The organism is Zunongwangia sp. L-65 (assembly GCF_056859415.1).
The window spans coordinates 1-57,671 of the sequence record NZ_JBSXOK010000071.1; the positions used below are offsets into that span (position 1 = coordinate 1).

The 57,671-nt window shown below is 38.3% G+C and carries 43 protein-coding genes, 1 tRNA gene and 1 pseudogene (1 of these 45 running past the window's edge); 33 read left to right on the forward strand and 12 right to left on the reverse strand.

From position 1 onward, the window contains the following. The first annotated feature begins 495 nt into the window (after positions 1–495). From AC13DP_RS15325 to AC13DP_RS15335, 3 genes are all read left to right on the forward strand, one after another. The gene (locus AC13DP_RS15325) at positions 496–1,425 is read left to right on the forward strand and encodes a DUF58 domain-containing protein (RefSeq protein WP_347406769.1); all 930 of its coding nucleotides are present in this window, start codon (positions 496–498) and stop codon (positions 1,423–1,425) included. Between the two features lie 86 nt (positions 1,426–1,511). Continuing rightward, positions 1,512–1,585, forward strand: a tRNA-Asp gene (locus AC13DP_RS15330). Between the two features lie 241 nt (positions 1,586–1,826). Next, positions 1,827–3,062 (forward strand): site-specific integrase, encoded by a 1,236-nt coding sequence (locus tag AC13DP_RS15335; RefSeq protein WP_228249231.1) that lies wholly within the window; start codon positions 1,827–1,829, stop codon positions 3,060–3,062. Between the two features lie 160 nt (positions 3,063–3,222). On the opposite strand, the gene AC13DP_RS15340 is transcribed toward AC13DP_RS15335, so the two are convergent. The 8 genes from AC13DP_RS15340 to AC13DP_RS15375 form a co-directional block, all read right to left on the reverse strand. Then, a complete protein-coding gene (locus AC13DP_RS15340) occupies positions 3,223–6,225 on the reverse strand; it encodes a type I restriction endonuclease subunit R (protein WP_228249232.1) in 3,003 nt (1,000 codons plus the stop codon). After that, positions 6,222–7,328 carry a restriction endonuclease subunit S gene (locus AC13DP_RS15345; RefSeq protein WP_228249233.1) on the reverse strand — a complete coding sequence of 369 codons (1,107 nt, stop codon included), beginning with the start codon at positions 7,326–7,328 and terminating at the stop codon, positions 6,222–6,224. Before AC13DP_RS15345 ends, AC13DP_RS15340 begins: the two co-directional genes overlap by 4 nt. Further along, on the reverse strand, positions 7,328–9,442 hold the full coding sequence (locus AC13DP_RS15350) for a DEAD/DEAH box helicase (protein ID WP_228249234.1): 2,115 nt from the start codon (positions 9,440–9,442) through the stop codon (positions 7,328–7,330). The genes AC13DP_RS15345 and AC13DP_RS15350 overlap by 1 nt, the downstream gene beginning before the upstream one ends. Before the next feature lie 2 nt (positions 9,443–9,444). After that, complete coding sequence (locus AC13DP_RS15355; RefSeq protein WP_228249235.1) at positions 9,445–10,365, reverse strand: HamA C-terminal domain-containing protein; 921 nt, start codon at positions 10,363–10,365, stop codon at positions 9,445–9,447. A gap of 147 nt (positions 10,366–10,512) precedes the next feature. Then, a complete protein-coding gene (gene kwaB, locus AC13DP_RS15360; RefSeq protein WP_228249236.1) occupies positions 10,513–11,475 on the reverse strand; it encodes an anti-phage protein KwaB in 963 nt (320 codons plus the stop codon). Next, positions 11,456–12,046 carry an anti-phage protein KwaA gene (gene kwaA / locus AC13DP_RS15365; protein ID WP_228249237.1) on the reverse strand — a complete coding sequence of 197 codons (591 nt, stop codon included), beginning with the start codon at positions 12,044–12,046 and terminating at the stop codon, positions 11,456–11,458. The genes kwaB and kwaA overlap by 20 nt, the downstream gene beginning before the upstream one ends. Positions 12,047–12,114: 68 nt before the next feature. Further along, the gene (locus AC13DP_RS15370; RefSeq protein ID WP_228249238.1) at positions 12,115–13,695 is read right to left on the reverse strand and encodes a type I restriction-modification system subunit M; all 1,581 of its coding nucleotides are present in this window, start codon (positions 13,693–13,695) and stop codon (positions 12,115–12,117) included. Positions 13,696–14,154: 459 nt separating this feature from the next. Further along, a complete protein-coding gene (locus AC13DP_RS15375) occupies positions 14,155–14,346 on the reverse strand; it encodes a T9SS type B sorting domain-containing protein (RefSeq protein ID WP_394799474.1) in 192 nt (63 codons plus the stop codon). 290 nt (positions 14,347–14,636) lie between these two features. On the opposite strand from AC13DP_RS15375, the pseudogene AC13DP_RS15380 reads away from it, so the two are divergent. From AC13DP_RS15380 to AC13DP_RS15395, 4 genes and pseudogenes are all read left to right on the forward strand, one after another. Then, positions 14,637–14,759 (forward strand): annotated as a pseudogene (locus AC13DP_RS15380) (Arm DNA-binding domain-containing protein); the annotation flags it as partial. Positions 14,760–14,768: 9 nt separating this feature from the next. Beyond that, on the forward strand, positions 14,769–15,017 hold the full coding sequence (locus tag AC13DP_RS15385; protein WP_262910164.1) for a hypothetical protein: 249 nt from the start codon (positions 14,769–14,771) through the stop codon (positions 15,015–15,017). Between the two features lie 57 nt (positions 15,018–15,074). Continuing rightward, entirely contained in the window at positions 15,075–15,221 is a 147-nt protein-coding gene (locus AC13DP_RS15390; protein WP_394799475.1) for a hypothetical protein, read from the forward strand. 232 nt (positions 15,222–15,453) lie between these two features. Next, a complete protein-coding gene (locus AC13DP_RS15395) occupies positions 15,454–15,690 on the forward strand; it encodes a hypothetical protein (protein WP_228249239.1) in 237 nt (78 codons plus the stop codon). Positions 15,691–15,849: 159 nt separating this feature from the next. Here AC13DP_RS15395 and AC13DP_RS15400 read toward each other — a convergent pair whose 3' ends face one another. Next, entirely contained in the window at positions 15,850–16,722 is an 873-nt protein-coding gene (locus AC13DP_RS15400; RefSeq protein WP_483068069.1) for an AraC family transcriptional regulator, read from the reverse strand. 257 nt (positions 16,723–16,979) lie between these two features. Here AC13DP_RS15400 and AC13DP_RS15405 point away from each other — a divergent pair, with 257 nt between their 5' ends. Genes AC13DP_RS15405 through AC13DP_RS15480 form a run of 16 tightly spaced genes read left to right on the forward strand, consistent with a single transcriptional unit; the run spans position 16,980 to position 42,090 of the window. Next, positions 16,980–20,054 (forward strand): SusC/RagA family TonB-linked outer membrane protein, encoded by a 3,075-nt coding sequence (locus tag AC13DP_RS15405; protein WP_228249241.1) that lies wholly within the window; start codon positions 16,980–16,982, stop codon positions 20,052–20,054. A gap of 10 nt (positions 20,055–20,064) precedes the next feature. After that, positions 20,065–21,558, forward strand: coding sequence for a RagB/SusD family nutrient uptake outer membrane protein (locus AC13DP_RS15410; protein ID WP_483068070.1), 1,494 nt, complete (start codon positions 20,065–20,067; stop codon positions 21,556–21,558). A 54-nt stretch (positions 21,559–21,612) separates the two neighbouring features. Then, positions 21,613–22,518 carry a hypothetical protein gene (locus tag AC13DP_RS15415; RefSeq protein ID WP_483068071.1) on the forward strand — a complete coding sequence of 302 codons (906 nt, stop codon included), beginning with the start codon at positions 21,613–21,615 and terminating at the stop codon, positions 22,516–22,518. A gap of 4 nt (positions 22,519–22,522) precedes the next feature. Continuing rightward, positions 22,523–24,001, forward strand: coding sequence for a hypothetical protein (locus AC13DP_RS15420; protein ID WP_483068072.1), 1,479 nt, complete (start codon positions 22,523–22,525; stop codon positions 23,999–24,001). A 42-nt stretch (positions 24,002–24,043) separates the two neighbouring features. Further along, complete coding sequence (locus AC13DP_RS15425; protein ID WP_483068073.1) at positions 24,044–25,213, forward strand: glycoside hydrolase family 26 protein; 1,170 nt, start codon at positions 24,044–24,046, stop codon at positions 25,211–25,213. A 4-nt stretch (positions 25,214–25,217) separates the two neighbouring features. Further along, the gene (locus AC13DP_RS15430; protein WP_228249245.1) at positions 25,218–26,849 is read left to right on the forward strand and encodes an RICIN domain-containing protein; all 1,632 of its coding nucleotides are present in this window, start codon (positions 25,218–25,220) and stop codon (positions 26,847–26,849) included. Then, positions 26,825–27,910 carry a glycoside hydrolase family 130 protein gene (locus tag AC13DP_RS15435; protein WP_228249246.1) on the forward strand — a complete coding sequence of 362 codons (1,086 nt, stop codon included), beginning with the start codon at positions 26,825–26,827 and terminating at the stop codon, positions 27,908–27,910. Before AC13DP_RS15430 ends, AC13DP_RS15435 begins: the two co-directional genes overlap by 25 nt. Then, the gene (locus AC13DP_RS15440) at positions 27,903–29,474 is read left to right on the forward strand and encodes a cellulase family glycosylhydrolase (RefSeq protein ID WP_228249247.1); all 1,572 of its coding nucleotides are present in this window, start codon (positions 27,903–27,905) and stop codon (positions 29,472–29,474) included. Before AC13DP_RS15435 ends, AC13DP_RS15440 begins: the two co-directional genes overlap by 8 nt. Continuing rightward, the gene (locus AC13DP_RS15445; protein ID WP_228249248.1) at positions 29,471–31,105 is read left to right on the forward strand and encodes a sodium:solute symporter; all 1,635 of its coding nucleotides are present in this window, start codon (positions 29,471–29,473) and stop codon (positions 31,103–31,105) included. Before AC13DP_RS15440 ends, AC13DP_RS15445 begins: the two co-directional genes overlap by 4 nt. A gap of 10 nt (positions 31,106–31,115) precedes the next feature. Continuing rightward, positions 31,116–33,341, forward strand: coding sequence for a glycoside hydrolase family 3 N-terminal domain-containing protein (locus AC13DP_RS15450; RefSeq protein WP_228249249.1), 2,226 nt, complete (start codon positions 31,116–31,118; stop codon positions 33,339–33,341). Further along, complete coding sequence (locus AC13DP_RS15455) at positions 33,338–34,654, forward strand: glycoside hydrolase 5 family protein (protein ID WP_228249250.1); 1,317 nt, start codon at positions 33,338–33,340, stop codon at positions 34,652–34,654. Before AC13DP_RS15450 ends, AC13DP_RS15455 begins: the two co-directional genes overlap by 4 nt. Positions 34,655–34,698: 44 nt before the next feature. Further along, on the forward strand, positions 34,699–36,153 hold the full coding sequence (locus tag AC13DP_RS15460; RefSeq protein WP_483068082.1) for a sulfatase family protein: 1,455 nt from the start codon (positions 34,699–34,701) through the stop codon (positions 36,151–36,153). Positions 36,154–36,172: 19 nt separating this feature from the next. Next, positions 36,173–37,831: a carboxylesterase/lipase family protein gene (locus AC13DP_RS15465; RefSeq protein ID WP_228249252.1), complete on the forward strand. Its 1,659-nt coding sequence runs from the start codon at positions 36,173–36,175 to the stop codon at positions 37,829–37,831. Between the two features lie 15 nt (positions 37,832–37,846). Then, entirely contained in the window at positions 37,847–39,325 is a 1,479-nt protein-coding gene (locus tag AC13DP_RS15470) for a glycoside hydrolase family 30 protein (protein WP_228249253.1), read from the forward strand. A 38-nt stretch (positions 39,326–39,363) separates the two neighbouring features. Then, on the forward strand, positions 39,364–40,992 hold the full coding sequence (locus AC13DP_RS15475; RefSeq protein WP_228249254.1) for a sulfatase family protein: 1,629 nt from the start codon (positions 39,364–39,366) through the stop codon (positions 40,990–40,992). An 18-nt stretch (positions 40,993–41,010) separates the two neighbouring features. Continuing rightward, entirely contained in the window at positions 41,011–42,090 is a 1,080-nt protein-coding gene (locus AC13DP_RS15480) for an ROK family protein (RefSeq protein ID WP_228249255.1), read from the forward strand. A gap of 113 nt (positions 42,091–42,203) precedes the next feature. Here the strand turns inward: AC13DP_RS15480 and AC13DP_RS15485 are convergent, their stop codons facing one another. Both AC13DP_RS15485 and AC13DP_RS15490 read right to left on the reverse strand, forming a co-directional pair. Beyond that, positions 42,204–43,664, reverse strand: a complete 1,461-nt coding sequence (locus AC13DP_RS15485) for a sulfatase family protein (RefSeq protein ID WP_228249256.1) — start codon at positions 43,662–43,664, stop codon at positions 42,204–42,206. Between the two features lie 605 nt (positions 43,665–44,269). After that, the gene (locus AC13DP_RS15490) at positions 44,270–44,482 is read right to left on the reverse strand and encodes a hypothetical protein (RefSeq protein WP_228249257.1); all 213 of its coding nucleotides are present in this window, start codon (positions 44,480–44,482) and stop codon (positions 44,270–44,272) included. A gap of 402 nt (positions 44,483–44,884) precedes the next feature. Here AC13DP_RS15490 and AC13DP_RS15495 point away from each other — a divergent pair, with 402 nt between their 5' ends. From AC13DP_RS15495 to AC13DP_RS15535, 9 genes are all read left to right on the forward strand, one after another. Further along, positions 44,885–45,241, forward strand: coding sequence for a single-stranded DNA-binding protein (locus AC13DP_RS15495; protein ID WP_228249258.1), 357 nt, complete (start codon positions 44,885–44,887; stop codon positions 45,239–45,241). 72 nt (positions 45,242–45,313) lie between these two features. Next, the gene (locus AC13DP_RS15500) at positions 45,314–45,763 is read left to right on the forward strand and encodes a JAB domain-containing protein (RefSeq protein ID WP_228249259.1); all 450 of its coding nucleotides are present in this window, start codon (positions 45,314–45,316) and stop codon (positions 45,761–45,763) included. Positions 45,764–45,773: 10 nt separating this feature from the next. Further along, positions 45,774–45,971, forward strand: a complete 198-nt coding sequence (locus AC13DP_RS15505) for a hypothetical protein (RefSeq protein ID WP_228249260.1) — start codon at positions 45,774–45,776, stop codon at positions 45,969–45,971. A gap of 430 nt (positions 45,972–46,401) precedes the next feature. Further along, a complete protein-coding gene (locus AC13DP_RS15510) occupies positions 46,402–46,782 on the forward strand; it encodes a BfmA/BtgA family mobilization protein (RefSeq protein WP_228249261.1) in 381 nt (126 codons plus the stop codon). 11 nt (positions 46,783–46,793) lie between these two features. Next, positions 46,794–47,825 (forward strand): MobB family relaxase, encoded by a 1,032-nt coding sequence (mobB, locus tag AC13DP_RS15515; protein ID WP_228249262.1) that lies wholly within the window; start codon positions 46,794–46,796, stop codon positions 47,823–47,825. Positions 47,826–47,835: 10 nt separating this feature from the next. Beyond that, positions 47,836–49,419, forward strand: a complete 1,584-nt coding sequence (locus AC13DP_RS15520) for a type IV secretory system conjugative DNA transfer family protein (RefSeq protein WP_228249523.1) — start codon at positions 47,836–47,838, stop codon at positions 49,417–49,419. Between the two features lie 151 nt (positions 49,420–49,570). Further along, positions 49,571–50,788: a DNA polymerase IV gene (dinB, locus tag AC13DP_RS15525; protein ID WP_228249263.1), complete on the forward strand. Its 1,218-nt coding sequence runs from the start codon at positions 49,571–49,573 to the stop codon at positions 50,786–50,788. Next, positions 50,785–53,628, forward strand: a complete 2,844-nt coding sequence (locus tag AC13DP_RS15530) for a DNA polymerase III subunit alpha (RefSeq protein WP_228249264.1) — start codon at positions 50,785–50,787, stop codon at positions 53,626–53,628. The genes dinB and AC13DP_RS15530 overlap by 4 nt, the downstream gene beginning before the upstream one ends. A gap of 772 nt (positions 53,629–54,400) precedes the next feature. Continuing rightward, positions 54,401–55,948, forward strand: coding sequence for a Fic family protein (locus tag AC13DP_RS15535; protein ID WP_228249265.1), 1,548 nt, complete (start codon positions 54,401–54,403; stop codon positions 55,946–55,948). Between the two features lie 164 nt (positions 55,949–56,112). Here the strand turns inward: AC13DP_RS15535 and AC13DP_RS15540 are convergent, their stop codons facing one another. Beyond that, positions 56,113–56,778 carry an RNA polymerase sigma factor gene (locus AC13DP_RS15540; protein WP_347407470.1) on the reverse strand — a complete coding sequence of 222 codons (666 nt, stop codon included), beginning with the start codon at positions 56,776–56,778 and terminating at the stop codon, positions 56,113–56,115. Positions 56,779–56,883: 105 nt separating this feature from the next. Between AC13DP_RS15540 and AC13DP_RS15545 the strand changes: the two genes are divergently transcribed. After that, positions 56,884–57,671: the 5' portion of a FecR family protein gene (locus tag AC13DP_RS15545; RefSeq protein ID WP_228249267.1), read on the forward strand. The gene runs 367 nt beyond the window's last position; the window shows 788 of its 1,155 coding nt (coding positions 1–788); it begins with the start codon at positions 56,884–56,886; its stop codon lies beyond the right edge, outside the window.

The window sequence follows — 57,671 nt, forward strand, 5'->3', positions numbered from 1 at the left end:
TTGAGCGGCCACATGGTTCACTGAAAAATAGGAAACCACAAGAATTTTTAAACTTTGTTCAGCGCTTAGCTACTGAACAAAGACCAGTATTTAAAATAAATTATTAACTTGAAAAAAGGCAACCTTATTCAGGCAAGGTCATTATGTAAACTGTATACTGTAAGCAGTATATTGAAAACAGACTTCTTGATACAGCGACTTTTAAACCTTAAACTTTTCAACTTTGAACGCTACTGTCATTTCGACCTTGCGGAGAAATCTTTTTTGAATTTAGTAGTTATTGGTTAGTATAGAAATCGCTTGTCTTTTAGAACATAGAATATAGAAAAGAGACAAAATAATTATTATAAAATGTTGAATTCTGAATTGCTTTTCACTGAAAATTTTTCTGTTCACCGTTCACTACTCACTACTCACTGCTCACTGCTTATTGCTAAAGGTAGTCTATAAACTTTCAACTCGTTTTCGTATCTTCCAGCAACAAAACTTTTTAATTTGAAACTACAGCAAGAGGTACATCAAACGGAGGGATTTCTAAATCTTGAAATTCTGGCCCGGCAAATTGTAGAAGGCTATATTTTCGGGATGCATAAGAGTCCGTTTCACGGTTTTTCTGCGGAATTTGCTGAGCATAAAATTTACAATCAGGGAGAAAGTACCAAGCATATCGATTGGAAGCTTTATGCCAAGACCGATAAACTGTATACCAAGCGATATGAAGAGGAAACCAATTTAAGATGCCATTTAATCATCGATAATTCGGCTTCCATGCATTACCCTTCCCTTAAGAAACAAAGTCTCTTAAAATTAAATAAAATTGGTTTTTCGGCGCTGGCCTCGGCCTGTATTATGAATATGCTAAAGCGACAGCGCGATGCAGTGGGTTTAAGTGTTTATAGTGACGAATTTGAATTTTATGCACCGGAAAGAGCCGGGGAACGGCATCATCATTTACTACTTAATGCCTTAGAAAATGCGGTAAATGCTGAGGGGACAAAAAAAGGAACGCAGACTTACACTTATCTGCACCAGATTGCAGAGAAATTAAACAGAAGGTCTTTAGTATTTTTATTTACTGATATGTTTCAAAGCGATAAGGAGGAAACAGCACTCTTTGAAGCCTTACGTCATTTAAAATATAATAAGCATGAGGTGGTTTTATTTCATGTTTTAGATAGTGAAAAAGAGTTAGGTTTTGGTTTTTCGAATACCCCAAAACGATTTTTTGATGTAGAAACCGGGGATGAAATCGATTTGTATTCAGAAAATATTCAGGAAAATTATAAAAATGCGATCGAAAATTACTTTAAAAATCTAAAGTTGGAATGTGCAAAGTACCGGATTAGTTATGTTTCCGTAGATATCAATAAAAATTTCAATCAAATTTTGCAATCCTATTTTGTTGAAAGACAAAAGCTTGCTTAGCGAGGTCAAAAAAAGATTAAAAAAAGGAGAAAAAAAGTTTGTGTGATTGAAAAACTGCAGTATATTTGCCCTCGCAATAACGCAACGGTCTGGTAGTTCAGTTGGTTAGAATACCTGCCTGTCACGCAGGGGGTCGCGAGTTCGAGTCTCGTCCAGACCGCTTTTAAAGCACCAAAATAAACTAAAAAGCCTCTAAATCAAGCATTTAGAGGCTTTTTTCTTTCCCGAAAATATCAAATAAACCCAAATAAAGCTAAGTAATTGGTGCTCAATTCGGTGCATATTTTTCAGCGAAATTATATGCACCTCCAAACTCATAACAACCTGTTAATAAAATAGTTGTGACGTTTTTTTAACATTTTATTTTTCTATCTTGAGGTGCATATTTAAAACAAGCACCGATGATTAATTCTCTATCTATTATTTTTTACCCGAAGAAAACGACTTCCAAACAAAGTACGAACGCCGTAATTTATGCACGTCTCACTTATAATGGAAAGCGAACAGATTTTACAACCTCCAGAAAAATTGAATTAAATAAATGGAATACTCATACGAATAGTGCCCGCGGAAATTCCTCAGAAGCGAAAGCATTAAAAAGATACCTTGATGACATGCGGGCTGCCCTCTATGATATTCACGATCGACTGGTAAGGGAGAAAAAAAAGATTTCTGCTAAAATTATTAAAGATATCTATTTAGGTAAGGAAGAGAAACAGTATATGCTTATAGAAATCTTTCAGGATCATAATGATGAGATGGAAAAACTGATAGGGAAAGGATACACCAAAGGAACTTTGCAGCGTTATAACGCGTGTAAACAACATATTGAAGATTACCTGGGATTCCGTTGGAAGCTTAAAGATATTCCTGTAGAAGAAGTAGACCATAACTTTATTACTGGTTTTGACCACTATTTGAAATCTGAAAAAGATTGCGCCCATAATACGGCTCAGAAGTACATAGTTAATTTCAAAAAAATCATCCGCATTGCTTATGCAAATCAATGGATAGAAAAAGATCCGTTTTTCCATTGGAAAGGAAAATGGAAATCTTCTGAACGGAAATTTCTAACCGAAGCTGAACTTCAGGCTATGATCGAACATGAATTTGATATTCCCCGCCTGGAACTGGTAAGAGATACTTTTCTGTTCTCTTGCTATACCGGCCTGGCGTTCGCGGATGTAAAAAAGCTCACCGCTGATGATATTATAATGGATATAAACGGCAGGAAATGGATTAAAACAAAAAGGCAAAAAACGAAATCCCTTAGCAGTATACCCCTCTTGGATGTTCCAAAAACATTACTTGAGAAATACGCTGACCACCCCAGGGTAAAAACCGGAAAAGGAGTATTGCCTGTATTGACAAACCAGAAATCTAATTCCTATTTAAAAGAAATAGCCGATGTCTGTGGTATAAAAAAGAACCTTACCACCCATTTAGCCCGACACACCTTTGCCACCACTGTAACGCTATCTAAAGGTGTCCCTATTGAATCGGTAGGAAAAATGTTGGGGCATAGATCCCTTAAAACAACCCAAATCTATGCGAAGGTGTTGGATGAAAAGTTAGCAAACGATATGGAGATTTTACAGCAACAACTTAAACTTTCACAGAAGAAAAAGGGTAGCTAAGCGTGTGTTTAATGATGAAATTTCGTTCCATCCTATGGCAACAATATTCTGCTCTATAAATTTCTCGAAAAGATATCCACTTTCGTCATACCTAGCCATCCACAATTTATTTCCCATTGTTTACTTTTAAAAGGTACTTCAACATCTTTCTTTATAGACTCTACGCCTCAATAGGCCAATCCCTATATTGCCCCTCGGCTTGTTCAATCACTTCTTTTAGTAAATTATCCAGTTCAGAAAATGGCACTTTCCCCCGTAATTCCTTTTTCACTGCCAGGCGAATGGCGGCGCGGGCGTCTTCTTTTTTGGTCCAGTCGAGCTGCAGGTTTTTCTTGACGGAGTCTACTACAGTATGCACCAGGTCCTGAATGGGACCAGCTTTGTTGAGAAGCTTTTCGTTTGCGGAAAGTAAATCATAGAAAGCAAGTTCGTCTTCGGTTAAACCGAGTTGTTGGGTCCTGATGTCGTCCTGTTGAAATTCATTGGCGATGTCCAGCAAGTGTTTGATGGCGGCGATGGAATCCAGCGAATTCCTGTGGTAGTTGCTCAGCACTTTTTCCAGCTCTTCTTTCAGCTTACGCATCCGGCGGATGTTCTTGGGCATTCGTACCCGTATCTCGTCATTGATGATCCTGCGCAGCAATTCGACTTTGATGTTCTCGTCGCCTTTTTCCTTTACAATGGCCTGAAATCTATCATCTACTATGGAAATATCGATCTTATCCAGATTGTACATTTTTGCCAGGTCCACAATTTCCTGCGATTCCAGGGACTTGCTTATCAGGTCTTTTATCTTTTCATTCTTTTCTCTGCTGGGGCCGGGAGGGAATTTGATCTTTCTGATTAGCTGCCTGATCTTCTGAATGATCGCCAGCTCTTCCTGTACCTCCCAGATTCGCGGATCGCTACTGGTCATTGCCACCAGTTCTGCCAGCTTTCTTTCTTCAAGTAAGAATTCATCGGTCACAGGATCAGATTTTAAAAGGCTGTTCACTACACCGTTTGACCATTTCATCTTGTCCATATCGGTCATTGCATCGATACTTTCCGCAGAAAAATCCCCTATCAGATCTTTCACTTTATCAAACTGCTCCAAACAAATTTCCACCGCCGCTTCAAGGTCCAGAGTGGGTTTTCCTTCCCCGCCTCCGGCGGTGTATTTTTTGGTGGCTTCGGCCAGAAAGCCGGAAATTCCTATGAAATCTACTACGAGTCCGTTGGGTTTGTCTTTAAAAACCCGGTTCACCCTTGCAATGGCCTGCATCAGATTATGGCCTTTCATTATCTTATCCACATACATCGTATGGGCGCAGGGGGCATCAAATCCCGTGAGCCACATATCGCGAACGATCACAATTTGCAGCGGATCCTCAGGCGTGCGGAAACGCTTTTTAATGGCTTCCATCGCCTCTTTGGTGCGGATGTGCGGATTCCATTCTGGCGGATCTTTACTGATGTTCCCGGTCATTATTACGGCTATTTCCGGGCAACCTTCCAGCGCGCTAAGCGCATTGTACATTTTTACGCAGTTCTTTCGACTCATGCAAACGATCATCGCTTTGCCTTCCAGGCTTTCGGTCCTGGCTTTAAAATGGGTAAGGATGTCTTTGGCAACCCTTTCCACGCGGTCAGCAGCCCCGGCGGCATCTTCTATCGCGGCCCAAACAGCATTGTTCTCCTCGTCCTCATCTTCTTCCATTTCATCCAGCTCCTTGTCATATTTGGCTTTGATGTTAAGCGGAACCATTTTTGGCTCGTAATAAATAGGCACCGTGGCACCGTCTTCCACGGCCTGTTTGATATCGTAGGTGTGAATGGTGGGGCCAAATACTTGTTGGGTATCGGCATCTTTGCTATCTACGGGAGTTCCGGTGAAGCCAATAAAGGAGGCATTCGGCAGGGCGCGTCTTATGTTCTGCGCAAAGCCGCCGCTATGGAACCCGTACTGGGTGCGGTGGGCTTCATCTGCCATCACGATAAGGTTGGTACGTTCAGAAAGTACAGGGTGGGAGAGCTCTTTTCCCGAAGCCAGTTCTTTTAACCGAAATTTCTCAATGGTGGTAAAGATCACCCCGCCGCCATCGGTGCTCAGCAGGGCCCGCAGCTCATCTGTGGTATCGGCGTGTTGTACGTGGCCCACCAGGTCTTTGCACAGCACAAAATTCTCATAGAGTTGCTGGTCCAGGTCATTGCGGTCTACCTGGATGAGGATGGTGGGATTTTTCATTTCGGGCATTTGCCTCAGGATCCCGGTAAGGATGGCCATCGAAATGCTTTTGCCCGATCCCTGCGTGTGCCAGATCACTCCCAGCCGGCCGTCACCCGTGGGTTTTATATTTTCTACCGCAGAGTCCACCGCTTTTTTGATGCCCCAGTACTGGTGATATTTTGCGCCTTTCTTGATTATTTTCCCGTTGTGGTCTTCGTGGAAAATGAAGTTTTGCAGGTAGTTTAATAAGGTTTTCTTCGGAAATAATCCTTTCAGCAAGGTCTCCAGCTGAAGCTCCTGTTGCTGCTGAAGGTCATCCCCGTGCAGGCTTTTCCACGGAGCAAACCACTTTAGGGAAGAATTGTACATCCCGTGCAGGGTTTCCAGCCCATCTGAAACTACCGTGATAGCATTGTAATCAAACAGCTGCGGAATATCCTGAAAGTAATGCCCAATTTGCCGGTGCGCATTTTCCACGCCCACCTCGGAATCGAACATATTTTTGAACTCGAAAACCACGAGCGGCAGACCGTTGATGAAGATGAGCAGATCTGTGCGGCGGCTGTTCTTGCCAATGATCTTTACTTCATCTGCACACACAAAAGTATTTTTCTCCGGTTCCTTATAATTGATAGGGTAGAGGTGCCGGGCCTGTTCTTTGCCCGAAGCATCTTTCCAGGTAATGGAAATCCCCTGGGTCATTTTAAGATGAAAATCGCGGTTGCGGTGATCGAGATCCATTCCCTCGTGCTGCGTGAAAGCTGACAGGGCTTCGTTAATGGCGGTTGCCGGAACACCGGGATAGGAGCTCACTAAAAATTCCCGAAGATCCTCCTCCAAAACCACCTTTTTGAGATCCCGCTGCAGGGAATTGCCTTCTTTATAAGTGTACTCCAATTCCTGAAGGCACTCTATGGCAGCCTTTTGCACTGTGATCTCGATCATTTGTGTCATAAGACTTCAGATAAGGTTTTCTCCACATCTTTCACGTGGACTTCCCCGCTGATGAGTTTTGGCAATAAGGTGTCGCGGAGTTGGGTGAGGGTTTTGTTTTCGTCTTTATTACTTTCCATTACTTCGAAGTAACCACTCACTATTTCATTAAATTTTTCCACTTCTTGAATGGATGGAACTAAAATTTTTATTCGTTTTAATAATTCGGTGGTTAAACTGGGAACTGCAGAACCCACATCCATTGAAGCCAAATCCTGAGATTTTAAAAAGTGAAAAATATACTTTCCGAAATTTTGTTTTTTGAATTTTGAATAAAACATTGTGTCAACCGACCAGAAAGGCTTACTTAAATAGAACAAATTACTCAAAGTACCCTTTCGCGGAATTAAAATCGATTCCTGATCGTATAGGAATGTATCCACATATCTCATTATTCCTCCAGAACCATAAACGGGAATGTTTCCATCTTCAAGTTTTTTATGATCCTTTCCATATTTAATTTCTAATAGATCTTCTAACTTCTTAATCTCCCATCCCTTCGGAATTTCCCCCAGTTCTGAATCTACAAATTCCCCATCCTGAAAAGGTCCAAAATCAACAAACCAGTGTTTGTATAAAGCCATAGCCATTTCTTCCAGGGTTTTGTTCATCTGGAGGTTGAGCTCGATCTTATCGTCTAAAGCGGAAAGAATGGAGGCGATGGATTTTTGTTCTTGTAATGGAGGAAGAGAGATTTGCTGGTCATAAGCTATATTTCGGTTTAGACCAGGTACAGCGGAATCAAAGTTTAGTTTATTTAAACCAATGGTGTGTAATAAGTAGAATAGAAAATCAAAATCATAAACCGGATCTTTGCGTAAAATGTAGTAGGCAGTGTCTATACAATAAAACGGACCTTGAGTTTTAAAAATACTCCCTACTGTGCCTTTTCTTCCAACTATTATTCCTTCTTCTTTTACTAAAGGTTTATTGTGCCAACCTGTACGGCCGGAGGAACTAAATACAGGAATATTTCCCTCCTTCCTTTTTGATGCTGTTAAGGACTTACCATAATTAAGAGTTAGTAAATCACCGAGTTTATATGTATTCCAGTTTTCTGGCATTAATTATTATTTTGAGCATTCTTTACTTTAATTCCATCAAAGAAATAGTCTAAAATATACTTGTCAAAATCGTCCAAATCTTTAGTCCGTTCAATTAGTGTTTCTTTTCCAATCTCACTAAATTGAGAAATGGCACTGTGAATTGTTAATTCTCCATCAAAGAAATTTATTACATCTGATTCGTGTATTTTTTTTGAAATCATCCGCGGCAAACCGTATTCCTCGAGTTGGAAAACCACTTTTGGTAAAAACGCTTGAGAACACAGCTTAATAAATCTTGTGATATCGTAATTCTTATCTTTTAAAATTCGTTTTTGCAACGAATTTAAATCTTGTAATATGGCCGAGAACTTATAAGTCACATTTCTTTCTAACTTAAAGAAATCATCAATTCCAACGTCATAGTCTTCAAGTTCCCTTAATAATTCAGGTATTGATTTTCTCCAGTTATAGGCTATAATTTTAATGAACTCTACAAATACTTTATATCCTGTATCCCAATTTCCTGGTTGAAGTTTTATTATTTTATAGAGTAATCTATCCCAATTTTCAGGTTTAAATTCATTTAGATAATATAAACCATTCCATTCTTCTGGATTCTTTACTAAATCAATTGCAATTGTTTTTATTAAGTCCGAATTGCTTGATTGAAATACAGACTCTGCTTTTAATTCATCGTAGACCTGAACTCCCATAAGTTCAGCCATCTCATCATTGTATAATTTTAATTTCGCAACTTGCTCTTTAGTTAGCAAACCTTCATATTTTGTCTCGTTTAAATCTCCTAATATTTCATCTGGAAACGGGATGTCTAATTGAGTTTGTCCTTCTTCTGGTGGTTGTTCTAAAATGTAAATTTTTCCAATAAAATGTTTAAACATTCTACCACCTCTACCAATAATATTTTTATAAGTGAAGTCGTCTAACTTTGCACTACCTTTTCTATTTCTCCAGATAATGACATTTTCTGCAGAGGTATTTACGCCTTCGATAATTGATGAAGTAGAAATTAAATTTCTGATACCTTTTTCTTCTTCAAACAGTCTTACTTGAATTTGGCTTAAAGACCGATGTAGTCTGCCATTGTGTACACCGATTTCACGACTGACTAACTTTGTTAAACTCCAATTGACATCATAATTCTTTGAAAGCCAATCTGCAAACATTTCAAGAAGTTCATTTTGTACTGGCTCATATGTGTCGAGGAATAAGTTAGTTAAACTATCTATATTGGAATATGTCCCTGCATATATTAAAGTCTTTCCTTTATTTTGCGACAATATTTCTAAAAGCTTATCGCTTTTTTCTTCATTGTTATTTATCTGATTATAGAGTTCGTGTTTTTCTAAATAAACTGTGTTAAAATCAAGTCTTATAAATTCCATATCCTCTGTGAATGGACTGCTATCTAAAGAAGTGATGTTCGGTGCTAAATAATATTTTTGGTTAGATTTCTCACCAAGTTTAATCATTGCTCTTATCAAACTTGGTGAACGTTCTTTGTCAAATTTACTGCTGGCTTTATAAAATTCATCTACTATTATTATGTCAAAAGATTCGACAATATTGATGTAATTCATTGCTCTTTCTTGGGGAAATATAAATATATTTTTGTCTGATAATTCAACATCAGAAGTTGTTATGATTTTATATTCGTGAGCAAATTTTTTATAAAGTCTTCTTCTTGTTTCGTCTGTTAAAGCTAATGTTGGAACAATTACTAAAACATTGTTGGGCTTTTTGATTTTGATATAAGCATCAATTACAAAACTTTTACCGAAACTTGTTGGAGCGCTAACGGCTATATTTTTGCCCTCTAAAAGTCTCTTAAGTAGGAAAGACTGTTCTCGATGAAGGGTTAGAGGTTTTTCTTCGCCTACATCTACTTTAAAGGCGTTGTAAATAAATCTTTCTTCCCAATTAGATGTCTCAGGTTCAATATAAGGGAAAAGACCTGTTTCTCTTATTAAATGGTTTACCATTGGATTGTATGCTAAATCATTAGTATTATGATAATCTAATAATTTGATGAGTTCTTGTCTTGCTTCATTTTCTTGATTAGAAATGAGAAGTCTGTTAATTAAATGACATTGGTTAAAGACCTGTTCTTGCATATCTAATCTCTATAAGCTTTTGCTATTTGAATAAATTTATTCACGATCTTCTCCTTTTCTGCAACTGGAAATAAAATGATATGAAAATTGATTTTTTCGTATAAATGCACGTCTGTACATTTTTTAATTTGTTTTTTGAAATACTGTGTTGCTCTGTCTTTGTGGTAATCAATAAGTCCTTGTTTATATTCAGGGTTCAAATCTTTACCTGTCTTTGTTTGTTCACATTCATATAAAAGCAAAATCGGAATATTCAAAATGGGCTTGATGTTATCGATTGATTCATTTTGAGAAAGACTTGCTTTTATTTTGTTTCTTAGATCCTCTGAAATCTCCTGAAAATCATTAATGTCGCTTAAGTTGGTTATGATGCTATTTTCTTTTTTAATTTTCTCCAGACTAATTGAGTCTTTTACAGAAGTGACAATAGTATCCAAACGAGCATTTTCAATACTGTTATAAAATTTGGATTCTCCAAACCAAAGAGAAAAAGAATCTTCTGACTCTATGACAATGTGTACGCTATCTGAACCTTTGGCTTCATCTCCGGTATTTTGTTTATAAAATATTTTTGGTACAATTGGGAGTGCGCGGTAATGGTTTTTCATTATTCCATAAAGTACAATTTCTGCAATTTCACTTCCTCTACCAATTGCGTCTAATGATTCAACTAACCGAAGTTTTTTTGCTGATTCTGCAAGAATGGAACCTGCACCATCAGTTAATAATGCTTGCCTTTCACTATAACTTAAGGCAGTATCTTTAATATTATCCCAAACAAAGTTTTGAAACTTTTCATATCTCCATTCTCCATTTTCAAAGTCATTTATTATTCCAAGAACTGATTTGTTGTGAGTCGGACTTAAAGTGTCATCCAATTTAACATCATCAAATATGTTGTTTACTATAATTTCAAATTTCATTCTCGGTTTTTTAAATTACATACAATGTTTGTTATATGAAAACTAGGCGGTTACGCAGAACGAGACAATCGATAAAATACCAATACAAGCCAAAATTCTTAATTTTACTACTATGTCTCTTTAGGTATACATTATTACCTTTAGTTCTTATTGATCTTCTATATCAAATTCCGCTTTTCTCTCACTTTCATAATCCAAATCAGTTAAGTTTGATTTAAGATAATCATCATTTAAAATTCCAATGGTTATTACTTTTGAAACATCTGTGTCCAAAACAATTCTATCTCTACCGTCATTAAATCTAATTTTCAAGCTCAATTTAGCGTGATTTCCAATAAAATCGATAATTCTTGCTTTGGCTAATTGCAAAACGGGTGATTCCGGGTTTATTCGTAAAACTCTTTTTGCATATTTTACATTCTCAACAAAAGCTGTTAACTCCTCAAGATTTTCAATTAAGTCGAGACCCCCAATTAATTGAATTTTTTCTCTTGCTTGATTTTTGATTATTTCTTTAAATCCATATGCAGCTGATAACGTTTTAATGTTATTGACCACAAGTTTCTCTTCTGCATAAATGAAATCAATTGAATTGTTGATTTGTAGAATATTTGAGTTTAATTTTTCAAATCTATTGCCAATAGGAACAAAACCTAACATTTTGTCCTGTCGAACAATTGTGACTGGATAGACGTGCTTAAAAATTGTAAAATAATTATCCTCATTACCAATGGTAATTAAAATTGCTTTAATCGATTCTAGATCATCGTTAGTAAATGAAAATTCATCATAATCTGCCCAAGTATCAAAGTTTTGAAGAATATTTAATTTCGCAGGAAATTCATTGATATCGTAGTAGAAAGCGCAATTACTCGTTTCTAGCGCTGTTGAAATATTTGAAAAATTTAATTCTTCATTATCAAAAAACTTTCTATTTATAGTTTCTTGAAATATCTCCTTTAAATCATTGGCTAATTCGTCTGAAACGTCAGCCAATAAAAGGCTTTCTGTATCGTCATCATTTTTCTTCACTAAATGTATTCGAATTCCAACAGGTTCATCCTCACTGTTAACAATACTCAATAATTCTTTAAGTTCGTTTAATTCCATTACTTTTTGATTTGATTGCGAAATAAATATTGTCACTTATCAGTCTGTGTTCAACCCAATCTTGTTCTTGAAGAACTTCTGTCGAAATAATTACAATATTTTTTTTGTTGGTGGTCTTGGATTTGTAAATATGATAGCCGAGAATTGCTAAAGTAGGGTTGTTGTAAAACATATTTGTTTTTACGTAAATCATCCCGATAACTATTAACACAAGAAAAAACATTAAACCGTTTCTATCTTCGGACAGATTAAAGTCTAAATCAAAACTTAATAAAGGAATAACATAAGTAACCAAAAAGGTCAAATGTTCCCAATTAATATTTTCAATTGCTTCTATTTTTTCAGGAAGTGATTTTGCGCCTTTGATAATGTACTTGAAACGATAATAAAACCAGAACCCTGCTACAAGAAATGCAATACAAATTATTGGGATTATGTTTGTGGTAATCAAACTTTTAAATCCCATAAACTTGCAATTTTCAAAGCAAATCGGAATTTGAGTTTTGTTAACAAACAAGAGTGCAAACAATAACCAAAGTGATAATATGTATAGCTGTATTTTTAGTCTCATTTGTTTTTTTCAAATTGTGGTGACAATGCGCTAAATGTATACCGTAAATATTAATACCACTTTTTAGTTTAATCTATCTTCTCAAAATTTGCTTTAATCTTCTCCTTTAATTCCTCGCCCTTCTCAAACTGTGCCAACAATTCGGCTTTTAAAGTATTCACTTTTTCTTCAAAAGGAATCCCGTCATCTTCCTCAGCTTCAGTCCCAACATAAATACCCGGCGTTAATTTATAATCTTGTTTTTGTACTTCCTCCAAAGCCGTCGCTTTACAAAATCCTTCAACATTTTCGTAATTTCCGTCACGGTTTCTCCAGTTATGATAGGTTTCAGCAATTTTATTAATATCATCATCACTAAAAACCCGCAGTTTTCGGCTGGCCATAGTGCCCATTTTGGAGGCATCCAGGAACAGGATCTCGTTATTGCGTTCGCGGTGGGTGCCGTCTTTTCCGTCGCGGTTTTTGCTCAGGATGAAAAGACAGGCGGGGATTCCGGTGGTGAGGAACAGCTTATCGGGCAGGCGAACAATGGCATCTATCATAGAATTGTCTACCATATGCTGCCGCACGTTTTTCTCTCCCTTGTTGTTGGAGGTCATTGCGCCGTTTGCCATTACTATTCCGGCAGTTCCCGTGTCGCTTAAATGCTGCCAGAAGGTTTGCATCCACATATAATTGGCGCTGCCATCTGTAGTGAATTCTTCTTTGGGGCCAAATAACCGTGGATCACCATCGGGCAGATCTTCAGGATGCCAGTTGCTCACGTTAAATGGCGGATTGGCAATGATAAAGTCGGCTTTCAGGTTTGGGAATTTATCGTCGAGCAGAGAATTCCCCAGTTTGATATCAAAAGATAGGTCCCGCAGCATCAGGTTCATAAGGCACAGCCTTAACGTTTGTGCGGTCATTTCCTGGCCATAGATCGCGATGTCTTTTTTGTTTCCGCCGTGTTCCTTGATAAACTTCAAACTCTGCACAAACATACCCCCACTTCCGCAGGCAGGGTCAAAAATCCTTCCTTTGTAAGGTTCCAGCAGTTCCACCAGCAGCCTTACGATACTTCCGGGCGTAAAGAACTGCCCCGCACCCGAACCTTCCGCCATTGCAAAGCGGCCGATGTAATACTCATAGATACGCCCCAGGATATCGCTTTCGGGATTTTCCTTTTCAGAAAATTTTGGGTGGGAGAGAAGGTTGATGATTCCACCGGTTTGTTTGGGAGATAGTTCACTCCGCACAAAGATCCGCGGCAAAATATTTACCAGCTGGGGATTGTAGCCCGTTAATAATTCCTGGATCACATCAAAGGCATCATCAACCTTCACCTTGATATCATCCTGCTCGGCATTATCCTTCAAATATGGCCAGGAAGCGGTTTCGGGAATTTTAAACGTATTCCGGGAACGGTATTCATCCCGGTCCTCCAGGACGTAATTTATCTCTTCCTTATCTGTAGTGTAATAATCAGATTCAGGATCATTCAGCTGCTCCTTCAATTCCTGGCGCACCACCTCATAGCGTTCGCTAAGGTGCTTTACGAAAACAAGGGGAAGGATGTAGTTTTTATAGTTATTCTCAGATACCGCGCCGCGCAATTCGTTCGCCGCATCCCAGAGTTCTTTTTCAAAATCAATGTCTGCTTTTGCCATTAAATGGGGAAAATAGGTTGTTTATGAAAATCAGGTTCGTGTAGGGAAGAAACTGGAGGAGAAAGTTAGTTAATTTTTTTAACATGTAGGAAATTTTTTATGGCCTTTTGTAGGAGTAAGTAAATTCACTTTCAAGAATAAAAGATAAAGTAGAGGACTTGTTACGGGAAACCGTAAGCGTTGAACCATATTTTGCTGAAATTAGATTTTTTATTTTTCCACTTTATTTTTCCGATTTGTTAGGCCAAGGCCCGAGCAGAAAACAAGGCTTAAGCATCTGGCAAATGGTTGAAGCCCTGGCAAAGAATTGGCCGGAGATATCTCAAAAAATATAAATGGAGAAAAGGCCTTTTTCCTACACTTTTGGTTTAAAAGGAAGATTGAAAAAGGTGTAAAGGAAACTCTCTTATCCGCGTATTAATGAGAAATGACCTTTAAAAGTTCTTCCGTCGCTTAAATTCACAATAAACCAGTAGTCACTTGCAGCATTTGTCGGCCATGATATGAACCGTCCCATCCGGTACTGTTTGAAGTTAGTTCTTTGATCAACTTGCCGTACCTGTCGTATATTAATGTTCTTGAGTTCGGGAATTCTTTGATCCCATAGATTTGCCAGCGGTCGTTAAATCCATCATTATTAGGAGTTAATATTTTTGGTTAATCTACCAGCACAACTTCCTTTTGATCGTGTCCAAAACCATTAATATCCCGAACATCGGTATATAGCTATTTAAAATAGATTAAAGCTCATTAAGATTATTGATTATCAATATGTTACATTTTTTTTGATTTTAATTAAATTCTGTTGAAATCGAGTAATTCTGTACTAGGTTTTAAACTAATTATTTATATTTATATGGTTTTAAATTAATTAATTATGGCCAATATAAAGATAGTTTTACGGAAGAATATGATTAGAAGATGGCAGGATTCCTCTTGCTTTGAGAATTAGTGAAAATTATAAAACTAATTATAAATGGCTTGGTCAATATGTTTTTGAGAAGAATTGGGATAAAGATGCTGGAAAAGCCAGGAGAAGTCACCCAAATTCCAAAAAGCTAAACAATTTTTTAATGAAAAAAATGAATGAAGTCAATGACATATTTTTTGAATCTAAAGATCGGGTTACTCCCAAGCAGGTAAAGCAAAAATTAAAGGGAGCCAGCGGTCAGAAACCCTTTATCGAATTGGCGGCTGAGCGCATGGAAAAACATGAAAGAGGAATTTTTTCTGTAGCTAAAGGAGAATTATCTATTCTTTATAATCTGGAGGAATTTTTAAATCTTGAAAAAGCTAAAAATAAGTCAGCAGTTATTAAATGAATAAAGGAACGTCGTTTGAACCGCATAAGTCAGGCCCGGCGCAATAAATATGTTTGGTTGGACAGAGTTGCACATTTTAAAAAAAGTAAGACTCTTCTCTTCAGAGATATTGACGAAGTATTCATTAATAAATATAAAACATTTTGTTATTCCCTACTTAGGACAGAAAACCAGAACTATTACGAATCAACTTATTTTAATTAGGACCCTTTTCAATTTAGCAATTAAGAAGGAATTATTGATCAAGAATATTATCCCTTCGCCGGAGAAAAGGAAAAAATTAGAATTGGTTCTGGTAATAAAGTAGGGCTAACCATAGAGGAGGTTGAAAAAATAGAAGAGCTTAAGTTGGAAGAAAATAGCTCTATTTGGCACACACATAATGTATGGCTATTTTCTTTTTATTTTGCCGGTATTCGTATTTGATGTTGTCAAAATGAGATGGACGGATTTTAAGGATAACCGCCTTTACTATGTAATGAATAAAAATGAAAAAGCACTCAGCCTTAAAATTCCTTTGAAGGCAGAAAAAATTTTAAATTATTATAAAAAACAGAAAAAACTTAATAAAGGTTATGTCTTCCCTTTTCTAGGAAGTACGGATACTAAAGACGCTGAGCAAATTTATATAAGAACAAAAAGTGCTACTAAAGTTTTTATGGGGGACAACTAAAAAGTCGTCTGACGCGCTGTCTTCGGTGAATTTTATGGTAGCATTTTGAACTTTTCCCAGCGGAATTCACGGCGGGATTCATCTGTAGTGTTGTCCCTAATTGGAAAGGAATTGTGCTTGATACAGGTAAGGGAGCATAGGTTGCTGAATTTCATTTGATTAATGCTTTGTGATTAGTTTTTGCTGTGTTCTAAAAGAACTTGGAGTAAAGCCTATCTTTTTTTTAAAGGATCTATTAAAATTTGAAATATTGCTAAATCCACAATCAAAACAAATCTCATTAATGGATTTCTCGGTTTCTATTAGTTCTCTTGCAGCATGACCTAAACGAAGATCAATAACATAGTCGGAAAAAGAACTATTTGTGCTTTTTTTAAAAAAATGGCTAAACGCTGATTCAGACATATTAATTAAAGATGCCACGTCCTGAATGAAAATTTTCTGGTTGAGATTTTTATGTATATATTCACTAACTTTCTGAATTCTTCTACTTTTAGAAATTTTATAATTGTCTATATATGATACAGAAGCTAAAGTTTGCGTGTTTCTTGCTATAGAAAGATCATATAGAATAGAAAGAAAATTTAAAAAAGAGTCAAAATCCTGAGATTGTGATAATTTCAAAATTTTCGGTCTTAATTTTTCAATGGTTTCTTTTGAAAAAGCAATGCCTCTAGGAGCCTTTTCCAATAATTCTTTTATTGGAAAAGAAAGTTTCTTATTAAGGGAAGAAGGGGATAAAAAATTTGTCTGGAATTGAATGGTAATAACGTGTGCTTCTCTCTTGTCCACCCCTCCTGTCCAATAATGAGGAGTATTAGGTCCAATAATGACTAGATCGCAATCATGGTATTCCTCAATTGAATCTCCTACGATTCTTTTACCCGATGTATTTAAAACAAGATTAATTTCAAATTCTGGGTGGTAATGTAATGGAAAATCAAATTTGGCATTCTGATGATTTAAAACTATAAAAAAATCATTCTCGGATATAGGTACTAGTTCTGTTAATACCTTTTCATTTTTATTCATAATAGTATTATAATTAAGTTTTTATTTATAATTCATATTAATGTAAAAAGTAATAAATATCTTGAAATAAGTTCTTATTTTTCAATATATATGATATTATAAGGTATAATAATCTATTATTATCTTTTTAAAGATATAAGCTTTCTTATAAATATCATTAAATATTCATAATAGTATTACATATTAGCCATATTTACAAAATTTTTCTTAATAAGTTATTGTTGTTTTGTTATATCAAATAATTAATAGAATAATTGATGGATATGAATTTTACATTAAAGAACTTTGTGATTCTTATAATTTTTATGATCACGACTGTTTGCGCTAAAGCCCAAATAGATATTTCTGGAACTGTTACTGATAGCAAAGGAATACCTCTTCCAGGAGTTAATGTCATAGAAGGTGAAACTTCTAACGGTACTATAACCGATTTTGATGGTAATTTTAATCTAGAAGTTAATTCTTTAGATTCAAAACTTATTTTTTCTAGTATTGGTTTTCAATCGAAAACAATGCCAATTCCGGAGAATGGAATTATAAAAGTTACGCTTGAAGATGATCTCCAACAACTTTCTGAGGTTGTAGTTGTGGGGTATGGTAATGTCCAACGTAAGGATTTAACTGGTTCTGTAAGTACTTTGAAAACCGAAAAGATTGAAGACATTCCCTCTAATTCCATTGAACGAAACTTACAGGGTAGGATTGCTGGACTGCAGGTCTCTACTCCGTCCCAAGATCCTGGTGCAGGCGCAACAGTAAGAATACGGGGAGGTAGTTCATTAAGAGGCTCTAATTCTCCTTTAATAGTAGTGGATGGTTTTCCATTGGGCGATGCGGGTAATTTAAAACAAATTAATCCGGCAGATATAGAAACTGTAGATGTTTTGAAAGATGCTTCTGCCTCTGCCATCTATGGTTCAAGGGGTGCCAATGGGGTCATTATTATTACAACAAGTCGAGCTAAAGAAGGCAAAACAAGTGTGAGAATTCAGCAGCAATCTTCACTTTCTTACTTTAACTCAGAAGTTGATTTATGGAGGGATCCAGTTCTTTTAGCTCAAATTAATAATGAATCTAGAATTAACGGAGGATTTACACCCTTTTATATCGGCGCTGAAAATGCAACAGGAATTTATTATCCATCCGTTTCTGAATTGCAATCAGGTGACTGGCCTTATTTTACTAGTTGGGATGATATTGTATTTAGAGATACACCAGTTTCAAATAATACCACAATTAGCGTAAATACGGGAACTGAAAAAACTTCTTTTAATCTAAGTGCTAATTATTTTACGGATATGGGAGTTTATAAAAATGATGATTATAGTAAAGCTAATTATAATTTAAGAGTGGATCATAACCTCTTTGACAATTTTAAAATTAGGTTTTCTAATATAGTTAGCAAAGGTAACCGTTATGAGAACTCTGGTTTAGCATATTGGCGTAATCCAATATTTCCTGTGTATGATGAAAATGGAGATTATTTTCTTGTAGGTACAAATGATTATTCTCATCCAGTTGCAATTTCTGATAATAGACTTGATCAAACGAAAACGATTGATTTAATTACCTCGTTGGCATTAGAGTATGATATTATTGATGCTTTAAAACTTACTTCACGTTTTAATTACAAATTTGGGGAATCGATAAATGATCAGTTTTTTCCTAATACATATACTGAGGCTGGAGATTTTAATAATGGTGCAGCATATATAAATAATTGGGAGTCAAATAGATTTGTTACAGAGACATTTGCAAATTATGACGATAATTTTGGAGATCATAACATTGGAATAACAGCAGGATTTACTTATGAAAATTATTTACAGAGAAGTTCTTCTTTAGGAGCTTTTGATTTTGTCAATGAAACGTTACAAAATGAAAATATAGGAGCGGGCAATCCAGAGTTAAATCGGGTTTCTAATGGTCATATAGAAACAGAGCTTGTTTCTGGAATTTTCCGAATGAATTATGGATATCTTGATCGTTACTTGGCCACTTTTACTGGAAGGGTAGATGGTTCTTCTAAGTTTGGGGAGAATAATAAATGGGCTTTTTTTCCATCCGGTGCTCTTAGTTGGAAAATACATGAAGAAAATTTCTTGAAAGATTCTAAAAAAATTGATCAATTAAAACTTAGATTTAGTTATGGTATTTCAGGAAATCAAGGAATCAGTCCTTACCAAACCCTTAGCCGATATGGTGTTAGTCAATATTATGATAACGGAAGCTGGGTAACAGCTATTGGCCCTGGTTACGAAGTAGGTAGAGCTGGGCAAGGCGGTATTGAAGTATTATGGGGAGGAATTCCTAATCCAGATCTTAAATGGGAAACTACCTCACAATATGATATTGGTGTTGATATGGCATTTTTTGAGGAAAGGTTAAGTCTAACTTTTGATTACTATAAAAAACAAACCAAAGATTTATTAAGAGAGAGGATTCTTAGCCCTTCGTCTAGTTATGACCGTATTTGGATAAACAATGGCGAGATTGCCAATGAAGGTGTAGAACTAAGCATTAATGCCAATCTAATTGAAAACGATAATTTTTCTTTAAGCTCCAGTATAATATTCTTTGCGAACGAAAATGAAGTGGTTGATTTGGGTGGAGTTGCTGAATCAGGTCTTACTACAGATCCTAATACAGGGATGAGATTTGAATATTCAGGTGTTAGCCTTGAGCAATTCCGTCAGTATCCAAATATCCTAGCGGTAGGTCAGCCTGTAAATGTTTTTTATGGTTTTAGGACTGATGGTATTATTCAGAATTTGCAGGAAGGTATTGATGCTGGTCTCGACGGCGAATTAGCTCAACCAGGTGAGTTCAAATATGTAGATGTTAATGGAGACGGCATAATTAATTTGGATGATAGAACAATAATTGGAGATCCTAATCCTGATTTTAATTTAAGCCTAGGATTAAATTTAGATTATAAGAACTTTGACTTCAGTGTCTTTTTTAATGGTAGTTTCGGTCAGGATGTGATAAATACTCAAAGATTTAATCAGCCGAGTAACCTTCCTTTGCGCTGGACTTTAGATAATCCTACAAATGAATATCCAAGGTTACGTGATGGAAGGCAAACTTACTTTTCTGATTGGTGGGTAGAAAACGGATCGTTTGTAAGGCTCCAGAATTTGACATTTGGTTATTCTATCCCGCTTAATGAATCCTTTATTAACAAGGCTAGAATTTATGTAAACGGAAATAACCTGTATACATTCACTGATTTTGAAGGATATGATCCTGAAGTAGGAACAGATGGTATATACTGGGGAGGATATCCTAGACTTCGTCAAGTAACCATTGGATTAGATTTAAACTTTTAAAACTTATACTATGAAATATATTTATCAATTAGGATTACTTTTTGGCTTTTTAGGAATTCTATCCTGTGATCTCGAAGAGGAGCCATATGGTTTTTATTCAGAGGAGAATTTTTATAAAACCGAGGCTGATGCGATTGCCGCAGTAAATTATGCTTATGACGCGTTGACCTATCTAGAATATTCTCGTTCAATTTACTTTTTAGGAGATTTACCTACCGACGAAATTTTTCCTAAAAATGATGAGGGGATAGATGTCCAGAATTTGAATAATTGGGAAGTTTCTTCTTTCCCTATTAATAATATTTTGACAAATTTTTTTAAATATGCTTATATAGCCATAAACAGGTCAAACGCTGTTTTGGTGAATATACCAGAAGCAAACTATGATGAGCAATTTCAAAATGAAATTTTTGGCGAGGCCCATTTTTTAAGAGCTTGGAATTACTTTAATCTTGTTAGGGCATTTGGAAATGTACCCATCCATAGAGATGTTGTTGAAACTCTGGATCAAACTTCGACACCACTTTCCGAGAATTTGGATGAGATTTATGATTTAATTATTTCGGATTGCGAGCAAGCTATTGAATTATTAGGAGTTAATCAAAGGCTTGGGAGGGCTGATAAAGTTGCTGCTCAAGCACTACTTGCCAAAGTCTATCTGCAAATTGCCTCTGCCAAGGAAAATGGTGTTGCACTCTATACGGAAATGGATAAAGATGTCAACTCAATGTATAGCTTGGCAGAACAAACAGCAAACCAGGTTCTAGAAGGGCAGACTGTTTACGGATTTGAAGAGGATCTTTTGGATATTTATGACGTTGAGATGCCTCTAGGTAAGGAGAATATTTTTCTTCTTTCTATGGATAGGACTGGTACTGTAGAAGGTGATTATTCCAAAATTTCCAAATTGTTCATTCCATATATTGATGGGGCAACAATATATCTAAAAAATCCCAACGAAACTTACACCCCTTCTCATGACGGATGGAGCGTTTTTAATACTCAAATAGGATTTTTTAATAGCTTCGATAATAGCGATAAAAGAAAAACAGAGTTAATTGTAGATACTGTTTACAATGCTCAAGGTGAACTTTCAGCCACTTATCCGGAAGAAATTATATACCCCTTTACACGAAAGTATATTGATCCTAATTTTATAGGAGATAAAACTAGTACAAAACCATTCCTTTTAAGATATTCAGAGGTTGCTCTAATATATGCTGAAGCTGCAGGACCTACTCCACAGGCCTATGAATATATCAATTACATAAGAAATAGGGCTGGGCTTGGTGATTTAGATCCAGGATTAAATACAGGTGATTTTAGGAAAGCTGTTTTAAGTGAAAGAAAATGGGAGTTAGCCTGGGAAGGAAACAGGCTTTATGATTTGAGACGATTCAATATCGTCACCGAAACTGTGTCTGAGGCATCAGGATTGTCTAGCGAAGACGCTAATTTTTATCCGCTTCCTCAAAGGGAAATTGATTTAAATCCAAGTTTGTAATTAAAAATGTAAGCAATGAAAAAAATTAAAATTCTACTAATTGTAATAATTGGTATGGCCACCTATTCGTGTCAGGATGATCCTTGGGAGGATATAGAATCCGGAGACTGGAATAATGAGAGAAGTGTCATTTCAATCAAATTTCAGAATCAAGTAGGACAACCTACTATTGATAGAATTAATGATGAAACCGGAGAAATCGAGCTATCAATTAATGGCGATGCCGTTGAGAACCTAAGCGCTATAAGTTTAGAGGAATTGGTTCTATCGTATGGAGCGACTTCTAATGTTGAAAAAGGTGAAAGTCTTAATTTTGAAAATGCGGATAATACTGCAGTACTTACAGTAACCTCTCAAAATGGAAAAAAACGTGATTATACTATTAAGGTGAATTCATTCACCGAGAGTATTCTTGGTAGATACGAAATTGATAACTTAATAGTATATGGGGGGACTGGACCTGAATATGGAGGAGGAGCAATACTGGATTTAACCTCTAAACCATGGATATGGCCTGAAACACAAGGACCCCAGACTGAGCTTGATAATTATCTAGTTTTTGAATTAGGAGGGATTACGGCGGAAGGAAATACTTATGGTACAGTAACTAATTATGCTGGGCCAGATGAATTATACGCTGATTTCCAGTTTGTTCTAGATCCAGTAACAGATGTTAACAATTTTTACAGAAAAATACCTGAGGGGGAGGCCGAATGGTTGAGAGACTATAATACAGGCACAATTACTTTTACTTTCCCAGATGGTCGTATTACAAGAGGAACTATTGAATCGGCAGGTACTGAAGATTTAGGCAATGGCTTGAGTAAAACTATAGAGAATATGGCTTTCGTTTTCAACTTGAACGGAACTGACGCATGGGATAATATTTATTCCGATTATGATAAGTTTGCTAAACGTCCAAGAAGATATTGGATAGAGGTCACCAAACAGAATAATTAGTTATATGAAGTATTTCTGCGTGTCCTATATAACATTCAGTTTAATTTTAGTTTTAACATCCTTTAGTAATAGTTGTATAGCTCAGGCTGATGCAACTGTTACTGTTGAAGGAGATATAATTACGCTTGAAAATTATTTAGGAAATGGTGTTCAATGGGATCCGTATCAACTTGATTATGGAAAGGTAGAGCTAGAAATTTCTAAAAATGACTGGGATAAATTGTACAGTCGTCTTGACTTTATGAAACCCCAAGTTGTTAGAGTAATGGTAAATACTACTTCATCCATTATTAATGATACTTTAAATCCGTATAGGGAATTCAAAGATTTAAAACCTATACTAGATTATTGTCAGTCTCGCTCGGTAACTGTAACCTTTGGTGATTGGGGTGGAGGAATGGTTGATAGTAAAGCTAAAACCATCAATGAGAAAAATTTAAGATTTGCTGCTCAGTATCTGGAATTTTTGGTTAATACTAATAATTACAGCTGTATTAAATATTACAATCTTATAAATGAGCCGAACGGTTTTTGGTCTTCTACTGATGGTAATTACAATTTATGGAAGAATGCAATGCAGTTTTTTTACAGTGAAATTGAAGAACTTGATTTAGCTCATAAAGTAAAAATTATGGCTCCGGATATAGCAATTTGGAAAACGGATAAAATTGATTGGGTTTCTAAAAGTGCGGATGATCTTGAAGATGCTGTAGGTTTATATGATATTCATACTTATCCGTCAAAAACAACTGTAAATTCCGGAAGATACGAGAACATAATACGCGCATATAGAGAAGCAGCACCCCATAATGTTCCTATGATTATGGGAGAAATCGGGTTTAAATTCGTTGAACCAGAAGATTCAATTTACCAGAAAGAAAATATTCACCGGGCAAAGGCAAAACCTTATGCTTCTATAGAAGACTCTCAAATGTTTGTCTATGATTTTAGTTATGGAATTGATATGGCTGATGCCCTTTTCCAAACAGTCAATGCTGGTTATGCAGGGTGTGTAGTATGGATGTTGGATGATGCAATGCATTCAAAAGAATCTCCTAATAAACTTAAAGTTTGGGGATTCTGGAATATTCTCGGTGAAGAGTATTTTGGAGACACGGAAGAAGAAGTAAGACCTTGGTATTATGCATGGTCCTTACTAAGTAAATATATGCCACAAGGTAGTAAAATATTAAAAGTAGAGACGGCAGGTGATCCCGCAATTAAGGCTATCGCATTAAAATATAAAGGAGCTTATACAATAGCATTAATTAATATTTCAGGTGAAAATAAAAAATTAGACTTGGTCCCCTCCAAATATGAAGGAAAAAGCCTTTTTAAAAAATTTGTTTATTCAAAAAATCACCTAAATAAAGTAGGGGGTTACAGTTTAAAACCCAATGATGAGATAAACCTAGTGTTTTCTTCAAAAAACCAAGTTGACCTTCCTGCTGAGTCGTTGACAGTTTTAACTACTATTAAATAATAATCTATGAAAATGAAAAAGAGAATGAACTGGTTGATTTTATTGTTATTCACAATTATTAGTTGTTCCAAAGACTCTCCAGAAGTAGATGTAACCGACGATGAAACTGGAGAAGAAATCGAAAATACTACATTAAGCCTGGTAGATTCAAAAGCTACAGATGCTACAAATGCTTTGTACGCCAACTTATGGGAGGTACAACAAAACGGTACTATGTTTGGTCATCACGATGATTTAATATATGGTCGTAACTGGTATACCGAAAATGGACGCTCTGATATAAAGGATGTGGTCGGTGACTATCCAGCAGTATTTAGCGTAGATGTAGCAGAAATCATGGACGACAGAAGCGATGTGTCAGAATTAAATGATGATAGAATTCGTACAATTAAGGAAGCGCGGTCCCGGGGAGAAGTAATCATAGCGAATATGCATTTAAATAATCCCTTAACTGGTGGTGACTCTTGGGACAATTCAAGCAATTTTGTTGCAAAAGAAATTCTTACTGATGGTAGTCCAACCCAGATCAAATATCAAGGTTGGTTAGATAAACTGGCAGATTTTGCGAATAATCTAAAGGATAAAGAGGGAGATTTAATACCAATAATATTTAGGCCATTTCATGAACATACTCAGACCTGGTCTTGGTGGGGAAGAAGCGCTACAACTCAGAATGAGTTTATTCAACTTTGGAAGTTTACTATTGATTATTTAAAAGATTCTAGGAACGTTCATAATTTTATTTATGCTATATCACCTCAATTGGATCAAGCTGGTTCCAAAGATAGTTTTCTTTTCCGATGGCCTGGAGATAACTATGTGGATTTCATAGGGATGGATAGCTATCACGGTACCAATACAACAGCTTTTAGTACCAATCTTCGTAATCTATCTTTATTATCTCAAGAAAAAATGATGCCTTGCGGGGTCACTGAGACCGGTGTAGAAGGTATACGCCAAGCAGATGGAACTTCAATTAAAGATTATTGGACAAGCGAAATTGGCGTTCCCTTAACAGGAAAAGAAATTTCGATGGTAGTTCTCTGGAGAAATAAATATGATCCTAACAATACTGGCTATCATTACTTTGCACCCTTTGATGGAGAACCAACGGCTCCAAACTTCAGAGACTTTTATGATATGTCCCACATACTTTTTAGTGGAGATCTTCCTAATATGTATAGTATGCCCAACGATGTAACTGTAAAATAATATCATGAAAATAGAGAGAATTATCGTAGGAATAATATTGTTTTTGTCTCTAGGTTGTAGTCCTGAGGAACCTGGAGTTAATGAAAATATTCTTGAAGTAGAAAATATAACCATAAGCAACCAGAACATAACTATTGGTGGTTCTAAATTTTACGTGAATGGAAAGGAAATTTTTTTCAATGGTGCAAATACGGCCTGGCAGCCCCAAGACGACTATAGTATTGATTTCTTAGGGAGGAATTTTGATTATAGCTGGTGGGAAGCTGAATTTGAGCGATATAAACAAAATCATATCAACCTTGCCCGAATATGGATTCACGGCGCCGGAAATTATAGTCCTTCCTTGAATGGCGATGGACTTGTAACAGGAGCAAGTTCTCAATTTTGGCAGGATATGGATCAACTGGTGGAAATTGCAAAGAGTAAGGGTGTTTACATAATGCCTACTTTCTGGTCTTTCGATATGGTAAAAAATACGAGCGACAACTACAATCAATATCGACAAATTATTAATGATCAGAATAAAACTCAATGGTATACCGAATATTTTTTAGAGCCTTTTCTGGCCCGATATGAAAACGAGCCTATCATTATGGGGTATGATATCTGTAATGAGCCTGAACATATGTGGAGGGATTCAAATTGCGGAAATCTTTCTAAGAATAATGTCGTGCGCTTTGTGGCCATGATGGCAGCCTCTATTAATGAACATAGTCAAAAACCGGTCACTGTTGGTTCTATGTGGATAATTTTTAATAGCAACCGTTATTCCGGATGGGATGCTTACGCCGGTAATAATTACAGCGCTTCTTCTTTGCAGGCGCAATACGAGGATAACAATGCTTATCTTGATTTTTGGTCGCCACATTGGTACCAGTGGCAATCATCTGACGCCCCTTTCGATACTTCGATCGGCTATTGGTTGGATAACGGAAATAAACCGTCATTAATTGGAGAAACACCAGGCTACGATATTAATAGTAGCACATATAACAATGCAAATAACTGGAATATCACGTTGGCCAATTATTATAAACAATCTTATTGGAATGGTTATGCAGGAGTTTGCGCGTGGAAAAATCCCCATGAAAATGATAATTATGGATATTTTAGTTCCATAGCCACAGCTACAAATGATTTTTATAATAACTATCCCAATCTCGTAGACCCTAATGCCGGAAATATGGGTTTTTCTTCGGGTTCGGTATATCAAATAAAATCGATCGCTACTGGAAAGGTTTTAGATGTTGAGGGGGGCGTTTCGGCTACTTCCAATGGAGATAATATTCAGCAATGGGAATATCTAGGTCAGAGTAATCAGCACTGGCAGATAAATGATTTAGGAAACGGTTTCTACAATTTTATCGCTCAGAATAGTAATAAGGCTCTTGATGTTTTAGGATTCAATACTAATAACGGGGGAAATGTCGGGCAATGGGATTACGAAGGTAAAACTAATCAGCAATGGGAAATAACTAAACTTTCAAATGGATATTATCAAATCATTAATCGAAATAGCGGAAAAGCATTGGATGTTGCAAACGGAGTAAGTTTCAGTAGTAATGGTTTAAATATTCAGCAATGGGATGTAAATGAAAAGAATAATCAACAATGGCAATTAATTCCAGTAAATTAAATAAGAGAATGAATGAACTGAAAAAGCCTGCTTTAAATAAGGTGAAGGTTAAACTTAAAAAACATAAAGATAATCCAGTATTATCTCCAAATTCTAAAAATAATTGGGAAAGTCTGGTTACTTGTAATCCCGGTGTATGGTTTGAGAACGGAAAATTTTACATGCTATACCGAGCTGCAGGAAATGATGAAGAACATAGGATTTGTTTTGGACTGGCAACCAGTGAAAATGGGAAAGATTTTACAAGGGTTTCAGATAAGCCGGTCTTTGAACCTAGTAAAGATGGACCAGATATGGGAGCTGTGGAGGATCCTAGAATTGTAAAATTTGGGGAGGAATATTATATCACTTATGCTTATCGGCCCTATCCCCCAGGCCAATATTGGAATTTCGGTCACGATGAGATAAGATTACCCAAAGTTGGGGAAGATGCACCCTCTGTTTTAAAATATAATATAGCAAATTCAGGATTGGCTCTCACTAAAGATTTTCGAACTTTCCGTAGACTTGGGCGTATAACCAGTCCTCAGTTAGATGATAGGGATGTAATAATATTTCCGGAAAAAATTAAAGGTAAGTATGCCATGTTACATCGTCCCAAAGAGTGGATAGGTGCTGAATATGGTTGTGACCACCCTTCTATCTGGATTAAATTTTCCAAAGACCTGATGGTTTGGGACGCACCCAGCAAATTATTGCTTAGTGGCATTGAGGGGACGTGGGAAGAAAAAATTGGAGGTAGCACGCCGCCCCTTAAAACAAAAGACGGTTGGCTAATTATCTATCATGGTGTTGAAAATGGGGGACAGGGTTTTTACAGGGTTGGTGCTGCACTCCTGGATCTTAAAGATCCGACAATCGTGACTCATCGTCTCCCGGATTTTATTATGGAACCTGAGTATGATTATGAATTGGAAGGTTACTACAGGGGCTGTGTGTTCCCAACTGGAAATATGATAATTGACGGAACTTTGTACGTTTATTACGGGGCCGCAGATAAATACATAGGCCTCGCTACCTGTGCTCTGGATGAACTCTTAAATGCCCTCAAAAATGCTTAAAAGGATTCACAAAATATATTTCACAGTTTGCTTAGCTGTCTTACTTTTTGGATGTAAGGACGAAAAAAGGAAGATTAATCCTGATGCGATCACACTACAAGTTGACCAAATCATTTCATCCTCGAAAGATTTTATTGGAGGAGGTGTAGAATGGTCAGCATATCCCCATGCAGATGCTCAAGATGCTGAATGGGGTATGTTGATGACAGATGATAAATGGGATACTGTATTTAAGCGTCTGGATTTCATGCAGCCAAAAATTGTTCGGGTACTTGATCAGGCTAATTGGAGATATCTTGAGGGAATGGATAAAAATGGAAATCCCATCGTGAACTTTGATAATCAGGAGATGAAAGCCCTTTATAAATTACTCGATTATTGTGAAAAAAATGATATTCAAGTGATTTTAGGGGAATGGGGGCAGCCTTATAAAGTTCATGATACCAATCTAAACATGCAGAATGCATTTACCGGAGCCACCGATCCCAAATGGATTTCTCTTATTGCAGATCATCTTCAGCATCTCATTAAGAAGAAGGATTATACATGTATAAGATACTATAACATTGTAAATGAACCGAATGGATATTGGTCTTCCATAGATGGAAATTGGGCAGAATGGAAAGAGGCTGTTACCATGCTTGATAGCGCTATTACTTCAAGAAATTTAGATCAGGTAACATTGATGGGCCCAGATGCTACACCTTATGATAATGAGAAATCACAATACAAAGGAAATGAATGGGCAAAACAGGCTGTATTACAATTAAATGATGTTTTGGGAGCCTATGATGTGCATGACTATCCTACAGTAGATAAAGTTAGATCTGGTCAATTTCAGCAGGATTATTCCCAAATGATTAGCTTTGCAGATAGCCTGGCTCACAAACCTTTCATTTTGGGTGAAGTGGGTTTCGAGAAATATGTTGAACCAAATATAAAAAGGTATGAAGCCGATCCATATGCAAGTCCAGATAGTCAGATGAGAATCTATGACTACGATTATGGTGTGGATATGGCCGATGTAATGGCCCAGGCATTTAACTCAGGGTTCGATGGTGTTATCGCCTGGGGTTTGGATGACGCTATGCATACTAATGGTGATACAGGGGATAAAAGCCAGTTGAAGCGTTGGGGGATGTGGAACATCCTTGGAGAGGAATTAACAGGAGACAAGTCAGATGAAGATATTCGGCCATGGTTCTATACCTGGGCTTTGATGACCAGATATTTTAAAGGTGAGATGGATATTGTTAAGACAAGCGGAAAATTGCCCGATATGGTGAGATTCGTTGTTGGTAAATCCACTGATGGCGATATCACTTTTTCAGTAATAAACAATTCCGAAGATGATATAGAATTAACTATAGATATTAAATCCTTTAATGCAAACGGTAAAGGATTTAATAAATATTTATATTCTGAAAGTACACGTCCGGTGGATTCAATGGGCTTCCCTATACCTGAAAAGAAAAATTTGATGCTTGAAGAGAGCTTCGAACTAAAATTATTGCCGAAAAGTGTAGTCTTGTATACTACATATAATGCTAGAGGAAAATCATGAGCTTAAGTACAATAGATTTCACGGTATTGCTTGCCTATATATTATTCATAATTTGGTGGGCATTAAAAAATGGGAAAACTGAGAATTCAGACGACTATTTTCTTGCTGGACGAAACCTTTCCTGGCCTATGATAGGTCTTTCTCTTTTCGCAGCGAGCGTTTCTAGCTCTACTTTGATGGGACACTCTGGTGAAGGTTTTATAAGTGGAATAGCCGTTTTTAATTACAATTGGATTTCTGTACTCGTCCTTGCTTTTTTCGCTACTTTTTTTCTACCATTTTATATTAGATCAGGTATTTTTACTATGCCAGAATTTCTTGAAAGAAGGTTTGATGGAAGATCAAGAACTTATTTTTCTTTCATTACAATCATCGGGAATGTATTTTTAGATGCTGCCGCTACTTTGTATACTGGGGCACTTATTATAAAAATGATTTTTCCTGAAGCTGAAATTGTATGGATAATTATTGGAATGGCTGCAGTTGCAGGAAGTTACACAATAATAGGTGGTCTCTCTTCTGCCATAAATGCTGATATGATACAGGCTACGATCTTAATAATTGGTTCGGGATTATTATTCTTTTTTGCACTTAAAAATATAGGGGGATGGGAAACCTTTGTGGAAAGGTTTAATGATGGGTTCTGGCTTAAGTTGACTCGCCCTCTTGATGACCCCACTGTTCCATGGTTAGGTATGTGGGTAGGAATTCCTATTCTAGGATTCTACTTTTGGGCAAATAATCAGGTGATGGTTCAAAGAGTACTCTCTGCAAAATCTGTAGATCATGGAAGAAAAGGTGTTTTATTAGTTGGATTTTTATACTTATTAACCATTTTTATTTTTATTATTCCAGGTTTGATAGCAAGAGGTATAGATCTGTATGGAGTAGAAAATCTACCTCACAAAATAATCAGTGGTAGTGTTCTAAAACAGGAATATGGAATTAATACAGATCAAGTTTATCCACGACTAATTCTTGAACTTTTGCCTATTGGTCTTATTGGAATTATTCTTTCTGCCATGATTTCAGCCCTGACTTCAACCTTGAGTGCTACATTAAGTTCGGTATCTACCCTTTTTACAATGGATTTCTACAGTAAAATAGATAAAAACGCCAGTAGTAAAAAGAAAGTCCAGGTCGGGCAGTTTACAGCAGTTATTACGCTTATAATTGCTGTAATTTGGGCTCCCTATATCAGGGAGTTTGACTCTCTTATTGCTTATTACCAGGAAATTGTTTCTTACTTGGCTCCTCCAATTGTAGGCACTTTTTTCCTTGGATTGTTCTGGAAAAGAGCAAATGGAACAGGGGCAATTACCGGTTTATTTTCCGGACTTTTTGTGGCAGCGACAATCATGATAATGAAGTATACTTTCGATATCGATATGGGACTTCATTTTTTGCTTCTAGCACCAATACTTCTTGTTATAAGTTTATTTATAACCATAGTAATTAGCCTTGTTACCTCGCCGCCATCCGAAGAAAAGGTTGTGGAAAATACCTGGACGGTGAAAATATGGAAAGAGGAAACTAAAGCAATGAAAGAAGTGGTGTGGTACAAGAATTTTCGAGTACAGGTGGTTGCTTTAATTATAGCTTGTTTTGGAATGTATGCAGCTTTCTTCTAAAAAAATAAAAATGAGAATTTATAAACTTTTAATAATTCTTTTAATAACATCTAATCTTATGGCTCAGAAAGATGTAGGCATCGAGCATAAAGTGGACAGCCTTTTGAATCGAATGACATTATTAGAAAAAATAGGTCAAATGAATCAACTTTCAGCAGATGATATGGAAACCAATTATGGACTTATAAGGAAAGGTCTCGCTGGTTCTGTATTAAGTATTACAGATCCCGAGGTTGCGAATAAAGCACAGCGAATAGCTCTTGAAGAAAGTAGGCTGGGAATCCCCATTATTATTGGCAGGGATGTAATCCATGGCTTTAAGACCATTTTCCCTATTCCATTGGGGCAGGCAGCCAGTTTTGATGAAGAACTGGTTCAGCAAGGAGCCAGAATCGCGGCTGTGGAAGCCTCTTCTGTAGGTATTCGTTGGACCTTTGCCCCGATGATGGATATTACCCATGATCCCCGATGGGGGAGAATCGCTGAAAGTCTCGGGGAAGATCCTTTACTGGCTTCAAAGCTAGCTGTTGCGATGGTAAAGGGGTTTCAGGGTGATAATCTTTCCAATCCTAATGCGATTGCGGCATGTGCCAAACACTTTGCAGGTTATGGGGCTGCCGAGGGAGGCAGGGATTACAATACCACATCGATAACCGAACGTGGTTTTCGTAATCTCTATCTGCAACCATTTGAAGCTGCAGTTAAAGAGGCGCATGTGGCAACCATCATGTCTGCCTTCCATGCCAATGATGGGATACCTGCGACGGCGAATAGATTTTTGTTGAAGGATGTTCTACGTGATGAGTGGGGGTTTGACGGTTTTGTAGTATCAGATTGGGCATCGGTGACTGAAATGATCGATCACGGTTATAGCGAAAATGAAAAACAAGCCGCCATGCAGGCTATTAATGCCGGGGTTGATATGGAAATGGTCAGTGGTACTTACCTGGCTAAGGCTGAAGAACTTCTTAAAGAGAATAAGATTTCCATTAATGCGATAAATGATGCGGTAAGGAATATCCTTAGGATTAAATTCCGGTTGGGATTGTTTGATAATCCTTATGCTTCAGGAAATACGGAAGAGGTTTTTTACGCCCAAGACCATCTTGAAAAGGCAAAATTGGCCGCGGAAGAATCTATAGTTATGCTTAAGAACAAAAATTCAATTTTGCCCTTTAAGAACGTGAAAGACATTCTTGTGGTTGGTCCCCTGGCCGATAAGCCCCATGAACAGATGGGGACATGGGTTTTCGACGGCGAAAGTAGTCACACCCAAACTCCATTAAAAGCTTTACAAAAGCAATATGGCAAAAATATAAACATTGAGTACGTACCTGTTCTGGAATACTCGAGGGATAGCGATACTTCTACGTTACAGGAAGCTATCGCAAAGGCAGCAGAAGCTGATGTGATCTTGGCCTTTGTTGGAGAGGAATCTATTTTATCCGGGGAAGCTCATAGTCTATCCAATTTACATCTTCAAGGAGCACAATCTGAGATGATTGAAAAGCTTTACGAAACTAGAAAGCCTTTAGTAACTGTGGTGATGGCAGGAAGACCGCTGGCAATTAAAGATGAAATTTATAAATCTAAGGCATTACTCTACGCCTGGCATCCAGGGACGATGGGTGGGCCAGCCATTGTTGATTTGCTTTTTGGCAAAGCCAATCCATCAGGTAAATTGCCGATGACCTTTCCAAAAAATGCAGGTCAGATTCCAATGTACTATAATCATTTAAATACGGGCAGGCCCGCAACAGGTAATGATGCAACGTTGGAGAATATACCTGTGGGTGCGTTGCAGACTTCCCTGGGAAATAGATCCGTATATTTGGATAGTGGCCATGAACCCTTATTCCCTTTTGGTTTTGGCCTTTCTTTTACCCAATTCAAGTACGGCGAACCACAACTGAAGAAAGACACGTTAGAGGTAACTGACATTCTCGATGTGTCAGTTGAACTTAGTAATGTTGGAGAATGCGAGGGAACTGAGGTGGTGCAACTCTATACTCGAGACCTGTCAGGTTCAATAGCAAGGCCTGTTCGGGAGCTTAGGGATTTTCAAAGAGTCAGCTTAAAAGCAGGAGAAAGTAAAATAGTCACTTTTAAATTACCTGTAGAGCAACTCTCCTTTTGGAATATCGACATGGAAGAAAAAGTTGAAGTCGGAAAATTTCAGTTATGGATTAGCAAAGATAGTAATTCGGGCGAACCGTTAAATTTCGAGATAAGATGATGAAGTACTATCTAATTTTACTTTCAGTCTTGCTAATTTCTTCTGTGAATGCTCAGGAATTTGTTCAGGTTCAGGATGGTCAGTTTATCAGAAATGGAAAAACTTATCATTACCTGGGAACCAATTTCTGGTATGGAATGAATTTAGGTTCTAATAATAAGGAAAGGTTATTGCGGGAATTAGATCGGCTAAATCAACTCGGAATCAAGAATTTAAGAATAATGGCGGCCTCAGAAGGAGACATAGATGCTCCCTGGAGAATGCAGCCATCTTTACAAAAAGAACCGGGAGAATACGATGAAGATCTTCTAATGGGGCTTGACTTCCTTCTTAATGAAATGAAGAAAAGAAATATGCTGGCTGTGGTATGTCTCAATAATTTCTGGCCTTGGTCCGGCGGGTTTTCTCAATATGTCTCATGGGCAAATAATAACGAGGACATTCCTTTTCCCCCTCCCGCAGATGGAGGCGACTGGCGCAGTTATCAGGAATACTCAGCGAAGTTTTATAAAAATGAAAAAGCTCAGGAATGGTTTCAAAATTTTATCAAAATCCTTGTATCCAGAAGGAATAGCATTAATGGTATGATGTATAAGAATGACCCCACCATTATGGCCTGGCAACTGGCTAATGAACCTGAAGGAGTAGATAATCCGCACCTGTACAGGGAATGGATATTCGAAACCGCTCAATTTATAAAGCAGTTGGATAGTAATCACCTTGTCTCTATAGGCAGTGAGGGAAATACTCCCTCTGCTAAAAACGGTACTAATTTTTTCAAAGATCATAATAATCCTTCTATCGATTACTGCACATTCCATTTATGGGTGCAAAATTGGGGCTGGTATGATCCAGAAGATGCAAGGGAAACTTATAGCAAAGCTATTCTTAAAGCTTCCCAGTATATTATAGATCATTTAAAAGTAGCCGAGAGACTAAACAAGCCCATAGTGTTGGAAGAATTCGGAATTTCCAGAGATGATAATAATTATGAGTCTCGTTCCAATATATCATATCGCAATGATTATTATCAATTCATTTTTCAATCGCTCTTAAATTATTCCCAAAACATCAGACAGATGTCAGGAGTGAATTTCTGGGCGTGGGCTGGTGAAGGGAGGCCTCGGGAACCTAAAGCAATTTGGAAGGAAGGAGATGATTTTATTGGAGATCCTCCTCATGAATATCAGGGCTGGTATTCTGTTTATGATACAGATATTTCGACCCTACAAATCCTTCAAGATTTCACTGGAAAGTTTAACTCTCTTGATACTTCTTTGCCGGATAGTTCAACAAATAAGCTTTCCAAATGAGAATAAATCAACAGAATATTGGTAAATACTTTTTATTGTCTATAGTGATATTTCTTTTGTCCTGTTCCGGACATAAGGAAAAGGATCAAGAAGTCAAAAAGCCAAACTTCTTATTCATCCTGGTTGATGATCAGCCTTTTGATGCTTTACAAAGTGAAGCAAGATACCGTTTCTTAGAAACTCCTAATATGCAGAGGCTTGAAGATGAGGGCGTCAAATTTACAAATTATTTTTGCACAGTGTCTTTATGCTCACCTTCCCGAGCATCTATACTTTCAGGGACTTATCCGCATATTCATGGTGTTAACCAGAACCATCCAAAAGTTGATCCTGACTGGGAAACATTCAAGTCATATCCGAATATTCTTCACGAAGCAGGATACGAGACTGCGTTCATAGGTAAAATGCACATGGCTCATAAGCACGGGGAAGAACAGCCACGGCCTGGTTATGACTATTGGTTAGGTTTTAGTGGACAGGGGAGATACTTTGATCCTGAATTAAATGAGAACGGAAGGGAATTTACCGAAAAAGGCTATATCACAGATATTCTTACTGAAAAGACTGTCCAGTGGCTTATAAACGGACGTGATAAGAATAAACCTTTTAGTTTGAACTTATGGCATAAGGCTGTTCATGAACCCTATAGGCCTGCCCCGCGACACGATTCTCTTTATCATTCAGATTCTTTACCTGTACCACCGTATGACACCGCTTCAGAAACATTCAAAGGTAAACCGGAATGGCAGCGTATTAAACAGATGGATTCTGCCTGGAAGGAATACGAGCCGAAAGATGATATGCCGGTTAAAGAATGGGATCCGAATAATAAACGCTTTATGTCTCTCTTAAAGACATTAAAAGCAGTAGATGAATCCATAGGGAAAGTACTAAAGACACTTGCAGAAATAGGGGAACTGGATAATACAGTAATAATATATAGCAGTGATAATGGTTATTTTATGGGAGAGCATACCTATTGGGATAAACGTATTGCGTATGATCCTTCCATGCGTATTCCTTTGCTTATTCGTTATCCGAAGATGATTAATCCTCAAAGTAAGATTGATGAGTTATGCCTGAACATTGATTTAGCTCCAACAATACTTGAAATCGCCGGTGTCCCAATTCCGAAAAAGATGCAGGGAAGGTCAATGATGAACCTTCTAAAGAAAAAAGAACCTGTTCCGGACTGGCGTAACGCTATACTCTTTGAATATTATGTTGATGATGTTTATCCTTACGCAGGTCCTAATATGATCGCGATTCGTACGGATTCATTGAAGTACGTTGACAATTTTATTGAAGATGATATTGATGAATTGTATGATTTGAAGAACGATCCCGGAGAGATGAAGAACCTCATTAAAAATCCGGAATATGTTGAGGAACTTGATTATATGAAAAGACTGGAAGCTGATTTAAAGAAGGAATATAAATATAATCCCGAAAGGGATTGGTGGCTTGATCAGGTAATAAACAATGAAGCCGAAGATTAACTTTCAAAAAATTAGAAATATGGAGATAAACCGAAGGAATTTTTTCGAGCACGCCGGTTTGGGATTGGCTGCTTTTGGATTGGGAGCATTTTCTCCCGCATACGCTTTTACTAAAGATAATATAAATAAACCTTATAATGCGGAAGGTCAGCAGCTCTTTATAGGAAAAGATATCGCAATAGTACAAACCATGTATGGAAAAGTGAAAGGTTTTGTTTTACGAAATATATTCACATTTAGGGGAATACCTTATGGTGACGATACTTCTGGTGAAAACCGATTTATGCCACCAAAGGAGCCAAAACCGTGGGAAGATGTTCGTCCGGCTGTTTTTTATGGGAATTCAGCTCCTCAGGATATTTATGATCGAAGTCCGGAGTCATATAGTGCATTTGTCGACCATTGGAATTATGATGAGTTAGGTGAGGATTGTTTGAGGTTGAATGTTTGGACGCCTTCCCTGGAACGCAAAAAGAGACCCGTACTTGTTTGGTTACATGGAGGCGGTTTTGCCCGCGGAAATGGAATTGAACAGGATGGCTACAATGGCGAAAATATTTCCAGAGCGGGAGATATTGTTTTTTGTTCTATAAATCACCGGCTGGGGCCTTTCGGATTTTCTGATTTTTCTGGTGTGGATCAAAAGAAGTTTGGTAATTCAGGGAATGTAGGAATGCTGGATATTGTCGCTGCACTAAAATGGATTAATGAAAACATAGAAAATTTTGGTGGAGATCCTGATAATGTAACTGTTATGGGACAGTCCGGGGGAGGAGCAAAGGTGTGCAATATTGCTGCTATGCCTGCTGCAAAAGGTTTGGTGCACAAAGGAATTGCATTAAGTGGTTCTGCAGTAGAAGGAGGTAATCAAGAATATACTCGAAAGCTCGGCGAATACATTCTAGAGGAAGCAGGATTAGGAAAACACGAAGTGCATAAACTTCAGGAAATCCCATGGAACGAATATTATGATCTGGCGTATCGTGCTTCTGAAAAAATAAAGGAAAAAGGTTTAAACATGAACCGCGGGGGATTTGGCCCTATAGCTGATGGAATTAACATTCCGAAAGGGAATTACTTTAAAACCGGTAAAAACGAACAACCAGATATTCCCTTAATTTTTTGTACCACTTTTCATGAGTGGAATCCAAATCGCGATAATCCTGGACTGGAAAATATTAGTTTAATCGAAGTGGCAGAGAAGATCGCAGATCGTTATGGCGAAAAATCCATAGATATTGTAAATGCCTATGCAAATCTCTTTCCCGAGGCTACACCCATGGAGATTTGGGCTCTTGTTGTTTCTAATCGCCAGACGGTGGTTCATGCCGCTAATCAGAAGTTAAAACAGCAGTCTTCGGTTTATATGGCATGGTTCGGTTGGGAATCGCCGTTATTTGACCATAGGCATAGGGCTTTTCATTGTATAGACATAAGTTTCTGGCTGTTGAATACCGATAAGATGATAACCCATACCGGAGGAGGACAAAGGCCACTTCAACTATCCATGCGTATGGCTCAGTCCCTTATAAATTTTATGTATAAAGGCAGCCCCAATTGTGAAAATTTACCCGCATGGGCTGAATATACCAGTGAGCAAGGTGAAACAATGGTTCTGAATGATAAATGTGAATTGAAGAATGATCCAGACAGGGCAGCAAGGGCTCATCTGGGATAAAAACCATTGATATTTATGAAACTTATTGTGTATTTACTGCTCTTTCTGTGTTTGGATTTATCTGCGCAAATACGCCCAGGCAAAATCCAATCTTGGGTGACTACTCCGGAAAGGTCTATGTTATTTCAGAAAACTGCCGAGCCAATTTATTTTTCAAATCAGAGCAGCGGAAGAAATCCAAAGATCACTATTGATCCTTATCAGTCATTCCAATCTGTTGATGGTTTTGGCTTTGCACTTACCGGAGGTAGTGCTGATCTTTTAATGAAAATGAAAAAAAATGAACGCTCTAAAATACTTGAAGAATTATTCTCAAGGGAAGGCAATGGTATTGGGGTGAGTTATATAAGATTAACTATGGGTGCTTCGGATTTAAACAGTTTTACATTTTCGTATGACGATCTAAAGGAAGGGGAGAGGGATTATGAATTGCAAAAGTTCAGTCTCTCTCAGGATCTTGAGGACGTGATTCCGGTGATGAAAGAAATACTCAGTATTCAGCCGGATATTAAAATTATGGCTTCTCCTTGGTCCGCTCCTATATGGATGAAAACCAATAAGAACATTCGTGGAGGCAAGCTAAGAAAGAATACTTACGGCGTGTATGCTCGTTATTTTGTGAAATATGTGGAGGCAATGCGGCAGCAGGGAATTAACATAGATGCTGTAACTATTCAAAATGAACCGATGAACTCGAGAAATACCCCCAGTATGAGTTGGTTAGTTAATGAACAGACGGATTTTGTAAAGAATTATTTAGGACCCGCCTTTGAACAAGCTGGTGTGGAAACTAAAATTGTGATATTTGATCATAATACAGATAGACCGGATTATCCTTTGACAATTTTAAACGACCCTGAAGCGGCAAAGTATGTGGATGGTTCAGGTTTTCATAACTATAGGGGGGATATGGAAGCGATGAGCCTTGTACACCTGGCAAGACCAGACAAAAATATTTATTTTACAGAACAGATGCTAACGGAAGATCCGGAAAGTAAAGAGATCAATATTAGCGCTGCAGTAAAACGTTTGATTCTTGGTCCCATTCAAAACTGGAGTAAGAATATTATTCTCTGGAATCTGGCGGCAGACCCTCAAAACGATCCCCATACAGATAATGGAGGCTGTTCCATGTGTCAGGGAGCCATTACCATCAATGGAAATGATATTTCAAGGAATATAGCTTTCTATGCAATGGCTCATATTTCAAAATTTGTGACCCCGGATTCCCAACGGATTGTCTCTACAAATCCCGGTGATAGATCTGCTAAGCTTTATCTAGATGAGCAGCGCGCAAATGTTTACAGAATAGGAGTTATTGAAAATACACAGGTTTTACCAAATGTGGCTTTTAAAACAAATAATGGGACAATTGTTTTAATAGTGGTAAATGAATCCTATAATAGAAACTCTTTTCAGATTCAATATAAAGGTACCTATGCAAAAATAGATTTAGCGCCGGGAGCAGTGGGAACTTATTTATGGGAGGAATAATTCCCTGGAGGATATTGAAAGTCAATTAAAATTACCGTATGCAGTATAATTTTTTTAATAAAATCTTTGTTCTATTTTTCCTGCTCCAATCCTGTGTAAATTCGGATTCAGAAAAAAATACCTTGAATGGTGAAGAGTCTGCAAGACCCAATATTATTTATATAATGGCAGACGATCTCACCATCCAGGCCATAAGTGCATATGAAGGTATATATCAGCACATTGCTCCTACACCGAATATTGATCGGATAGCAGCAGAAGGGATGCTTTTTCATAATGTAATGTGTACAAATGCTATCTGCGGTCCAAGTAGAGCATCCATTTTAACAGGAAAATATAGTAATATTCACGGTTACTATAAAAATGAAAGCGGTGGTAAATTTGATGCTTCGCAGTGGACATTCCCTCAGGAATTTCAGAAGAATGAGTATCATACAGCTTTATTTGGAAAATGGCATTTGGGATCAGAACCAAAAGGCTTTGATATCTACAAGTATCATAATGCTGCGGTTCAGCAGGGTACTTATTGGGATCCACTTTATAATGAAAATGGAAAAGATGTTCGCGAAAAGGGTTATGCCACAAATCTCACTACAGATTTTGCCTTGGATTGGCTGAAACAACAAAAAACCGGCAAGGAACCTTTTTTAATGCTATTACAGTATAAGGCTCCTCATCGCCCCTGGAAACCTGATTCGACTTACTTGAATCTCTGGAAGAACAAAGAAATACCATATCCAGATACCTTTGATGATGATTACAAGGGAAGAAAGTCAACTGCGGGTGACACTGAAATGACTTTGGATTATCTCACAAGAAGTGATATGAAATTAAAACCTCCAGAAAATCTTAAAGCAAAAGAAAGGGTACAGTGGAATATGTATGGAGCAAAAGCAGGAGAAATTGTTCAGCCCGAAGGAATGACTTATGAAGAGGGTAAAAAATGGAGGTATCAGAAGTTCATAAAAGATTATCTGGCATGCGTTAAATCTGTAGATGACAACATAGGACGTGTTCTTGATTATTTGAATGAAAACGACTTGGCTGAAAATACAGTGGTTATCATCACCTCAGATCAGGGATTTTATCTCGGTGATCACGGATTCTTTGACAAACGTTTTATTTATAAAGAATCTATTAAAATGCCTTTTATGATTAGATATCCAAAATTGGTGAAAAGGGGAAGTGAAAATAGAGATATAATAGCAAATATTGATTTTGCACCTACATTACTTGATTTAGCAGGTATTGTGAACTCTCCTAAAATTCAAGGAAAAAGTTTTGTGCCAATGCTTCGTGGAGAAAAGTCATCTTCCTGGAGAGAAAGTATATACTATCATTATTATGAATTTCCCTTTTGGCATCATGTGCAACCTCATTATGGAATTAGAACTAGGCACTACACATTGGCCCATTTTTACTACGATATAGATAAATGGGAATTATATGATCTTGAAAAGGATCCTAATGAACTACACAATGTAGCATACGAACCTGAATATGCTACTGTTCTTGATAGTCTTCGTTATCAACTGGAACAACTGATGAGAAGATATGATGATAATAAATCGTTGGAGAAATTTCGAGAAATTAGTGATAAAGATTTTGGTAACATTTCAGAAAGAACAGAAAGTGCTGAAATGATAGAAGACCGAACCGAAAATTGAAAGATAAACTACCTGAAGATGGGAGAGAATAACCTTATTTTAACCTTGGATGCCGGAGGTACCAATTTTGCATTTATTGCAATAGAAAATGGAAAAATAATAGACGAGCCAATCCTAAAAAAATCTGTAATTGATGATTTATCGTTTTGTTTACAAACAATAATTGAAGGCTTTACTCAGCTAATTAAAAAGGTGGGGAAAAAACCCCGAGCTATTAGTTTTGCTTTCCCGGGACCAGCTGATTATATAAATGGAGTAATTGGGGATCTGGGAAATCTCCCCTGCTTTAGAGGAGGTGTGGCCTTGGGACCTTTATTAGAAGAACATTTCCGTGTGCCTGTTTTTATAAATAATGATGGTGATCTTTTTACCTATGGTGAGGCAAGAGCAGGGTTACTCTTAGAACTAAACAATATTCTAAAGAAAAAAGGAATTCCAAAAGAGTATAAAAGTCTCTTCGGTATTACTCTAGGAACCGGTTTAGGAGGAGGGATCGTAATTGATAATAAATTATGCAGAGGAGAGAATTCTGCAGCTGCTGAAATCTGGCTTTTAAGAAATTTTGAGAACATTGAAACTACAGCTGAAGAGGGAGTAAGTATTAGAGCTATTAAAAAATATTATTCAGATTTATCCGGCGAAGTACAAGAACTCTCTCCCTTAGAAATTTATGAAATTGCAAAAAAAAGAAGAAGTGGTAATACTGCCGCCGCATTACAAGCTTACAAGATGCTTGGTAAAGTTCTAGCTGAATCAATCGCCAACATAATTACTATATTAGATTGTCCTATAGTTATAGGAGGAGGAATATGTGGAGCTGCAGATCTTATACTTCCAGAAATCCTGCTTAACCTAAACGGTGAAATTATTGGTCAAAATGGGCAGAAAATCCCTCGTTTAATCTCGAAAGTCTATAATGTTGGTGAAAGTTTTCCAGAAGAATTCATCAAAGAGCAGGGAGTTTCAGTGGACGTTCCATTTAAGAATAAAATGGCTACTTATAATCTACGAAAGAGAAACTTTTTAGGAATATCTTTTTTAGGTACAAATAGAGCAGTAGGGCTAGGAGCTTACTACTACGCAATAGACAATTTATAAAGCCTACTATAAATGTTAAAGTTCTTTAGGTATAATCTCACTCAGCCAATTCCCCTTCTAATTTATAGTTCGCTTTCTCACACCTTCTTCTTCTTTGCTTAGGAGGCTTAATTTTAGTACCTTGCCGGCTCACGAGCGTTTGTGGGTTTGATTTTATGATTGGAATCTCCTAAGTCGCTACGGGATTCTTCCGCAATCTGCTTTAATTTCTCTATCATTTCAGGATAAAGCTTCGATATGTCATAATTCTCACCAGGATCATGACTCAAATCGTAAAGTTCATATTGGATTGATTTTTTCGTCGTTTTGCCTGATTTTCCGTCTTTTCCCATCGATCCTTCGTAAGAGTCGTAGGTATGGGGTAATACCAATTTCCATTTCTTATACCGAATAGCTTGTAATTCGCTATTTTCTCCATAACTAAAATAATAATACATAATGTCCCTGGGAACGGTTGGTGTCTCACCCGTTAAGAAGGGCAGGTAATTTATACCATCAATCCTTTTTGAGGGAAGTTTCGAATGAGTAGCCGCAGCGATGGTGGGTAGTACATCCATATTGGTCATCAGTTGTCCATTAACTTCACCAGCAGGAATATGATTTTTCCACTTCATAAAGAAAGGCACTCGGTTTCCGCCTTCAAATGTAGTGCTCTTACCTTCTCTTAAGCCTCCCGAGCTTCCGCCATGATTTCCAAATTTTAACCAAGGCCCATTATCGCTTGCTACAATCAAAATGGTATTCTCATCCAGGTTAAGTTCTTTAAGATGCTCCATTATTTTTCCTAAAGACCAATCGAGTTCTTTTACAACATCCCCATATAGACCCATTCTACTTTTATCCTTAAACTTGTCTGAAACCGCCAGCGGAACATGAGGTAAAGGGTGAGCTAAATAAATAAAGAAAGGATTGTTTCGGTTTTTATCGATGTATTCTAAAGTTCGTTCGGTTAAAACAGTGGTTAGCTTAGCGGTATCATCTATATTTCTGACCGTGTCAGTAATTTTATTTCCTTCAATGAGCGGAAGGGGAGGCCAACTACTTCTTATATCAGCTTTATTCGTCACTCTGGTATAACCATCCGGATAAAGGGGCCATATGTCATGAGAATAAGGAATGCCAAAAAATTCATCAAAGCCGTAGTTCAAAGGCCAGTATGGCGGTTTATTTCCGAGATGCCACTTGCCAAAGATAGCCGTAGCATAATTATTTTCTTTTAGCATCGAGGCTATTGTTGTTTCGTCAGGATTTAGTGCTCTTCGGCTTGCAGGTAGTAACACACCTCCCATGCCAATTCTATTGGGATATGTTCCTGTAAGTAAGGCCGCTCGTGATGCGGTACAAATAGGTTGAGCAACTTCAAAATTTGTAAACCTGATACCTTCCGCTGCCAATTTGTTAAAATTAGGAGTTTCTACACCTGTTTGACCGTAAGGTTCCAGATCACCATACCCCATATCATCAATATACAGGAGTATTACATTAGGCTTAGCTTGGTCTACTTCTTGAGTGCTGGCACACTGTATGAATGTGCCGAGCATTATTAATAAAATAAAATAAGAAAGGTGTTTCATAGCTTTGTTTATGGGTGGAAATAGATTTTGAAATTATTTTAAATCATTAGTGTCCAATAAAAATACGTTGATTTTATGGTAGAAACCAATTTACTATATAGCGGGAAATTCCTAAAAGAAAATCCCGCTTTTAAATATCTAACCGGACACTAATAATTATAAATTAAAAGATATAGTAGGTTCCTTAATGGAAATCTCAAACGCTCCAGGTTCTAATATTTGTTGCCCACTGGAATTATAATAGTCTAAATCTTTTGCTACAAGATTAAAATGATCGTTTTGGACTCCTTAGGAGATAAGTGTATTTTTTTAAACCTACATAACCTTTTTACATCATTAAAATAATAACAGAATATTTGCAACTCAGGAGGAGACTTGTGAGTAATTTTTAAAACGAATTTAACTTTTTCCAATACAACCAAAGAGGCTTAGATATATTTTTTGAATAAAAACAATCCTTATAATATAATAGCAGTTGTCCTCCTTCTTCACGCTTTACAATTGTTCAAAAAAAGAAAACCTCAGCTTAAATAATTTATAAAATACAAGTATAAACATGAGCTTTTTTTGTTCCTACGTTGTAATCTACAGGTTTGAAATCAAGTCTACATCAAGAGGATATCCGTTTTCATAAACCATTCAGCACATTCCCCTGCATTTCGCGAAAAGCTACATTTCGAGCGGCAGCGCTTCCCTAAAAAAGTGACACCATCCCCAATTTCTCCTTTCCATTCCGTAACCCTTCCCGATGCTCTGGGAAGGAACTCTCCATTCCCAATCTGAAATCGTGAACGGAGTCCGCTCCATCGGAATTCCATTTAATTATTTAGTTCCGCTTCCTATGTTTTTATACTTCACAATAGCTATTTAAACCTACTCCCGGGCCACCGCTGTCCCTACCTTTTTTGTAAGCAAAATACCAAGAGTTGGAAGTTAAACGGAGTGCATAACCGGTCGCACACTCCCTTTTATAACTCCTTATTAATTCCAACTCTTGAAAATGTACCAGCAACAAAAAAGGTAACAGCGGCGGCTCTATGGGAAGTAAATCTAAATGGAATATTATGAAATCGTACAAAAACATCAAAAAGGAAGCGGCACCAAAAAAAACAAAAAAGGAAAACGCTCTGGATATAATAAGTAAATCATTTCAAAAAATAATAAAGCAAACTGTCTGAATGGTTCAGGTAGTATTTTAATTAATCTTTAATTCTTTTATTATGAGTACTTTAAAAAATCACGTACAGTTAATTGGGAACGTTGGACAGGAACCAACCATTACGAACCTTGAAAGCGGTAGGAAAGTAGCCCGTTTTTCACTCGCCACAAATGAACACTACAAAAACAACAAGGGCGAAAAAGTACAGGCAACCGAATGGCACACCATTGTAGCCTGGGGCAAGACCGCCGAAATCATCGAAAAGTATGCCGTAAAGGGCAAGGAGATCGGGATATCCGGGAAACTGAAATCCCGAAGCTATGAGGACAAGGACGGCCTTAAGCGCTATGTAACCGAAGTGGAAGCGGACGAAATCCTTTTGTTGGGAACAAGGAACGGCAATAACTCAGCCGGGTAATTTAGAATTAAAGAGGGCGCGATTTTCGACGGTGGCGCCCTCTTTTTTATTAACCCTTTAAACAAGTCAATAATGAAAACCAAAGTTAATGAAATAGCCATAAGTTACAGCGGAAGCTTAAAAATAAATTTGCTTCCCAAGATAACCTGTTCCCATAGTGCTGCAGAATTAGCCTACAACCAATGGAACAAAGATAATATTGAACTGCACGAAACCTTTAAAATTATGCTGCTCAACAATGCCAACAAAGTAAAAGGGATTTATGAAGTTTCCACAGGGGGGATAACAGGAACCTTAGTTGATATCCGCATTTTATTTGCCGTACTGCTAAAGAGCTTGGCCACGGCAGTGATATTACTGCACAACCATCCGAGCGGAACCCTGAAACCAAGTGAAGCAGATAAACGCCTTACCCAAAAAATTAAAAATGCTGCGGGGTTATTTGATATTAAAGTTATAGACCATTTGATACTTTCCCCTGATGGCAATTATTACAGTTTTGCAGATGAAGGAATCCTTTAAACCAAGCGTTATGATCTATCTAAATTTTTCCGACTTGAGCGAAGAAGCCCAAAACCGACTTTTGGAAAATTCCAAAAAGGACGTGGAACGAAAATTTGGTAATGTTATCCGTAAGTATGCCAAAGAACATTGCGCCAATTTTGAGATAATGATTGAAGAAGAAGCTTTGCGGAATTTATACAGGTATACCTATGTGTTTAATATCTGAAATCGACCAAACATGACTATAAAGGACCTTTGGGACTTCCAGGGTCCTTTTCATTTTATCGGCTTCAATCCAATAAAAATCACTATCTTTATTTGGCTGAAATTCAGCATTAAATTTTATGCAGGCTTATCCTATTTTTTACTTTCGCCGATAACCTGCACATCAAAAAAATACATAATTGGAAGTTTTTTCCAGGAACTGGCAATGGGCTTTTAAGCCGGATTGTACGGAATTTTTGTCCCGCCGGGCGGGACGAAAAGGAGTAGCAAGAGGGTAACACGCTGCGCGATGTTAGGCACTCCTTTTGATTTACAAATCATTGATATTCAGTAATTTGGAAATATGTAAAATTCCCGACCTCCTACAATTTGCGACAAATGCCTTGCCAGCACCCAATTTTAGGGAAGAATTTGCGACAAATCGGCGAATTATGGACTCATTTATCGGCATCAGGTTTAAAAAGGGAACGGCAAAACGTTTTCAGGAATTTTCAAGGACACACTTCAAATCCCACACCGAAGCACTGGAAACAATGCTCGATTTTTTCTTCTACAATAAGATTTCCCCAAAGGAAAAATTGGGGCCTACGGGAAGGACGATCGAGGCCAATCTAAAGAAACGTATCAATGCGGTCATTGCCATTATGCGGAATATGGAAAAGAGCCAGACCAAACCCACCGTGGCCATGTTGGAATCGCTGTTCCGGACCGAAGAACCTAAAAAGAAACCTTTGATTTTGGAAAAGAAAATCATTGGGGAACAGAAGGAGGTACGCTTTCGTGAAAAGCAAAACTATAATAACGAACTCTAAAATTTTGGGCTATGTATATCACGATCACACCCCAGAAACTGGGAAACAATTTCTCGCAGGGTTCAGCAGATTTTGTGCGTTACCTGGAGAAAGAAAATGAAGGATTGGAGCCGGCACAAATGGAGCATTTCTTCAATCAGTATGATAATGGAATATCACAAGATGAAGTGGTTAAAGAAATTGATGCCAATACCGCCAAACTGAAAAAGGCGGAACCCAAATTCTATTCGATTACGGTCAGCCCTTCCAAATACGAACTGAACCGGTTACGGAACAGTAACGAGGATTTAAAAAGATACACCCGGGAACTGATGAAGGATTATGTAGCATCCTTTAACAGGGAAATCAACGGAAGACCCATTACCATCGATGATATAAAATACTATGCAAAAATCGAACACCGGCGAACCTTCAAGGGTACCGACAGGCAGATCAAGGAAAACCAGCCCTACGCCACCAAAATATTAACCCTCAAAAACGAAATCCGAAAAATAGAAAGTGGAACCCTGCAGGGGAGTATCCTCCAAAGGGAAAAGGAGATCAACAGGTTGGAGCGGGAGGCGCCACACCAACAGGAGGGGAGGCGAATTGTCCAGGGGATGCCAAAGGCAGGAAACCAAAGCCATGTCCATATCATTGTAAGCCGGAAGGATGCCTCCAATACCTTTAGCCTTTCGCCGGGGAGCAAACATAAGGCCTCGGAAGTGGAGATGCATGGCAAGAATGTAAAACGGGGTTTTGATAGGGACCAGTTTTTTGAAAAGGCTGAAAAGACGTTTGATAGAACTTTCGCCTATCAAAGGAACTTTGCCGAGACCTACATGGCCCGGAAAGATTTTATTAAAAACCCCCGGACCTATTTTGCCTCCCTGTTGAAACTCTCCACTGCTGAAAAGGGCCTGGCTTTTAAATTGATGCGGGAAACGGGACTTCCTATGGTGCCGGGTATCCCGACGAGCCAGGCCCAACTTGCCCTGAAAATGTTCAATAGGCTGCGCAAAGGGGTGGAGGTGGCCATAAAATCAAGTTCCATCGGTATCTAAATCTTTGGTTATGCAATTGGAGAACCTTGTTTCTGTGTTTTTAATTACCGGGATTGCTGCTTCGGTATTTTATATGCTGTACCGGATAAGCCGGTACGCTTTTTTCTTTAATTCAATTTTACTGGGTCTTATAATATATTTCCTGTCAAACAGTAATGGGCTGACTTTAAGTATCCTGGTGGTGGGCTGTCCGTTAATGCTTATCAATATTACACTTTATGTGTTTTTACATCATTCGGATCAGGAGAAAAATACCGATCCCAAATATACCGTCAGCTTTGCTATCCATTCTGGATACCTTCAATTGGATAATATTAAACGCGGGGCTTCTGTTATTGGCTCTGCAGGAAGCGGGAAGACCGAAAGTGTGGTGTATGGTTTCCTGAAGCATTTCCGAAAAGAAGGCTTTTGTGGTATTATTCATGACTATAAGGATTTTGAGCTGACCGAAATGGCCTACCCGCTTTTTAAGGATGGTGAAATTCCCTTTAAGGTCGTTTCCTTTGATAAGATTATTCACCGTGTCAACCCTATTGCCCCGCATTACGTGTCCAATGAAGAGAGTGTGAACGAAGTCTCGCGGGTGCTGCTGGAAAACCTGCTGGAACAAAAAGAATCGGGCACTTCGGGTACCACTAAATTCTTTAATGACGCGGCAGAAGGGTTGATAGGGGGGCTCATATGGAAGTTAAAAACCAGTTATCCTGACTGTTGCAGCCTTCCACATTTAATTGCTGTTTACCAGCTGCTGGATACCGATAGCCTGATCGCTTTTCTCTCGGGTAACCAGACCTCCAAGGCAATGGCCAGTGCCTTTATCCAGGGAAAAGGTTCGGAGCGGCAAACCGCCGGGGTAAAGAGTACCCTGGCCAACGCCTTAAAAAAAATTACTACGGAAAAGATCTTTTATGTACTCTCCGGGGATGAAGTGCCCCTGGATATCAATAACCCGCAAAACCCGGCAGTGATCTCCGTGGTGAATAACCCTAAATATGATTCCGCGTATTCCCCGCTTATCGCCACTATTATACATACCATTATTAAACAAATGAGTGCCCGGAACCGGGAACCTTCTTTTGTGCTGATGGAAGAAGCGCCCACCATCCGCTTACTCAATATGCACCGTATCCCTGCCACCCTGCGTAGTTATGATGTTGCCACCATCTATGTGATGCAGGATAAAATCCAGAACGACCTGATGTACGGGGAAAAGGCCAGTAAGGCTATTTTGAGCAATTTATCTTACCAGTTTTTCGGCAAGGTCAATGATCCCGATACGGCCAGGTACTATGAACGCTTTTTTGAACTGGTCAAACAACCTACCACCAGTGTGAACCGCAGTTACAGCCTGGATTTTGATACCCGGGTAACCACCGGGGAGCGGGAGGTCTCCAAAATAAGGGCAAGCCGGTTCTTTGGCTTACGGCCCGGGGAGTTTGTGACCTATGCCGACGGAAAGGAAAAACAGGTACGGCTAAAAAGGGACAATCCCCACAAAGAAACAGGCTTTTATGCGGAAAGGATTACTGAAACACAGCTGAAAGAAAACTTTCAGCGGGTGTTTAGGGAGGTATATGAGCTGTTTCAGCGGTGAGTTTTCGTGAACAGGAATAGTTATTCTTATTGGGTTGGTTTATAGGTGGTTCATCGGGTATTGGAGAATTTTAACGTTCATCAGTATTAAAGGGAATGAGGAATTTTATAATTTTGGAAAAAATCCAAACCACAGGAAATATTCCAAAACAATGAATTCCAAATCTATCCTACATCTCGACTTGGACACCTTTTTTGTATCTGTAGAGCGGCTGCTGGATTCCAGGTTAATGAATAAACCTGTTATCGTGGGCGGAATGGGGGAGCGTGGGGTAGTGGCTACCTGCAGTTATGAAACCCGCAAGTTCGGGGTGCATTCGGGAATGGCCATGAAAGTAGCCCGGCAGCTTTGTCCGCAGGCCGTGGTGATCAAAGGGGATACGGGTACCTATTCCAAGTATTCCCACCAGGTGACCGAAATTATTAAAGAACGCGTGCCGGCTTTTGAAAAAGCGAGTATTGATGAATTTTATGCCGACCTGAGCGGGATGGATAAATTCTTCGGGATCCGCAGCTTTGCCCATGAGCTCCGCGAAAGTATCATCAGGGAAAGCGGCCTGCCGATTTCCTTCGGCCTCTCCCAAAACAAGGTCGTCTCCAAAATCGCTACCGGTGAGGCCAAACCAAACAACGAACGTTATATCGATTACGGGCAGGAGAAATCTTTCCTGGCGCCTTTATCGCCCCGGAAAATCCCGATGATCGGCAGTAAGACGTTCCAGACCCTGCTTGGCCTTGGGGTCAATAAAATAGAAACCATCCAGCACATGCCGGTGGAATTGCTGGAAAGTGTATTGGGCAAAAACGGGCGGACCATCTGGAAACGTGCCCACGGGATAGATGATACGCCTATTGTACCCTTTCACGAGCGAAAGTCGATTTCCGCGGAACGTACATTTCACCGGGACACCATCGATATGCAACAGTTGCATGCCACCCTGTCGGGAATGGCGGAAAACCTGGCCTATCAGTTGCGCCGGGGGAACAAACTGACTTCTAACGTGAGTGTGAAAATCCGGTATTCGGATTTCCAGACTTACACCAAACAGGCAAAAATCCCCTATACCAGCGCCGATCATGTCCTTATCCCGAAAATCGCTGAACTTTTCAAACAGCTCTATAACCGGCGCCTGCTTATACGGCTGGTGGGGATCAGGTATGGCGGACTGGTCGGCGGGAATTACCAGATCAACCTTTTTGATGATTCCGAAAAAATGCTGAGTTTGTACAACTCCCTGGATAAGATCCGCAACAGGTTTGGGGAACATAGCGTGGTAAGGGCTGCTACCTTTGGCGGGACCAGCGTGGGCCGCATGGAGAATCCTTTTAACGGCCAGCCCCCAATGCTCCATGCACACCGGCAGCAATGATGTACCTGAACTGCCATACCTGGTATTCGCTGCGCTACGGGACTTTTTCCGTGGAAGACTTGTGTCGCCTTGCACAAAGCAAAGGGGCGATAAACCTGGCGCTGACCGATATCAACAATACCTCGGGATGCCTGGAGTTTTTAAAACTTGCCCCCGGTTATGGTATCCACCCGCTGGTCGGGATCGATTTCAGGAACGGGGCACGGCAGCAGTATGTGGGGATCGCCCGGAACAATAATGGTTTCCGGCAGCTCAATGAACACCTTTCCCGGCACCTGCACCTGAAAAAGGATTTTCCGGGTGCTGCCCCCGCGCTGCCGGATTGTTATGTGATCTATCCTTTTGAAAAAGTGGTAGCTGATAAAAAAACCGCGTTTGCTGCCAATGAATTTATCGGGGTGTCCGTGGAAAGCCTTCGGAAACTGAAATTTTCCCCTTACCTGGAATTCCGAAACAAGCTGGTGCTGTTGCAGACGGTCACCTTCAGGGATAAAAAGGATTACAACGCCCACCGCCTCCTACGGGCGATCGATAACAACACGCTGCTAAGCCAGCTCCCCACAAGTGAACAGGGGAAATTGTCACAACAGATGGTCCTTCCGGAGGTTATCAGGAGGGAATTCGAGGATTACCCGCATATAATCAGTAATACCAAGCAGCTTATAGAAAACTGTAGTGTTGGTTTTGGGTTTGGTAAAAAGGCGGGAAATAAAAACTTACAGGTGTTCGGAAAGAGCAGGGAAGAAGATGATCGTAAACTCCTTGCCCTGTGTTACCGGCACCTTCCCCGGCGTTATCCCAGGCCTTCCGAAGAAGTGCTTGCCCGGGTTAAAAAAGAGCTGGAGGCCATCGTAAGATTGGGTTTTGTGCCTTTTTTTCTTATCAATTGGGATATTGTGAGATATGCCAAATCAAAGAATTACCCGTTTATCGGGCGGGGGAGCGGGGCCAACTCCATTGTGGCCTATATCATCGGGATTACCAATGTAGATCCTATAGAACTCGACCTTTATTTTGAACGTTTTATCAATGCCTATCGCAGCAGCCCCCCGGACTTTGATATTGATTTTTCCTGGAAGCACCGGGATGACGTGACGGACTACATTTTTAAGAAATATGCCAATACTGCCCTTATGGGTACTTATGTGACCTTCAGGCGAAAGGCGGTAGCCCGGGAACTGGGAAAGGTCTTCGGGCTGCCAAAGGAAAATATCGATAAACTCTCCGCAGGTTTTTTTCGCTATGAAGCACTGGATGAACTGGAGCGGCTGGTACTGCGCTATAGCAGCCTTATAGAGGGCTTTCCCAATTACCTGAGCGTGCACTCCGGGGGAATATTGATCCTGGATGAGCCGATCTGTAATTATGCGGCTACCTTCCTGCCCCCGAAAGGTTTTGCTACCGTTCAGATCGATATGAACATCAGTGAAGAAGCAGGGATCCACAAATTCGACATCCTGGGACAACGGGGGCTCTCCAAAATTACCGATACCATCGAACTCATAAAACAAAACCAGCCGTCCGCACAGATAGAAGACATAGAAAATGTGTCGGTGTTTAAAAACGATCCCAATATCAATAATATGCTACAAACAGGGGATTGTATGGGTGTCTTCTATATTGAATCCCCGGCCATGCGGGGGCTGCTTACCAAGCTGCAGACCGACAGTTATATAGGACTGGTGGCGGCCAGTTCCATTATCCGCCCGGGCATCGCCAACGGCGGGATGAAAGAGGAATATATCAAACGGCACCGCATCCCTGAAAAACGAAAGGATGCCCACCCGGTAATGTACGAGATCATGCCCGAAACCTACGGGGTGATGGTGTACCAGGAAGACGTGATGAAAGTGGCCCACAACTTCGCGGACCTGGATTTTGATGATGCCGATGTGCTGCGAAGGGGGATGAGCGGAAAAAAGACCTCTAAAGGACAGATTGGGAAAATCGAGCGTAAATTCCGGGAAAATTGCAGGAAGAAAGGCTATTCCGAAGCCCTGGTGGAGCAGGTATGGGAACAGATAGCCTCTTTTGCGGGTTACGCGTTTCCCAAGGGACATTCGGCCTCCTACGCGGTGGAAAGCTACCAGAGCCTGTATTTAAAATGTTACTTTCCGCTGGAGTTTATGGTGGCGGCACTAAACAACGGGGGAGGCTTTTATGATGTGGAAACCTACCTTCAGGAGATCCGGAAGTGCGGGGGAAAGGTACACGCGCCCGATATCAATAAAAGCGATCATCCCACTGTCATTTTCGGAAGGGATATTTACCTGGGTTTGGGGTATATTAAAGAACTGGAAACAAAGCTTATCGGGCAGATCCTGGAAAACCGGCAGTTTTTCGGGGCCTTTAAATCCCTTGATGATTTTATCGACAGGGTTGACATCTCCATAGAGCAGCTTGGCCTTTTGTTAAAAATAGGGGCTTTCCGGTTTACCGGCCTGGATAAGCACCACCTGCTCTGGAAGGCTTATTTTAAACTTCGGAAGGGGAAATCCCTGTCGAAACAAGCGGTATTGTTCCGGCCCCGGCACAGGGATTTTGAGCTGCCGGAATTTACCACTAACCGGCTTATCGAAGCCTACGACCAGATGGAACTGCTGGGGTTTTCACTCCCCGGGCATTTTGAGCTGCTTAAACACCCGATGCAAAGCAACCTTACAGCCCAAGACCTGCGAAAGCATATAGGTAAACCAGTGGAAATTTACGGTAACCTGATCACGGCCAAACGAACCCCAACCGTCAATGGGAAGTATATGTACTTCGGAACTTTCTATGATAAGGAAGGAGGTGTATTCGATACCGTTCCGCTTCCCAGGGAAGCTGATATATCTACTTAGAAGCAAGGGAATTTACAATTGAGGGATTGTATTTGCATTGCCATAAAGAGAAAAATCCGGGAGGCAATGCTTAGTAATTTGAGGATGGTTTCGGTATACCCATAATCATAATTGGAAGGATTAACTTCGAACTATAAATTGAATGGTTACTTTCCAAGATTGGATTTTCAAAAATAAAATAAAATTTCCATCAAAACCCTGTCAAACGAAGGTATTAAAAATGGCCCATATTAATTTATTTGAAATAGATAGAATTCTGTACTAGGTGTGAAAAGAAAAAGCCTCACTTCTCTGTGAGGCTTTGATTTTCCTGGTAGCGAGACCGAGATTTGAACTCGGATGTTTTTTCCTGTATTTCTCTCCCTGTTACAAATATGTTAGTCGTTCAATATAAATCTGTAATGCCATAATCAGCAATAACCAGTGCGAAATACTGAATTATGATGTATAAAATTACTAATGAAGCAATAATAGGGGTTTAAATCATAATTATGGAGAGTCTGGATCAAATTGGAAAAAAGAAAGGTTCTAGATGTATACTCTTGTATCAAATAAATGATAAGAAAATTTTAAAAAATATTTTTCATTTTTAATTTATTTGAGGGTTAAATACCCGAGGCTTGCCTCGTTGATAGATGATGTAAAGTCTGAAAACGTGTTGAGCTATAAATCGAATAATCACTTTTCATAGTTTTATCCGTTACAAACCATTATTCACGTCAAGTAATGGTTTTTCATTTATATTTGTAATTAAAATTCACAATATAAGCTAATGCATAATTATTTTTCACAGAAAGTAAGCAGTTTTCACGAACGTGTTTTACCTGAGGAAGGTTTCCTAATTGGTTATGCTTTAATAATAAAAATAATTGAAAGCGAGTATAACATTGAAATTCCATTACCCGACATATTATCTATTTCTACAGAAAAACATCAACGCTATGATACTCCAGACTACAAAGTTTTTACTGTTCGGCATAAGCCCAATGACGAGCTAAAAAGTCACTTAGTTTTTGCCTTAAAATATGAAGCTTTGGACCTCTATATACTTAAAAAGTTTTTTGAGTTAATGGGGAATAAAATCGTTTTAAAGATGCTAAACGATGAACCCACAAGCCAATATTCAAGGAAAGTCTGGTTTTTGTATGAATACTTATTAAGTGAGAGGCTCCCGGTACCGGACCTCAAAACTGGAACTTATATAGATATTGTGAATCCATCAATACAGTTTACGGGTAAGCCTCTTAATTCCACTCGACACAGAGTAAGAAACAACCTCCCGGGAAGTCCTGAATACTGTCCAATGATCCGTAAAACGGAAAAATTGGAAAATTATATCCAGAAGGATTTTTCCCGGGCTATTGAAACAGGTTTGGGCAAGAGGGACAAAGATTTGATCCGAAGAACTGCTGCTTTCTTATTACTAAAAGATTCAAAAGCTTCCTTTGCCATAGAAGGAGAAAACCCGCCAAACGTACGTGCCCGTAATTGGGGAAAAGCAATTGGGCAATCAGGTAAAACACCACTTACAATTGATGAAATTGAACGATTACAGGATATAGTGATTGGAAGCAAAAAGCTTAGGAATATGGGGTTACGAAAGGGTGAAGGTTTTATAGGGGAGCACGATAGGGAAACCTTTAGCCCAATGCCCGATCACATATCTGCTAAGGCAAAAGACCTTCCGTTACTTTTGCCGGGATTGTTGAAAACGAATTCAATTTTGCAGCAAGCCGGTTACGATCCTGTACTCACAGCAACAAGTATAGCTTTTGGGTTTGTATTTATTCATCCTTTATCTGACGGTAATGGAAGGATTCATAGATATATTATACATCATATCCTCACCAGAATGGGATACACTAAAAGAGGTATGATTTTTCCAATATCCTCGGCAATATTAGATCGTATAGATGAATATCAGGAAATCCTGGAACATTTCTCATCCCCCAGAGTCGATTTAATTAAATGGAAAGAAACACCAAATCATAATATTGAAATATTAAATGAGACAATTGATCTGTATCGGTATTTTGACCTGACCAGGCAGGCCGAATTTTTATACGAATGTGTGGAAGACACGATTGATAAAATTATACCGGCCGAATTGGATTATCTTGAAAAATACGATAGAATGACTGAATTTATTAATAAACATGTAACCTTACCGAATACGGAAGCGGATCTACTGATTAAATTACTTGATCAGAATAATGGTAAATTATCCAGTAAAAAAAAGGAAAAACATTTTAAAGACTTGGAAGAGGATGAAATTAAAATTATTGAAAATGCTTTTCAGGATATTTTCACCGGAGAATAAAATTTATATTTATTTGAATTTATTTGGATAACTCAATTGTTAATGTTTGTTAACGGTGCCGAATTCGGTGAGTGCGAAAACCAACACTCCGAAAAGGCCTGTAAAATAAGGATTTTTAAGATTGGTTCGAGTCTCGTCCAGACCGCAAGATTGCAAAAAGCCTTTCAGTAATGAAAGGCTTTTTTATTGTAACTTATACACACAACTTTTGAGAATGATCCATGATCCGATTGATCCTTTTTTGGGATTGCAAATAACAAAAAAAGAATACTTTGCAGCTTTTCACCCACTTTCTCCCGCAGTTGGGTATAAGCACGGGTCATTTGGTTTTCAACGGTTTTGACAGAAAGATTAAGATGTGCTGCTATTTCCAGATTGGTTAATCCCTCATACTTGCTCAATAAAAATATCTCCTTACATCTCGGGTGTAAATTATCGATTTCCTTTTTCACTTGCAGAATCAATCGCTCCAGATTGGACTCTTCTTCTTCTAACAGCGTGTTTACGGCAGTCATATATTCCTTTTCCAGGTTTAAAATAAATTTTCGGTGTTTGTATTGATCTAAAAATTCATTGTAGACAGAGCGGTACAGAAAACTTCTTATGCTCAAATCGGTTTTAAGCGAAGTTCTTTTTTTCCATAATCTAAACATAACATTCTGTACCATATCTGCGGCTAAACTTCGATCTTTACAGAAGCTGTAAGCGTAAATACAAAGTTTGTGATGATAACAATCCATTAGATAAGCGTAGGCAGATTCTTCGCCTTTGCGTAAAGCGGTTATCAAAACGGTTTCGTTTGTGTAAGGTATTTGGTATTTTTCTTTCATTTCGCTTAGAATAATCTGTTAATTATACAAAAATTAAGAAATATATTTAAAATATTAGGGGTTTTTAACTTGACGATCTTAATAGGTATATAAAATATAATTTTAATGAAACCTCAATTAAGGGATTTTACAGTAAAATATTTAAACCGGACGGCCTCAGAACGAGAATTAGATGAATTGTCAAGTTGGATTAAAAATCCTGTAAATGCAAAGGAATTTAAGTCTTTGGTGCAAATGGATTATGCTATAGATCATATTATGGAAGATTTTAATACGGAGCAGGAAAAGAAGGACTTTCTCTCGAAAATACGTAAAATGCAAAAGCAAAAGAAGGTTCGAAAATTATGGACACGCATATCTGGAGTAGCAGCTTCTATTTTGATCATTATCTCCCTTTCTGTTTTGCTGGATAAGGATCTGGCTGAAGATACGGTGCCATTAGTTGTTAATAATAAAATTGAACCTTTAAAAAACCATGCAGTTTTACTTCTGGAAACGGGGGAGGAAATAGCTCTGGAAGAAGGTAATGCATCACGTATTCAAAATGCAGTAAGTAGTCCAGAAGGACTCGATTATAGCGAAGGCGATGTAACGGATACTAAAATTGCCTATAATTATTTAACGGTACCCCGGGGGGGACAATTCTTTGTTAAATTAGCTGATGGTACTAAGGTGTGGTTAAACTCTGAGTCTAAGCTAAAATATCCTGTACATTTTATCAGGGCTCAAAGCCGTGTAGTAGAGCTGCTTTATGGAGAAGCCTTCTTCGAAGTTTCCTCCAGTCTTAAACACCAGGGGGCAGATTTTAAAGTGATTCACAAAGAACAGGAGATACAGGTACTGGGTACTGAGTTTAATATTAAAGCCTACGCTGGGGAGACAAAGGTGTTTAC

Excerpts from the sequence above, each read along its gene's own strand:
- AC13DP_RS15355 (WP_228249235.1), bottom strand. The coding sequence starts at position 10,365 with ATGAAATTTGAAATTATAGTAAACAACATATTTGATGATGTTAAATTG.
- AC13DP_RS15540 (WP_347407470.1), bottom strand. The coding sequence starts at position 56,778 with ATGAAAGAAAAATACCAAATACCTTACACAAACGAAACCGTTTTGATA.
- AC13DP_RS15465 (WP_228249252.1), top strand. The coding sequence starts at position 36,173 with ATGGAGATAAACCGAAGGAATTTTTTCGAGCACGCCGGTTTGGGATTG.
- AC13DP_RS15490 (WP_228249257.1), bottom strand. The coding sequence starts at position 44,482 with ATGGAATTCCGATGGAGCGGACTCCGTTCACGATTTCAGATTGGGAAT.
- AC13DP_RS15405 (WP_228249241.1), top strand. The coding sequence starts at position 16,980 with ATGGATATGAATTTTACATTAAAGAACTTTGTGATTCTTATAATTTTT.
- kwaA (WP_228249237.1), bottom strand. The coding sequence starts at position 12,046 with ATGAGACTAAAAATACAGCTATACATATTATCACTTTGGTTATTGTTT.
- AC13DP_RS15510 (WP_228249261.1), top strand. The coding sequence starts at position 46,402 with ATGGACTCATTTATCGGCATCAGGTTTAAAAAGGGAACGGCAAAACGT.
- AC13DP_RS15480 (WP_228249255.1), top strand. The coding sequence starts at position 41,011 with ATGGGAGAGAATAACCTTATTTTAACCTTGGATGCCGGAGGTACCAAT.
- AC13DP_RS15475 (WP_228249254.1), top strand. The coding sequence starts at position 39,364 with ATGCAGTATAATTTTTTTAATAAAATCTTTGTTCTATTTTTCCTGCTC.
- mobB (WP_228249262.1), top strand. The coding sequence starts at position 46,794 with ATGTATATCACGATCACACCCCAGAAACTGGGAAACAATTTCTCGCAG.
- AC13DP_RS15450 (WP_228249249.1), top strand. The coding sequence starts at position 31,116 with ATGAGAATTTATAAACTTTTAATAATTCTTTTAATAACATCTAATCTT.
- AC13DP_RS15335 (WP_228249231.1), top strand. The coding sequence starts at position 1,827 with ATGATTAATTCTCTATCTATTATTTTTTACCCGAAGAAAACGACTTCC.
- AC13DP_RS15370 (WP_228249238.1), bottom strand. The coding sequence starts at position 13,695 with ATGGCAAAAGCAGACATTGATTTTGAAAAAGAACTCTGGGATGCGGCG.
- AC13DP_RS15385 (WP_262910164.1), top strand. The coding sequence starts at position 14,769 with ATGAAAAAAATGAATGAAGTCAATGACATATTTTTTGAATCTAAAGAT.
- AC13DP_RS15350 (WP_228249234.1), bottom strand. The coding sequence starts at position 9,442 with ATGCAAGAACAGGTCTTTAACCAATGTCATTTAATTAACAGACTTCTC.
- AC13DP_RS15445 (WP_228249248.1), top strand. The coding sequence starts at position 29,471 with ATGAGCTTAAGTACAATAGATTTCACGGTATTGCTTGCCTATATATTA.
- kwaB (WP_228249236.1), bottom strand. The coding sequence starts at position 11,475 with ATGGAATTAAACGAACTTAAAGAATTATTGAGTATTGTTAACAGTGAG.
- AC13DP_RS15415 (WP_483068071.1), top strand. The coding sequence starts at position 21,613 with ATGGCCACCTATTCGTGTCAGGATGATCCTTGGGAGGATATAGAATCC.
- AC13DP_RS15395 (WP_228249239.1), top strand. The coding sequence starts at position 15,454 with ATGAGATGGACGGATTTTAAGGATAACCGCCTTTACTATGTAATGAAT.
- AC13DP_RS15440 (WP_228249247.1), top strand. The coding sequence starts at position 27,903 with ATGCTTAAAAGGATTCACAAAATATATTTCACAGTTTGCTTAGCTGTC.
- AC13DP_RS15340 (WP_228249232.1), bottom strand. The coding sequence starts at position 6,225 with ATGACACAAATGATCGAGATCACAGTGCAAAAGGCTGCCATAGAGTGC.
- AC13DP_RS15485 (WP_228249256.1), bottom strand. The coding sequence starts at position 43,664 with ATGAAACACCTTTCTTATTTTATTTTATTAATAATGCTCGGCACATTC.
- AC13DP_RS15520 (WP_228249523.1), top strand. The coding sequence starts at position 47,836 with ATGCAATTGGAGAACCTTGTTTCTGTGTTTTTAATTACCGGGATTGCT.
- AC13DP_RS15505 (WP_228249260.1), top strand. The coding sequence starts at position 45,774 with ATGATCTATCTAAATTTTTCCGACTTGAGCGAAGAAGCCCAAAACCGA.
- AC13DP_RS15410 (WP_483068070.1), top strand. The coding sequence starts at position 20,065 with ATGAAATATATTTATCAATTAGGATTACTTTTTGGCTTTTTAGGAATT.
- AC13DP_RS15530 (WP_228249264.1), top strand. The coding sequence starts at position 50,785 with ATGATGTACCTGAACTGCCATACCTGGTATTCGCTGCGCTACGGGACT.
- AC13DP_RS15535 (WP_228249265.1), top strand. The coding sequence starts at position 54,401 with ATGCATAATTATTTTTCACAGAAAGTAAGCAGTTTTCACGAACGTGTT.
- AC13DP_RS15400 (WP_483068069.1), bottom strand. The coding sequence starts at position 16,722 with ATGAATAAAAATGAAAAGGTATTAACAGAACTAGTACCTATATCCGAG.
- AC13DP_RS15455 (WP_228249250.1), top strand. The coding sequence starts at position 33,338 with ATGATGAAGTACTATCTAATTTTACTTTCAGTCTTGCTAATTTCTTCT.
- AC13DP_RS15495 (WP_228249258.1), top strand. The coding sequence starts at position 44,885 with ATGAGTACTTTAAAAAATCACGTACAGTTAATTGGGAACGTTGGACAG.
- AC13DP_RS15470 (WP_228249253.1), top strand. The coding sequence starts at position 37,847 with ATGAAACTTATTGTGTATTTACTGCTCTTTCTGTGTTTGGATTTATCT.
- AC13DP_RS15430 (WP_228249245.1), top strand. The coding sequence starts at position 25,218 with ATGAAAATAGAGAGAATTATCGTAGGAATAATATTGTTTTTGTCTCTA.
- AC13DP_RS15500 (WP_228249259.1), top strand. The coding sequence starts at position 45,314 with ATGAAAACCAAAGTTAATGAAATAGCCATAAGTTACAGCGGAAGCTTA.
- AC13DP_RS15345 (WP_228249233.1), bottom strand. The coding sequence starts at position 7,328 with ATGCCAGAAAACTGGAATACATATAAACTCGGTGATTTACTAACTCTT.
- AC13DP_RS15420 (WP_483068072.1), top strand. The coding sequence starts at position 22,523 with ATGAAGTATTTCTGCGTGTCCTATATAACATTCAGTTTAATTTTAGTT.
- dinB (WP_228249263.1), top strand. The coding sequence starts at position 49,571 with ATGAATTCCAAATCTATCCTACATCTCGACTTGGACACCTTTTTTGTA.
- AC13DP_RS15435 (WP_228249246.1), top strand. The coding sequence starts at position 26,825 with ATGGCAATTAATTCCAGTAAATTAAATAAGAGAATGAATGAACTGAAA.